A 56,636-nucleotide genomic window follows, 5' to 3' on the forward strand; every position below is an offset into this window, starting at 1 on the left:
CCTGATGGACGAGCTGATCCCGCGCATCCAGGCGCACGACCAGGGCATGGTCAAGGATCTCTCGCCGGAAGAGCAGGTCCAGTTCATCGACTTCCTCCGCCGGGTCTCCCGCGCGAAGTGACGCCGAAGGGCTGAGGCCGGTCTGGGTGCGATGAAGGGGAACCGGCCCGGCGGGCGCGGTTCCCTTTGTCGTGTCCTGATGGATGCGTCCCGCTTCAGCGGCGGACTTAGCGGCGGACTCAGCGGCGGACGCGGCGCTGGGCGTGCTCGACGGCGGCCGACCCGAAGGCGCGCAGCAGGGCGGCGGACAGCGGATCCTCCCAGAAGCGCCACTCCGGGTGCCACTGCACCGCCAGCGCGAAGGAAGGGGCGGCGGTGACGCGCACCGCCTCGACCAGCCCGTCCTCGGCCACCGCCTCGACGCTCAGCCCCTCGGCCACCCGGTGCAGCCCCTGGCCGTGCAGCGAGTTGACGGACACCGACTCCGCGCCGTTGGCGAGGCCGGACAGCAGGCCGCCCGGCGTCAGCCGCACCCGGTGGGCCGGGCCGTACTGTTCGGGGAGCGGCGCCGTCTTGTCCTCGCGGTGGTCGTTCAGGCCGGGCACCTCGTGCAGCTTCTGATGCAGCGACCCGCCGAGCGCGACGTTCAGCTCCTGGAAACCCCGGCAGATGCCGAGCAGCGGCACGCCCATCTCCAGCGCCGCCAGGATCAGAGGCAGGCTGGTGGCGTCGCGGTCGGGGTCGTGCAGGGTCCCCGGCTCGCTCGGCTCGCCGCCGTAGCGGTGCGGCTCGACGTTGGACGGGCTGCCGGTGACGAGCAGGCCGTCGAGCCGCCCGACCAGATCGTCCATGTCGAGCGCGTTGCCGAGGGCGGGGATCAGAAGCGGCACGCCGCCCGCCCCGTCCGACACGGCGCGGACATACTTGTCGCCGCAGACATGGAAGGGGTGCTCGCCGAGCTGGCGGGTGCAGGCGGGGATGCCGATCAGGGGCTTGAGCATCATGAACGGGAACCTCCGGTGGCCGCGTCCACTATGCCGTGTCGCGGCGCTCCGGAAAAGAGACGCTCACACCATCGGCATCGCGGTGGGGCCGGAGCGGTTGGACCCGGCGTGGCAGCGGCGCAGGCGCAACGCGGTGGCGAGCGCCAGCACCCCGAAGGCGATCAGGTAGGCCGCAACCCCCCAGGCGAGCGCCAGCAGCCCCAGCGCCGGCAGCACCCACATGCCCAGCCCGAAGGCGATCGACAGGGCGCCGGCGATGCCCCAGGCCCATTTGCCGTGGGTGCGGTTCATGCGCCACGCCCCCATCACCTCGGCGAAGCCGGTCATGACCGACCAGGCGGCGATCAGGAACACCAGGGCGAACAGGCTGGCCGCCGGCCACAGGGCGGCGACGACGCCGGCGATCAGGCTGACGATTCCCTCCAGGATGAAGGGCAGGGCGCGGCCGTGATGGCGCGAGGCGCGGATGCCGGCGAGGATGGCGAAGATCCCGTCGAGCAGCAGATAGGCGGCGAAGGTCAGAGCCAGCGTCGCCACCGTCACCCCCGGCAGCGCCAGGGCCAGCACGCCCAGCAGGATGGCGGCGGCCCCGCGCAGCGCCAGCGCCCACCAGTTGCGGGCCAGCAGGTCGTTCATGCCCTGGATGCGGGATGCCGCCGTTCCGGGAGTCGGGCCTGCGGGAGTTTGAAGATGGGACATGGGAACCCTCCCGTTGCGTCTCGTCCGGAAAGGCAACGGGAAGGGAAGGGCTTTGTTTCCGCCCTTGTCTTCGGTGGAATGCCCGGAAAGGCCGGTCAGTTGCCCCGGCCGTAGTCCGAGCCCTTGGGCGGCTCCTTGAAATAGAACATGTCGCGGTCGAAGCTCACGTCGGTGCGCGGGTTCAGCAGCGCCACCTCCGTCGTCAGGCCCTGGCCGTCCAGCACCCGCCACTTGCGGAGCTGGAAGGGGTGGTCCTCGAACACCAGCGTCAGGGTGCCCTTGCCGGAATCCTTGCTCTCGACGAGGCTGACCTCGACCACGCCGGGGGCCTGGAAGACGTTGGTGACGACCACGTCGCCCGACAGCCGGATGGTCTTGCGCAGGATGAAGTCGGCCATGGTCGAGCCGATCGGCGCGCTCGACTGCTGGCGCATCTCGCCGTCCCAGTAGAAGATGAAGGAGCCGTCGGCGACGACGAAATCCTTGATCGGCTTGTCATACTCCAGCCGCATCCGGCCCGGCCGCGCCATCGAGAAGGTCCCCGTGGTCTGCTGGCCGTTGGGCGCCACCTGCACGAACTTCGATTGCAGGGTGTGGATGTTGTTCAGATACTCCTCGACCCGCGCGACGGTGGCCTGGTCCTGCGCCGACAGCCGGGCGGCGGTGGGCGCCGCCGACGCGGGCGGCGGGGCGACGGCCGCCACCCCGGTCAGCGAGGCGGAGACGAGAAGCGTGGCGAGAAGGCGGCGAAGCACGGCGGTCATCCCTGGAAATTCCAAGCCCGGCGGTTGTAGCCGGGCCTTGTGGCGGACATAAGGCGCCGCCGGGCCGGATCCAAGTCGTCCTTATGGGCCGTCCTTACGGACAGCCCTTCGTGGAAGGCTTACAGGGGAACGCCACGGATCATCCGCGGCAGGTCGCCGACGACGCCCATGGCGTGCCGCATGAAGAAGCGCTTGACCGGCGGCAGCCGGTTGACCACCGCCATGCCGAGGTCGCGCGCCAGCCGCACCGGCGGGATGTCGTTGGAGAACAGATGCACCAGCCCGTCGCACACCGCGGCGAGCAGCACCGTGTCGAAGCGGCGCCAGCGCTGGAAGCGGGCCAGCACCTCCGGCCCGCCGACGTCCAGCCCCAGCCGGTGGGCGTCGACGATCACCTCCGCCAGCGCCGCGACGTCGCGCATGCCGAGATTCAATCCCTGGCCGGCGATCGGGTGGATGGCGTGGGCGGCCTCGCCGATCAGGGCGAGGCGGCCGGCGATGAAGCGCTCGGCCAGCAGGACCGACAGCGGCCACGCCTCGCGCCGGGTCAGCAGCTCGATCTCGCCGAGATAGCCGCCGGACCGCCGGGTCAGCTCCTCGATGAACTCCGCGTCGGGCAGGCCGAGATAGGTCTTCACCAGCGACGTCTTCTCGCTCCACACGATGGAGCAGCGGTTGTCCGTCATCGGCAGCACGGCGAAGGGGCCGGTGGGGAAGAAATGCTCCAGCGCGATGCCCTTGTTCGGTTCCGAATGGCGGATCGTGCAGATGATGGCGCTCTGGTCGTAAGACCAGCGCCGCACCTTGATCCCGGCGCTCTCGCGCGCCAGCGAGCGGCGGCCGTCGGCGCCGATCACCAGCCTGGCCCGCACGGTGCGCCCGTCGGCCAGCGTCACGGCGGCGCCGGAACGGGTGCGCTCGACGCCGGTGGCCTTGGCCGGGGCGAGATGGACGAGGCCCGGCAGCTCGGCGGCGCGGGCGAACAGGGCGCGGCGGATGTCCTTGTTGTCGAGGATCCAGCCGAAGGGCTGGTTCTTGCCGTCCATCGCCAGTTCGGTGTGGTCGTAATGCACGAACAGGGACGAGAACTGGTCGGCGATGCGGATGTCCAGCATCGGGCCGGCCTGGGCCTCCATGTGGCGCCAGACGCCCGCCCCCTCCAGCACCTTCATCGAGGCGTAGGAGATGGCGGTGGTGCGGATGTCGAAGCCGTCGCCGGCCTGCCGGTCCGGGCTGTCCTGGTCGATGCACGCCACGGGCACCCCGGCGCTTGCCAGCGCCGCCGCCATGGTCAGCCCCGCCAGCCCGCCGCCCAGGACCACCACCTCGGTCGTGATGTCGGCGCCGCCGGGGGTGTGGTTCGGCGGCGTGTTGCCCGATTCGGCCATGATCCTGCTGTCCTTCGTTGCGGTCCGGTCCGCCGCGTCCTTGGCCGCGACCCCGTGCGCAGCAACAATTGTCCCCGCGTCCGCCCGATGTCCAGAGCCGCCGCGATCCGGTGCGCCCGGACGGATTGTCGCTGAATGAAAAATAGGCATATGCTTCCGGATTGAGCGCCCAAACATCCGGCATATCCCTATTGTTGCGGCGCAATTCAACCGGCACGATTCTTGTAATCGTTGATTTTTGCGGCAGAGGCGAACAGGCTCGGTCCACGAACGGGAAACCTGTCCGACAGGGCGAGGGGAAATCCCGCGACGGGCCGGGCAGCGGGCTGAGGCCGGAACAACGCTTTAAGGGGAAGCCACATGAAACTGGTTATGGCCATCATCAAGCCGTTCAAGCTCGACGAGGTCCGCGAGGCGCTGACGTCGCTCGGGATCCAGGGCTTGACCGTCAGCGAGGTCAAGGGCTTCGGCCGCCAGAAGGGTCAGACGGAGATCTACCGCGGCGCCGAATATTCGGTGAGCTTCCTGCCCAAGGTGAAGGTCGAGGTCGCCGTGTCCGATGACCAGTTCGAACAGGTGGTCGAGGCGATCCAGAAGGCCGCCAACACCGGCCGCATCGGCGACGGCAAGATCTTCGTGCTGGAGATCGCCCAGGCTGTCCGCATCCGCACCGGCGAGACCAACGCCGAAGCGCTGTAAGGGTTTTCGCCATCCCGCCTTCGCGCCGTGGCGCGAGGGCATGATGACGGGAAGCCCCTCTCCCCCCTGTGGGAGAAGGGTTGGGATGATGGGGATTCCGCCGCAGGTGGAAGAGAAACCGCCCCCTCACCCCAACCCCTCTCCCACGGGGGCGAGGGGCTTTTCTCTGGCCGGTCCACCCATACTCCGGTTCCGGGTGTCCGGTTTTGTGCGCTTGTGCCCTCCGTCCCTCGCCGATAGGATCGTTTCCGATTCGTACGGGTGATGCCCGTATGGATGAGCGCGTGGTCTTGGGAAGGTTTGCGGCGTCATGGTCTCTGCGGATTTCAGCGTTCATCCCGGTGCCGTCTTTTCCGAGGCGATCGGCAACGACCGGCTGGATCGGCTGACCGACTACCCCTTCACCCGGCTGGCCAACCTGCTGTCCGGCATCACGCCGCGCGCCAACACCGCCCCGATCGTGCTGTCGGTCGGCGAGCCGCAGCACCCGCCGCCCGCCATCCTCGACGAGACGCTGCGCGCCAACAGCGCCGGCTGGAGCAAGTACCCGCCGGTCGGCGGCAGCCCCGACTTCCGCGCCGCCGCCGGCGACTGGCTGACCCGCCGCTACGGCCTGCCCATCGGCCTGTTGCAGCACGACCGTTCCATCCTCCCGGTGTCCGGCACGCGCGAGGCGCTGTTCATGCTGGCGCTGCTGGCGGTGCCGTCGAGCAAGGCCGGCAGGCAGCCGGCGGTGCTGATGCCCAACCCCTTCTACGCGCCCTACGAGGGCGGCGCGGTGCTGGCCGGGGCCGAGCCGGTGTTCCTGCCGGCGACGCGCGAAACCGGCTTCCTGCCCGACCTCGACGCGCTGACGCCGGAGCTGCTGGAGCGCACCGCGCTGTTCTACCTCTGCACCCCGGCAAACCCGCAGGGCGCGGCCGCCTCGGCCGCCTATCTGGCGCGCGCCATCGGGCTGGCGCGGGAGTACGGCTTCGTGCTGGCGGTCGACGAGTGCTACGCCGAGATCTACCTCGACAGGCCGCCGGTCGGCGCGCTCCAGGTCGCCGCCGGCCTGCCGCAGGCGGCCGGGGACACGCCCTGGGCCAACCTGCTGGTCTTCCATTCCCTGTCCAAGCGGTCGAGCGCCGCCGGCCTGCGCTCCGGCTTCGTGGCCGGCGACCCGGTGCTGCTCGGGCGCTTCTCGCGGCTGCGCAGCTACGCCAACGCCGGCATGCCGCTGCCGATCGACGCGGCCAGCACCGCCCTGTGGCGCGACGAGGCGCATGTCGAGGAGAACCGCCGCCTCTACCGCGCCAAGTTCGCGGCGGCCGAGGCCGAGCTGAAGGGCCGCTACGGCTATTACCGGCCGGACGGCGGCTTCTTCCTCTGGCTGGACGTCGGCGACGGCGAGGAGGCGGCGCGGCGCCTGTGGACCGAGGGCGCCATCCGCGCGCTGCCCGGCGCCTACCTGACCCGCAGCAACCCGGGCGAGCCGAACCCCGGCGCCCCCTTCCTCCGCATCGCCCTGGTGCAGGACGCCGAACTGGTCGGACAGGCCTGCGCGGCCATCGTCCGCATCCTCGGCTGAGGTCCTGGACTGAGTTTTTTGGCTGACTGCGTCCGCCCCCGTCCGGGACGGACCGAGAACGAGGTTTCCGCCCCATGGCCCGACCCGCCGGCCCTCCCTCCGCGCGCCCCCGGCCCACCCTGGGACGGAGCGCCAATGCGCGTTCCAGCGCGAAGGACGACAAGCCCACGCTGAAGGACAAGCTGCGGCCGGCCGGCGCCCGGGGGGAGAGGCCGCCCTTCTTCTCGCCGGCCACCCGTGCCTTCGTCGTCGCCAGGGCGCGCGAGGCGATGGGCTTCGTGCTGGGGCTGTTCGGCCTGCTGCTGATGGTCCTGCTGGGCAGCTACAACCCGGCGGACCCGTCCTGGAACTCGATCCCGTCCGGCTCGGCGCGGACCTTCAACCTGTTCGGGACGCCCGGCGCCTATCTGGCCGACCTGCTGATCCAGTCGTTGGGCTGGGCCTCCTTCGTCATCGCGCTGGTGCCGATGTTCTGGGGCTGGCGGCTCGGCGCCCAGCGCAGCCTGGGCAACCCGGTCTTCCGCACCGTGCTGGCGCTGTGGGGCGTCCTGCTGGTCGCCATGGCGCTGGCCGGGCTGACCACCGAATCCTCCGACCCGCTGGCGGCGCTGCCCGGCGGCAGCGTCGGCGCCGTGCTGCTGCGCGGCGTCGGCAACCTGTTCGGCGGCGAGTCGATGGTCGCCACCGTCGCGGCCTTCGGCGGCGGCTTCGTGCTGTTCCTCGCCGCCGGCCTGTCGATCGCCGAATGGATCAGCAGCTTCAAGGCGCTCGGCACCGGCACCGTGGCCGTGGCGCGCTTCCTCACCCGCACCGCCAAGGCGGGGGCGGGAAGCCTCGGTCAACGGGCGCGCACCGCCGCGCAGGCCGCCGCCCAGACCGCCAGCGGCGCCGTCGACGACGAGCTGAAGCGCGAGCAGCCGCCCGCCGTCCGCGGTCGGGGGCGCAGCGCGCCGAGCTTCGGCGACACGCCACGCGCCGAGTCGGGGGCCGCGCAGGTGCTTCCCGGCGAGGCTTACAAGGCGCCCCTTTCCCAGCCGGAGGACGCCCGGCCGCCGCGCCCGATCCCGGTCGTCCCGCCGCACAAGCCGGCGGAGCCGCAGAGCGTCTCCGAGCGCGGCGACCCGCGCCAGACCCGGCTGCCCTTCGAGCCGGAGGAGCCGGAGGGCTACGAGCTGCCGCCGCTCGACCTGCTCCAGCCACCGCCCGCCGGCGCGCGCGGCCAGCAGGTCGACGAAAGCCTGCTGCAACGCAACGCCGGTCAGCTCGAGGGCGTGCTCGGCGATTTCGGCGTGCGCGGCGAGGTGCAGAAGGTGCATCCCGGCCCGGTCGTCACCCTCTACGAGCTGGAGCCGGCCCCCGGCACCAAATCGTCCCGCGTCATCGGTCTGGCCGACGACATCGCCCGCTCGATGAGCGCGGTGTCGGTGCGCGTCGCCGTGGTGCCCGGCCGCAACGTCATCGGCATCGAGCTGCCCAACGCCAAGCGCGAGACCGTGCTGCTGCGCGAGCTGATGGCGTCGGACAGCTTCGACAAGAACGGCGGCAAGCTGGCGCTGGCGCTCGGCAAGGACATCGGCGGCCAGCCGGTGGTCGCCGACCTCGCGCGCTTCCCGCACCTGCTGGTCGCCGGCACGACGGGCTCGGGCAAGTCGGTGGCGATCAACACGATGATCCTGTCGCTGCTCTACCGGCTGCCGCCGGAGCGCTGCCGCTTCATCATGATCGACCCGAAGATGCTGGAGCTGTCGGTCTACGAGGGCATCCCGCATCTGCTGACGCCGGTCGTCACCGACCCGAAGAAGGCGGTGGTGGCGCTGAAATGGACGGTGCGGGAGATGGAGGACCGTTACCGCAACATGTCCAAGCTCGGCGTCCGCAACATCGAGGGCTACAACGCCCGCCTGCGCGAGGCGCGCGAGGAGGGCGAGTCGCTGACCCGCCGCGTGCAGACCGGCTTCGACCCCGACACCGGCAAGCCGCTGTTCGAGGAGCAGCCGCTCGACCTGACCGAGCTTCCCTACATCGTGGTCATCGTCGACGAGATGGCCGACCTGATGCTGGTCGCCGGCAAGGACATCGAGGCGGCGATCCAGCGCTTGGCCCAGATGGCGCGCGCCGCCGGCATCCATTTGATCATGGCGACCCAGCGCCCGTCGGTCGACGTCATCACCGGCACCATCAAGGCCAACTTCCCGACCCGCATCAGCTTCCAGGTGACGTCGAAGATCGACAGCCGCACCATCCTCGGCGAGCAGGGGGCGGAGCAGCTGCTCGGCCAGGGCGACATGCTCTACATGGCCGGTGGCGGGCGCATCACCCGCGTCCACGGCCCCTTCGTCTCCGACCAGGAGGTCGAGCACATCGTCAAGTACCTGAAGGCGCAGGGCGAGCCCAACTACGTCGACGCCATCACCGAGGACGAGGACGGCGACAACCCCTTCGACGAGGGCGGCGTGTCGGGGGCGGGCGGCAACGGCGGGTCGGGCGACGACCTCTACGACAAGGCGGTCGCCGTGGTCTGCCGCGAGCGCAAGGCGTCGACCAGCTTCATCCAGCGCCAGCTCCGCATCGGCTACAATTCGGCCGCTCGCCTGATCGAGCGGATGGAGACGGAAGGCGTGGTCAGCAAGCCCAACCACTCCGGCAAGCGCGAAGTGCTGGCGCGCAACATCGACGAGTGAGGAGAGCGGCCGCCGGCCAGTGTGGCAGGGTTTTTGCGGCGGGGCCGGTTGACAGCGGCTGGCCCCAGCACCACTATCGGGGGTAGGCGGGCCGGAGGTCCTACACTCCGACCCGCCCGCCCGATCTTAGTGCAGAAGGTCAAGCAGCCGCTTGACGATCTCCAGCACCAGGATCAGGAGAGTGAGGATCTTCTCCATCCTCTTGCCCTCCGTTCGTGCGGCGGCGGTGGCGGCCAATCCGCCACCGCGTCCGCCGCCGGATTATGGCGCAGGCGCGCTACGCGGTGAACGGGAAAGGTTGCGCTGGTATTCTTTTTCCGGTTGCTTCGACCGCACTGAAACGCTGTCTACTCCCGCATCGGTACGACCGACCCGATCAGGAACAGCGCCGCCGCCGCGACCACCACGCTGGGGCCGCCCGGCAGGTCCCAGTTCAGGGACGCCATAAGCCCGCCCACCACCGCCACCACGCCCAGCACCGAGGCCAACAGGGCCATGCTCTCCGGGTTGCGGGCGAAGCGGCGGGCCGCCGCCGCCGGGATGATCAGCAGCGAGGTGATCAGCAGGATGCCGACCACCTTCATCGCCACCGCGATCACCAGCGCGATCAGCAGCATGAAGGCCAGCCGCAGCGCGTCCACCGGCATGCCCTCGACCCGCGCCAGATCCTCGTCGACGGTGACGGCGAGCAGCCGGCGCCACAGCAGCGCCAGCCCGGCCAGCGCCACCACCCCGCCGCCGTAGATCCAGCCGAGGTCGGTCATCGTCACCGACAGGATGTCGCCGAACAGATAGGCCATCAGGTCGATGCGCAGGGTTTCCAGGAAGGCGAGCGCCACCAGGCCCAGCGACAGCGAGCCATGCGACAGGATGCCGAGCAGCGTGTCCGCCGCCAGCGTGCGGCGCCGTTGCAGCGCCACCAGCGCCAGCGCCAGCGCCACGCACACCGCCATCACCCCGATCATCGGGTTGACCCCGAGCAGGAAGCCGAGCGTCACCCCGAGCAGGGCCGAGTGGGACAGCGTGTCGCCGAAATAGGCCATGCGCCGCCACACCACGAAGGAACCCAGCGGCCCGGCCAGCGCCGCGATGCCGCAGCCGGCGGCAAGCGCGCGGAGCACGAAGTCATCCATGGCAGCAGTCCCCGTCGTGCCCGTCGACGACCCGGCGGGCCTCGTCGTGGCTGTGGTCGTGGTGGTGGAGGTAGACCGCCAGCTCCGCCGCGTGGCGGCCGAACAGGGCGTGGTATTCGGGGTGGCGGCTGACGTCCTCGGGCCGGCCGTGGCAGCAGACATGGCCGTTGAGGCAGACCACCCGGTCGGTGCGCGCCATCACCGTGTGCAGGTCGTGGCTGACCAGCAGGATGCCGCAGCCGCGGTGGCGCCGCACATGCTCGATGCGGGCGAACAGCTCGGCCTGGCCGTGGACGTCGACCGCCTGGTCGGGCTCGTCGAGCACCAGCAGCTCCGGGTCGGACAGCAGGGCGCGGGCCAGCAGCACCCGCTGCATCTCGCCGCCGGAGATCGTCTGCACGGCTGCGTCGGCGAGCCGCGCGACGCCGGCCTCCTCCAACGCAGCCTCGATCCGCGCGGCCGGCACCGGGCGCCACAGCGCCAGGAAACGCCGCACCGTCAGCGGCAGGGTGGCGTCCACCGTGAGGCGCTGCGGCATGTAGCCGACGCGCAAGGCCTCGCGCCGCCGGACCCGCCCCCCGGTGGGCCGGACCAGCCCCAGCACGGCGCGCACCAGCGTGGTCTTCCCGGCGCCGTTGGGGCCGATCAGCGTCACCACCTCGCCCGGATGCACGGCGACGTCGACATGGTTCAGCACGGTGCGGCCGCCGAAGCGGACCGACAGGTCCTCCGTCCAAACGAGCGGGGCGGGAGAGGAGGGCGAGGTGATTGACATGTTACGTTATAACGTGACAAATGGACGCGAGGTTTCCCCTATGCGCCCAAACCGCCGGCCTGTCCAGTCCGACAGAGGCGGGAGAAAAGGATTGCACCCATGCGCCGTTTCGCGCTGCCCATCGCCATGACCGCTTTTCCTGTTCTGGCCCTCCTGGCCGCCGCGTCGCCCGTCCTGGCGGAGACGCCGAAGGTCGTCGTCTCGATCAAGCCGATCCATTCGCTGGTGGCGTCGGTGATGCAGGGGGTGGGCGAGCCGGCCCTGCTGGTGCGCGGCGGCGCGTCTCCCCACACCTACACGCTGAAGCCGTCCGACGCGAAGGCCCTGTCCGCCGCCGATCTGGTCGTCTGGGTCGGGCCGGAGATGGAGGGGTTCCTGGAAAAGCCGCTGACGTCGAACGCCCCCAAGGCCAAGGTCCTGACCCTGATGACGACACCGGGCATGACGCTGCTCGACGCGCGCGAGGGCGGGGCGTGGGAGGCCCACGACCATGGCCACGATCACACCCATGGGGGCCACGGACATGGCGACAAGGCCAAGGACGCCGCCCGCAAGGACGCCCATGGGCACGATCACGACGACGACCATGACCATGACGAGGTGAACACCCACATCTGGCTCGACCCGGCCAACGCCCGGCGGATCGTCGCGGCGACGGCGGAGGCGTTGGCGGCGAAGGACCCGGCCAACGCCGAGGCCTACCGCACCAACGCCGAACGCACCGCCCAGTCGATCGACGCGCTCGACGCCGAGCTGAAGGCGGCGCTGGCGCCGGTGGCGGCCAAGCCCTTCGTCGTCTTCCACGACGCCTACCAGTATTTCGAGGCGCGCTACGACCTGTCGGCGGTCGGCTCGATCACCGTCAACCCGGACCGCCGTCCCTCGGCCAAGCGCCTGTCGGCGATCCGCGCCAAGATCGCCGGGCTCGACGCCGCCTGCGTCTTCGCCGAGCCGCAGTTCGAGCCCGCCCTGGTCCGCACCGTGGTGGAGGGCACCAGGGCGAAGACCGGCGTGCTCGATCCCGAGGGCGCCGACCTGCCGGAAGGACCGGCGCTCTATGCGTCGCTGATGCGCAACCTTGCGGCTGGGCTGCGCGGCTGCCTTGGGGCTTAAGCGTCGCCCGCCGCTGTGCTAAATCCTTGAGGGAATAGTCCTCGACGGACTTTTGAGTTCAGGGAGAGCGTCATGAAGATCGGTGTCGTCGGGTGCGCGGGGCGCATGGGGCAGATGCTGGTGCGCGAGATCGCGGCGACCGCCGGCTGCACGCTGGCCGGCGGCACCGAGCGGGTCGGCGGACCGGCGCTGGGCAAGGATCTCGGCCTGCTCGCCGGGATCGAGGCGCTGGGCGTCACCGCCATCGACGACCCGGCCGAGCTGTTCGCCCTGTCCGACGCGGTGATCGACTTCACCAGCCCGGACTCGACCGTGCGGCACGCGGCGCTGGCGGCGCAGTCGGAAACCGTGCTGGTCGTCGGCACCACCGGGCTCAACCCGTCGCAGCAGGCCGCCATCGAGACCGCGGCCACCCACACCCCGGTCATCCAGTCGCCCAACATGTCGCTGGGCGTCAATCTGCTGCTGGCGCTGGTCGAGCAGGTCGCCCGCACCCTGGGTGACGATTACGACATCGACATCCTGGAAATGCACCACAACAAGAAGGTGGACGCGCCGTCGGGCACCGCGCTCGGGCTCGGCCGGGCCGCCGCCGCCGGGCGCGGGGTGGCGCTGGAGGATGTCTGGCAGAAGGTCCGCGACGGCCACACCGGCGCCCGGCCGCGCGGCGAGATCGGTTTCGCCACCCTGCGCGGCGGCGACGTGGTCGGCGACCATGTGGTGATGTTCGCCGGCGACGGCGAGCGGATCGAGCTGACCCACAAGGCGTCGGGCCGCCAGATCTACGCCAAGGGCGCCGTGCGCGCGGCGCTGTGGGCGCGCGACAAGACTCCGGGCCTCTACAGCATGAAGGACGTGCTGGGGATGTGATCCCCGCTCACCCCGGCAGCGGCACCCCGTCGCGGGCCAGCACGGCCAGGAAGGCGTCGACCACGCGCGGGTCGAAATGCCGCCCCGCCTCGGCGCGCAGCAGATCGAGCACCGCCTCGATCTCCCACGCCGCCTTGTAGGGGCGGCGGTGCAGCAGCGCGTCGAAGACGTCGGCCACCGCGACGATGCGGCCGGCCAGCGGGATGGCGTCGCCGCTCAGGCCTTGCGGATAGCCGCTGCCGTCGAACTTCTCGTGATGGCTCTCGGCGATCTCGGCGCCCATGGTCAGGATGTTGGGGCCGCCGTCCCGGCCCCCGGCGGAACCGCCGGCCTCGCGCAGGATGGCGCCGCCGATGGCGGCGTGCTCGCGCATGTGGCGCATCTCTTCGGCGTCGAGCCGGCCGGGCTTGCGCAGGATGGCGTCGGGGATGCCGACCTTGCCGACGTCGTGCAGCACGCTGGCCAGCCCGATCATGCCGCAGAAGGACTCGTCCAGCGTGCCGGCGAACTGGCCGCGGTCGCGCAGCTCCCGCGCGATGGCGGTCGCCCAGCGGCCCAGCCGCTTCACATGGTCGCCGGTGACCTCGTCCTTGTATTCGGCGAGCTTGCCCAGCGCGTGGACCGTGGCGACCTGCGCCTGGTTCAGCCGCTCGTAGAGGTGCAGGTTGTCGAGTCCGATCCCCGCCTTGGCGCAGAACAGCTCGGTCAGCTGGTGTTCCAGGTCGGAGAGCGGCGGGTGGCCGAGCAGGCAGAGCGCCAGCGGCTCGGCGCTGCCGTGGCTGCGCAACGGCACGACGCTGTGGCCGGCGCCCCAGCGCGGCTGCCGGTCCGCCAAGGCGGCGGCGACGTCGTCGCCGACGGGCCGGGGCAGATTCTGGACGCTCCTGGTGGCGGCCAGGACGGCCGGCGGCGTCCCGCCTCCGCACAGCAGGATCGTGTCGGCGCAGGGCAGCAGCGCCGCCGCCCGTTCGACGGCGATCCGCAGGAAGCGGGCGAGCGAGCGCTGTTCATAGAGGCGGTCGGCCGCCTCCATCACCGCCTCCAGCCCCTGGCGGCTGCGCTCGATGGTGGCGATGTGCCGGTAGGAGCGCAGCGCCGACACCGTCGCGGTGAACAGCTTCTGGGCGGTCAGTTCGCTCTTGGCCTTGTAGTCGTTGATGTCGTACTGGGCGATGATCTGGCGTTCCGGCGCCTGCCCCGGCTGGCCGGTGCGCAGGATGATGCGGATCTGGCCGTTGCCGAGCTCCTCGCGGATGTGGCGGACCAGCGTCAGTCCGGCGTCGTCGGTCTCCATCACGACGTCGAGCAGGATCGCCGCGATGTCCGGATGCTCGGCCAGCAGCGCCCGCGCCTGGACGGCGGAATAGGCGGAGAGGAATTTCAGCGGCCGGTTCTCGAACCGCACGTCGCCCAGCACCACGCGGGTGATGGCGTGGACCTCGTGGTCGTCGTCGGCAATCAGGATCAGCCAGGGCGGGGGGCGTCGGGCGCCGCCGGTCTCCTCCGGCGTCTCGCTGGCGAACAGCAGAGCGTCGCCGTCACCTTCCGCCCCTGCCGCACCAGCCATCGCCCGCTCCCGCCGCTCACGATCGGCCGCGCCGGCCGGTCCCTTCCGGCCCAGGCGCGCGCAACCGACCGAACGGATACAATTTTCCGCTTAACAACAGCAGTCTGTCAACGCCACCGCGCTGCGGCATGGCCGCGCCCGGAAGCCGCGCCGGGCGTGTCAGGCGGCGGCCTTCTTCCAGGCGGCCGTCAGCAGCCCGGCGCCGACCAGCAGCGAGCCGCCGGTGCGGTTCACCGCGCGCTGCACCGACGGCGTGCGCACCGCGCGCCGCGCCGCCGAGGCGAGCAGGGCGTAGAGCGTGGCGTTCAGCGTCGCCAGCACCAGGAAGGTCGCCTCCATCGCCACCATCTGGCCGGCCAGCGGCCGGGCGGTGTCGAGGAACTGCGGCAGGAAGGCGACGAAGAAGACGATGCTCTTGGGATTCAGCGCGGTGACGGCGTAGGTGTGCAGCATCATCCGCAGCGGGCTGACGTCGGGCTGCTCGTCGGCGTCGGCGCCGACGGTGACCGGAGCGCGCCACAGCTTGACGCCGAGATAGACGAGGTAGGCGGCCCCCACCCATTTCAGCGCGGTGAACAGCGCGGCGGAGGTCGAGAGCAGCACCCCCAGCCCCAGCATCGAGGCGGTCATCGCGGTGAAGTCGCCGAGCGCCACCCCGGCGACGGTCGCCATCGCGGAGCGCCGGCCGTGGCCCAGCGCGTAGGACACGACGATCAGCACCGTCGGTCCGGGAATCAGCAGCATGACGGTCGAGGCGGCGGCGAAGGCCAGCCAGAGTTCGAAGGACATGGGACGGGTTTCCCGACGGAAGAGGGTGGCAAAGGGGAAGACCCGTCCATCATCCACAGGGACGCGGGCCGCGCAACGTCCGCGTTGCCCGACCCCATCCTTACCCGCGCATCCTTACCCGCGCATCCTTCTGTGCATCCTTACCGGCGCGCGCTCAGAACCCCGGCGATGAAGGGGACCGCCAGCAGCGCCTGAAGGGCAGCCCAGCCCAGAGCCTCCCAGTTCGGCAGGGTCCAGTCGATCTCGTGCAGCGCCTCGCGGAAGGGGAGCTGGCCGTGGATCAGCGATTCCAGCGGCACGAAGCCCTCGGCGACGACCGTCAGGACGGCGCCCAGCAACAGGCCGGCGGCAAGCGCCGACTCGACCGGCAGGCGGCGGACGGCGCCGCACAGGCAGCGTGCGGGCGCGTCGGCGACGGGAACCGCCGGGCGGAACAGCGCGGCGATGCCGTGGGCGTCGCGCGGCCGGGCACCGGCCGGGCGGCGCGCGGCGCGCAGCGCGCCCAGCGCCGGTAGGGCGATGGCCGGGATCAGCAGGTAAGGGTTGGGGAAATCGCGGTAGCGCCCGTCGAAGACGATCAGCAGCGACCACACCAACGCCACGGCGGCCAGCGCCACCGCCGACCAGCGGCCGACCGACTCGACCGCCGACAGGGCCGGGCGCGGGTGCCAGAGCCCGCTCAGCGGCTCGCGCGCCAGCCCGCCGCTGGCGAGCGTGCGGTGGGCGGCCAGCAGCACCGCCAGCGACAGGGCCGCGGTCAGCATCAGCATGCCGGTGGCCAGCGCGTTGTCCTGCCAGTAATGTTTCCCGTGAAACGCCGCGTGGACGGCGTGGACGTAGAGGGTGGAGAGGGTCTGCGCCAGCAGGATCAGCGCCGCCCAGCCCGAGCCGGGCAGGTGCCGCCGCGTCAGCGCCAGACCGGCCAGCAGCGCCAGCGCGACGCCGCTGGAGATCGCGAACAGGCGGGGCCAGTCGCGCGTCTCCACCACCGGCCCGGCCAGCGAGAACTTCGCCACGCGGTCGGAGCCATAGAGGCCCCAGTGACCGCCGACGGTGCCTTCCAGCTTGGCCTTCCAACCCTGGTCGAAGGCCTCGATCACGTTGTAGTCGAAGCCCTCCTGCTCGGCCATGCGGACGAAGCCGTTGACGAAGGTCGCCTTGTTGACGAGGCCGGGCACGGCGGCGCCGCGCGAGCGGCCGGCGGTCGGCCAGCCGGTCTCGCCGACCAGGATCGGCTTGCCGGGAAAGCGCTGGGCGATGGTGCGGTAGGAGGAACGGATGCGCTCGGTCGCCCCGGCGACGCCGGCCGGCACGTCCTCCCAGTAGGGCAGCAGATGGATGGTCAGGTAATCGACGTGGTCCGCGATCTGCGGGTATTTCAGCCACCATTCCCAGACGTCGGCGTAGGACACCGGCTGCTTCACCGCCGCCTTGACGCGGTCGATGTAGCCGGCGACCTGCTCGGGCGTCAGCTCGCGGCGCAGCAGCACCTCGTTGCCGACGATGACGCGGGTGATGACGTCCGGGTAGCGGTTGGCGAGGTCGATCAGCGAGGCGATCTCCGCCTCGTTCTTCGAGGTCTTCGACGACAGCCAGGCGCCCATCGTCACCTGGAGCCCGTGCCGGCGCGCCAGCTCCGGCACCACCTCCAGCCCTTCCAGCGCGGTGTAGGTGCGGATCCCCGTCACCTGCGGGGCGAGTGCCGCCAGATCTTCCTCGATCTGGGCGGCGCTGGGGAAGACCTGGGTCAGCGGACTCTGGCCGTCGCGGAAGGGCGCGAAGGACACGCTCCGCAGCTTGCCGCCAGGGGGAGGGTCGAGCGGAACCGGCCGGTTGGGCAAGGACCAGACGGCGAGGTTCGCGAGACCGGCCACGCACAGCGCGGCGAGGATGAGGATCAGGCGCATGGGCGGGATGTCTACACCAAAGGCTTGGCTGTTTGAACGGCGTTGGCGGGGAGCGGGCGTCCGGGGAGGGCGCGGTGGAACACGGATGAACGCGGATTTCCACGGATGAACACGGATGGCCGCCGTTTATTCAGCCTCGTCCGTGCGCGGGCGAAGCCTGCATCCGTGTTCATCCGTGTCTCAAAAACCCTTTCCAACGAAGAAAGGCGCGTTCCCGGTGAGGGGAACGCGCCTGCGAGTCACATCAAGGATTGGGTGACGTGCCGACGTCACGGATCAGCAAACAGGGCGGGGCGCCGGTTTATTCCGGCCGTGCCCGCGATGTCCGCTTTTCGTCACCGCTCCACGAAGGCCTTTTCGATCACGTAGTTGCCCGGCTCGGCGTTGGTGCCCATGACGAAGCCCTGGCGGTCCAGCATCGCGCTGGTCTCGGCCAGCATCGCCGGGCTGCCGCAGATCATCACGCGGTCGTGCTGCGGGTCGAGCGGCGGCAGGCCGAGGTCGCTGTACAGCTTGCCGGTCTCCATCAGCGTGGTCAGGCGGCCGCTGTTGCGGAAGGGCTCGCGCGTCACGGTCGGGTAGTAGAGCAGCTTCTCCTTGACCTGCTCGCCGAAGAACTCGTTCTCCGGCAGGGCGTGCTGGATCAGCTCGTCGTAGGCCAGCTCGGCGACCGTGCGGGTGCCGTGGGTCAGGATCACCCGGTCGTACTTCTCGTACAGCTCCGGGTCCTTGATGATGCTGAGGAAGGGCGCCAGGCCGGTGCCGGTGCTGAGCAGATACAGGTTCCGCCCCGGCAGCAGGTTGTCGGAGATCAGCGTGCCGGTCGCCTTGCGGTTGACCAGCAGCGTGTCGCCCTCCTTCAGGTGCTGGAGGCGCGAGGTCAGCGGGCCGTCCGGCACCTTGATGCTGAAGAACTCCAGCGTCTCCTCGTAATGGGCGCTGACGAGGCTGTAGGCGCGCAGCAGCGGACGCCCCTCGACCTCCAGCCCGATCATCGTGAACTGCCCCGGCAGGAAGCGGAAGGACGGATCGCGCGTGGTGGTGAAGGTGAACAGCGTGTCCGTCCAGTGGTGGACGCTCAGCACGCGCTCCTTGATGAGATTGCTCATTGGAGATCCAAAACCGTATCGATGCCAGGGCCGGGGTCGGGCGCTGCGCACGGATGGCTGTGATCGACCGCTTCGGACCGGAGGACCGGCTTTGGACCGGAGGACCGGGAGCGCGGGATCGGGCTGCCGAGGCGCAACGCGCGGACCCTAACAACAAATCAACCGGAAGGCCATGGCTTTATACCAGCATGGCCGGCGTGGTCTTCGGCAAACAACACGAAATAAACCGTGAAAATTTGATCCAGATCAATCCCAGGTCAATCCCAGGTCAGGCCGGCGTCATTCGGCGCTGGGCGGGGCGAACAGGTAGGGCGACAGGCCGCGCAGGTTCTCGTCGACGATAAGCCGGTGATTCAGCGGCGGAAACGCCCGCTGCGAGCAGTCCAGCCGGGGGCAGAGCCGGCAATTCACGCCGATCGGCGTCGCCGCCTCGGTGTTGGTCAGGTCGAAGCCGTCCGCATAGGTGACGTGCGCCGCGTGCTGGGCGTCGCAGCCGAGCGCCACGGCGAATTGCTGGGGCGGGCTGCGGTGGCCGCCGCCGGCCTTCACCACCGTGCGGGCGATGGAGAAGTAGGTGGTGCCGTCCGGCATCTGCGCCACCTGGCTGTGGACCTTGCCGGGGGTTCGGAACGCTTCGTAAACGATCCAGCGCGGGCAACCCCCGCCAAAGCGGGCGAGGTGGAATCCGGCGCCCGAGAAGCGCTTCGACACGTTGCCGGCGCTGTCGACCCGCATGAAGAAGAAGGGCACGCCCTTGGCCCCGCCGCGGTGGAGCGTGGTCAGGCGCTGGCAGACCTGCTCGAAGGAGGCGTCGAACCGCCGGCGCAATATTTCGATATCGTAACGAACCTGCGTGGCCGCTTCCTGGAAGCGCTGGTAGGGCATCAGGACAGCGGCGGCGAAATAGTTGGCGAGACCGATGCGGGCCAGCCGGCGCGCCTCGTCGCCCGACAGGTTGGCGCCCTCGACGATGCCGTTCAGCAGTTCGCGGTGGCGCAGCAGGGCGATCTGGCAGGCGAGCTGGAAGGTGCGCCCGGACGGTGCCAGCATCTCCGACAGCAGGATGCGCCGGCTGTGGCGGTCGAAGCGGCGCACCGCGTAGCCCATCACCTCCGACGGCAGCAGCCGGACGCGGACGCTGTGCTGCTGGTTCAGCCAGTCGACCAGCCCGCGGTAGAGATCGCCCTTCTCCAGCCGGCCGTCCCGCCACAGGGCGTCGGCGGCGTCCTCCAACTCGGGGAAATGGTTGGAATGCGCCTGGAACAGATCGCGCACCTCGTCCTGGGGGAAGCCGGTGCTCTGCACCAGATGCAGCTTCTCGCGGTCGGCGACCCGCTCGGCGAGCGCCTGGAGGTCGTCGCGGGCGCCGCGGAAGCCGCGGTAGAGCGCCACCACCGCCTGCCCCAGCGTCGGCGCCACGGCGGCCAGCTCGCGGAAATCCTGGTTCTTGATGTCGGAGCCGGCGAAGAGCGGGTCGGCGAACACCTCGCGCAGGCCGGCGACCAGACGGCTCTCCTCGTCCTCGGCGAAGGCCTGGAGGTCGACGCCGAAATTGTGGCCGAGCTTGAGAAGCAGCGGCACCGTCACCGGGCGCTGGTTGTGCTCGATCAGGTTCAGGTAGCTGGGCGAGATGCCGAGCTGGTCGGCCATCTGCGCCTGGGTCAGCCCGTGGTCGCGGCGCAGGCGCCGGACCTTCGGACCCAGCATCGCCTTCTTGTCCATGAACCCGCCGGCCTCCGCGCGAACTTTACAAACTTTACCGATTTACAAAAACTCTATGACCTTACTTTACAACCGGACCGTTTTACGAACAAGGGATTATTGCAACGCAACGAGCGCCGGTTTACCTCTTGTCTCAAGGACGCACTGTAAAGCCAAACGACACCGGCCAAGCCTCAAGACAAACGAGCGACGGTGTCGAATAAAATACGCCCCGAGATTTTCCCACCGCCCCCCAAAAGGGGTTATTCGGACAGAAGGACACCGACCATGTCGCTCGATGAGAAGACCAAGGCCGCCCTGCGCGCCGCCCGTTACGAAGGCATCCGCCGCGACTACACGATGGACGACGTCAAGCGTCTGAGCGGTTCGGTCAAGATCGAGTACACGCTGGCCGAGCTGGGCGCGCAGCGCCTGTGGGAGCTGCTGAACACCGAGCCCTACATCAACACGCTGGGCGCGCTGACCGGCAACCAGGCGATGCAGGCGGTGAAGGCCGGCCTGAAGGCCATCTACCTGTCGGGCTGGCAGGTCGCCGGCGACGCCAACTCGGCCGGCCAGATGTACCCCGACCAGAGCCTGTACCCGGTGAACTCGGTGCCGGCGGTGGTCGAGCGCATCAACAACGCCTTCAAGCGCGCCGACGAGATCCAGACCTCCGAGGGCAAGGGCGACACCTACTGGTTCGCGCCGATCATCGCCGACGCGGAAGCCGGCTTCGGCGGCCCGCTGAACGCCTTCGAGCTGATGAAGGCCATGATCAAGGCCGGCGCGGCCGGCGTGCACTGGGAAGACCAGCTCGCCTCGGAAAAGAAGTGCGGCCATCTCGGCGGCAAGGTGCTGATCCCGACCCAGCAGCACATCCGCACCCTGAACGCCGCCCGCCTGGGCGCCGACGTCTGCGGCACCTCGACCCTGGTCATCGCCCGCACCGACGCCGAGAGCGCGCAGCTCATCACGTCGGACATCGACGAGCGTGACCACCCGTTCATCGACTTCGACAGCGGCCGCACCTCGGAAGGCTTCTACCGCCTGAAGAAGGGCCTGGGCGTCGAGCATTGCATCGCCCGCGGCCTGGCCTACGCGCCCTACTCGGACCTGATGTGGTGGGAGACCTCCAAGCCGAACCTGGACGACGCCCGCCGCTTCGCCGAGGCCGTCCACAAGGAATTCCCCGGCAAGATGCTCGCCTACAACTGCTCGCCCTCCTTCAACTGGAAGGCCAACCTGGACGACGCGACCATCGCGAAGTACCAGCGCGAGCTGGGCGCCATGGGCTACAAGTTCCAGTTCGTCACGCTGGCGGGCTTCCACTCGCTGAACTACTCGGCCTTCACGCTGGCCAAGGGCTACGCCGAGCGCGGCATGGCCGCCTACTCCGAGCTCCAGCAGGCCGAGTTCGCGGCCGAGAAGGACGGCTACACCGCGACCAAGCACCAGCGCGAGGTCGGCACCGGCTACTTCGACGCGGTCGCCACGGCGATCTCGGGCGGCCAGTCCTCGACCACCGCGTACAAGGACTCCACCGAGGCTGACCAGTTCCATTGATCGGGATCTGGTCCGTGATCCGGTGTGCGAGCCGGATCTTTCTGAACGGCTGATGCTTTGACTCACATGACGGCCGGGGGCTCGCGTCCCCCGGCCGCTTTTTTTGCGTGAGGCCGTCTGGCCGGCTCCGTTCTTTGGCGGTAGAACTTCCGGGAAGCCCCGCCCTCATGGTATGGCTGCGTTGCACGGCATCAACCGATGGTGTCCGTCAAGTCGGCCGAAAGTCTTGAACGGGGCCGGGAAATGGCCGTTGCCGGCCCTTGGATCGTTGATTTCCGGGCATCGCCGCGTCCGCTGCGCTGCGGAATCCCTTATTGACTTGGGAACGCTTCAAGACCACTTGTGTCGCATGCTGAAAACACCCCGATCCGGGACGTAGGTCCCACCCGCCGGCCGCCCATCGCGGGTTCCGGCGGAGGGTCCGGCCGCCGCGCCATTCCGTACCCCCCGGGGGTCCGGTCCGGTGCGGTGAAGGCCGGGTCCTCCCTGCCGCATTTCCGCGCATGGAGCCACACCCCCGGCGTCTCCGGTCGAAACGATGAAGAGGACAGTCAAGTATGGATAACACGCTCACGGGAAAGACCATTGCCATCCTCGTCTCCAACGGCTTCGAAGAAGCGGAGATGACCGAACCGCAGCGCGCCCTGCTCAAGACCGGCGCCACGCTGCGCACGATCTCGACCGAGACGGGCCTGGTGAACGGCTGGCACGGCAAGTCCTGGGGCCATTACTTCCCGGTCGATAAGCAGTTGGGCGAGGCGCTCGGCGCCGATTTCGACATGCTGCTGCTGCCGGGTGGCGAGCGCAGCGTCGCCAAGCTCCAGAACTCCGCCCACACCCGCCGCATCGTCGGCCACTTCCTGGACGCCGGCAAGCCGATCGCCGCGATCGACCATGGAATCCAGCTGCTGGCCATTCCCGGCAAGCTGCGCGGCCGTCTGCTGGCCGCTCCGGAAGCCTACCGCGCCGACCTCCAGGCCGCCGGCGGCAAGATCAGCGACGAGGCCCTGGTGGTCGACGACATCACGGTCAGCGCGCTCGGCCAGGAGCAGCTCGTCGAGTTCGTCGAGGCGGTGGTGAAGCTGTTCACCGACGTCGCCTCGGTGCGCAAGGCCGCCTGACGGTCCGACGATCCGCAAGCCGGCTTGTGACAAGGCCGCGGCCCCTCGGGTGCCGCGGCCTTTTTGCGTTGCAGCATTGTGTGGGCGTTGATAATTTTAAACGTCTTTCGCGCAAGCGCCGGACACCGGAGCATCGTCGTCACCGCACTGCCGCCGCCCGCACGAGGCGGGGCGAGGAGGCTTGCGAATGGCCAAACCCACGGAATTCGCCAAATTCGGGGCGTTCACCAGCGTCACCATCCGCGCGAAGATCATCGGCGCCGCGCTCGGCGCCGTTGTCATGGCGGCCGGGTTCGGTCTTTTCACGGTCAGTCGGCTCGATATTCTAAACGGTGCCGCCGAGACGATGCGCGGCACCTCGCTGCCCAGCACGCAGATCGCCGGCCAGCTGATGGCCGCCGCCCAGGGCTACCGCATCGCCGAGGCGGCCTACGCGCTCTCGACCAACGCCATGCAGATGGAGCAGGTGGAAACCAACCTGCGCACCGCCGCCGGCGCTCTGGCGACGCTGCGCGGCGAGGCCGGTCCGCTGTTCGCGGCGGGCGAGGGGGCCGAGCGGCTGGCCGCCTTCGACGCCGCCTGGACGGACTACGCCACGGCCGCCGACCGGGTGCGGACCCTGGTGCGCGACAACCAGGGCCAATCGGCCGCCAGCGTCTTCAAGCGGCCGAGCGCCGTCGCCTTCACCCGCGTGCAGGAAACCCTGGCCGCCCTGGTTGACACGACCATCCGCGAGGCCGACGCGGTGGCCGACCGCAGCGGCGACGTCTACCGCGAGGCCCACGCCCTGGTGCTGGGGGTGGTGGCGTTCGGCACCCTGCTGTCGCTGGCCTTCGGCGCGGCGCTGGTGCGCAGCGTCTCGCGCCCCATCCTCGACATGGCGGCGGCGATGGAGCGGCTGGCGGCGCGCGACGTCTCGGTCGATTTCCCGGCCGGCCGGCGCGACGAGGTCGGCCGCATGGCCAAGGCTGCGCGGGTGTTCAAGGACAACATGCTGGAGACCGACCGTCTCCAGGGCGAGCGGGACCGGCTGAAGGCCGCCGCCGCCGAGGAGCGCCGCCGCGAATTGCAGGGGCTGGCCGACGGCTTCGAGACGACGGTGAAGCGGCTGGTGGAGGCGCTGGCCGCCTCGACCGCCGGCATGGCGACGGCGGCCAGCGGCATGGCGGGCAGCGCCGCCGAGACGGCCTCACACGCCGACGCGGTGTCGTCGGCGGCCGGCCAGGCTTCGGCCAACGTCGACAGCGTCGCGGCGGCGACCGCCGAACTGTCGGCCTCCTTCGCGGAGATCGAGCGGCTGGTCGCCGATTCCGCCGGCATCGCCGCCGGCGCCACCCGCGACGCCGAGCGCGGCACCGCCGTCATGGGCGAACTGGCGGCGGCGGCGGCGGAGATCGGCAAGGTGGTCGATCTGATCGCCGGCATCGCCGGCCAGACCAACCTGCTGGCGCTCAACGCCACCATCGAGGCGGCCCGCGCCGGGGAGGCCGGCAAGGGCTTCGCCGTTGTGGCGTCGGAGGTCAAGAGCCTTGCCGGCCAGACGGCCAAGGCGACCGGCGAGATCCAGGCCCGCATCGCCGAGATCCAGGCGGCGTCCGGCACGGCGGTCGACACCATCGGCGCCGTCGCCCGCACCATCGCCCGCATCAACGAGATCGCCGGGGCGGTCGCCGCGGCGGTGGAGCAGCAGACCGCCGCCGTCGGCGAGATCGCCGCCAGCATCCACGACGCCGCCACCGGCACCCGCACCGTGTCCGGCAGCATCGCCGCCGTCACCGCCGCCGCCGCCTCGGCCGAGCAGGCCTCGTCGGCGATGGTCGGCACGGTGGAGACGGTGTCGGAGGACACGGCCCGCATGCGCCGCGAGGTGGACGGCTTCCTGTCGGCCCTGCGCGCGGCGTAAGGGGGGCTTACGCCGGCTCCTCGACACCGACGCGCGCGGCGGGGAAGACCAGCCGGACCGTGGTGCCGCGGTCGAGGGCGCTGTCGATCTCCAGCCGGCCGCCATGCAGCTCCATCAGCGCGCGGGTCAGCGGCAGGCCGAGGCCCGACCCGTGCTGGGGCACCGTCATCCGGTCATGCACCTGGGAGAAGGCGCTCAGCGCCAGGGGGATGTGCTCCGCCGCCATGCCCCGTCCGGTGTCGGCGACCCACAGGCCGAGGCTGCCGTCCGCGCCCAGGCCGGCGCCGACGGCGATCCGCCCGCCCGGCGGGGTGAACTTCACCGCGTTGCCGATCAGGTTGGTCAGCATCTGGCGGATCAGCGACGGGTCGCCGAACAGGCCGGGCAGGTCGGGCGGCAGATCCCAGTCCAGCGCGATGCCCCCCCGCGCGGCGCGCTCGGCCATCATGGCGATGGTGGCGTCGACCAGCAGGGGCAGGGAACAGGATTCCTCGTACAGCTCCATCCGCCCGGCCTCGATCCGCGCGAGGTCGAGCAGGTTGTTGATCAGCTCCAGCATGTAGTCGCCGGCGGTGACGATCTGCCCGGCCGCCTCGCGGTAGCGCGGGTTGTCGAGCGGTCCCATCAGCGCGTCGCGGATGATCTCGGCGAAGCCGATGACGGCGGTCAGCGGGGTGCGCAGCTCGTGGCTCAGGTGATGGACATAGTCGGACTTGCGCCGGTTGGCCTCGTCCGACTGGTCGCGGGCGGCGGCCAGCTCCAGCTCGCGCAGCTTCAGGTCGGTGATGTCGGTCCGCACGCCGACGGTGCCGCCGTCGCGGGTGCGCCGTTCCTCGATGCGCAGCCAGCGGCCGTCGCGCAGCTGCACCTCGGTCGGCGGGCCGCCCTGGCGGTGCAGGGCGAGGCGCCCTTCGACCCACGCCTCCGCCGCCTCCGGCGCCACCCGGTAGAGACCGCGGCGCACCCCCTCGCGCAGCACCGCCTCGAAGCGGGTGCCCGGCTGGGCCAGGTAGGGATCGCTGATGAACAGGTCGCGGTAGCGCTGGTTGCACAGCACCAGCCGGTCCTGCGCGTCGTAGAGGACGAAGCCCTCGGTCACGCTGTCGATGGCGTCGAGCAGCAGCGGGTGGGCGACGCGGTCGGCGACCCCCTCGATCAACAGGAGCGGCGGGTCATGGTCGGCGGGGCCGCCGGGCATGCGGGCGATCCGGGCGTCGAACTCCAGCGGCGGCAGGGGCGGGGCGCGCCCGAAGGTGACCACGGCCTCGGCCCGCCGGCCGTCCGCCGGAGCGTCCGCCAGGACGGCGAGGGTGTCGGCGTCGGGGATCAGGCGGACATCGCCGGGATCGGCGTCCGGCACCACGCCGAGAAGCCCGCGCGCGGATTCGTTGAGCCACAGCACCGTGCCGTCGGGGCGCGCCAGCCAGATCGGGGTCGCCAGCCTCGCCAGCAGGTCAAGCCCCGGCGGGCCGCCTTCAAGCCGGCCTTCAAGCCCGATGCCATCGCTGCGCGACCACGCCATCGCCGTTCCATGATGTGAGGGGCAACATCGTACCATCGTGCGCAATAAACAGCCACGAGTCGTGTAGGTCCGGCCGTTCCCCGGCCGAGGTCGGAAGCGGGCCCGGACGCTCCTACGGCGTGTCCCAGTAATGGCAGGCGACGTGGTGTCCGGGAGCGATTTCCTCCAGCGCCGGCACCGCCTGGCTGCAAAAGGAGCGGGCGTTCGGGCAGCGCGGCCGCAGCGGGCAGCCGTCCGGCGCCGCGAGGGCGGAGGGGGCCTCGCCGTCGAGCTGCGGCGCTTCGCCGCGGGCGGCGGCCAGCATCGCCCGCGTCAGCGGATGGCGGGCGCCGTGCAGCAGCGCGCCGGCCCCGGCGCTCTCGACCACGCGGCCCATCAGCAGGACCAGGCCGCGGTCGGCGTGGCGCAGCCCTTCCCCGGCCTGTTCGGTCGCCAGCAGCAGCGCCAGCCGGCGGCGGTCGCGCAGGCCCAGCAGATCGTCGCGGAACATCGCGCGCTCCCCGGCCGAAAGGGTCGCCGCCGGCTCGTCGCAGACCAGCGCGCGCGGTTCCGGCAGCAGCGCGCGGGCGAGCCCGACGCGGGCGGCCTCCACCGCGGAGAGGGTGGCGGGCCAGCGCGGCGCGATCTCGGCGCGCAGCCCCGCCTCCTCCAGCGCGTCGGCGATCCGGCGGGCGCGGCGGTCGGCGGGGATGTCGGGGCGCAGGCTTTCGAGGATGCCGGCCAGTTGCGCGCCGACCGTCTGGACGGGGTCGAGCGACGCCGCCGGATCGGGAAACAGGATTTGCAGGTCGCGGCGGACACGGCGCATCCCGGTGGCGTCGGCCGCCGCCAGATCGCGGCCCATCCACGAGACCCGGCCGCCGGACGGGGCCGGCAGATGGGCGAGCGCGCGGGCCAGCATCGCCTTGCCGCTGCCGGTCTCGCCCAGCAGGGCCACGGTCTCGCCCTCGGCGAGGTCGATGTCGGTCTCGTGGACGGCGGTCAGGCGCCGCTCCGCGCCCTTGGCGGTGCGGCCGAGCGCGAAGGACACCGACACGCCCCGGCCGCTCAGCAGCGGCGCGCCGGTTCCGCCGGTGCGGGGGACCAGGACGGGGGAGGGAAGGGGCGGCGGGGCGGGCAGCAGGCGGCCGCGCCGCAGGGCGAGGACGCGGCTGGCCGGGCCGGCGACGCCGTCCTCCGGCCGTCCGGCGAGGATCAGGGCCACCGCGTTGCCGCGCGCCCAGTCGGCGAGCCGGTGCAGCAGCCGCAGCCGCACGGTGGGGTCGAGCCCGGCGCCCGGCGCGTCGGCCAGCAGCACCGCCGGCCCCACCGCCAGGGCCAGGGCGAACAGCGCGGTCCAGCGCAGGCCGTCGGGCAGCCGGTCGGGCGGCAGGTCGAAGCGGCGGGCGGCGGCGGGGACCCCCAGCCGGTCGAGCGCGTCGGCCATCCGGCGCAGCGAGGCGCTGGTGTCGAGCCCCAGATGGTGGCCGACGATCTCCGCCGCCTGCATGGTCAGCGGACGGCGCGGCGCCAGCATCCCGCCCTGGGCGATCAGCAGGCGGCGGCCGTCGACGCGGGCGCTTCCGGTCTGGTCGATGCCGGGCAGCGGCAGGCCGGCCAGGGCGCGCAGCAGCAGGCTCTTGCCCGCCCCGGCGCCGCCGGTGACGGCCAGCACCTCGCCGGCCCCGACGGCCAGGGTGGCGCGGTCGATCAGCACGCGGTCGCCGGACAGCAGGGTCAGGGCGTTGGTCTCGACGGGCGGGGGAACGGGGCGGGAGATCACCGGCGCAGCCCCTCGGCGAAGGCGCACAGCCCCCACAACGCCACCGCCAGCAGCAGGGCGGGGGGCGCCAGCGCCAGCCCGTCGCCCAGCCGCGCCGCCAGCCCGACCGAGCCGCCCCAGCTTCCGACCGGCGCCGGCAGGCCGAGGCCGAGCAGGCTGGCGAAGCTCTCCGCCGCCAGGGCGCGGGGCAGGGCGAGCGCGCCGGCCGCCAGCAGCGGGCGCCGCGCGTTGGGGATCAGGTGGCGGCGCAGGATCGTCCCCTCCGACAGCCCGGCGGCGCGGGCGGCGGTCAGGAACTCGCGGCGCATCAGGGCGCGCAGCTCGGCGTGGGCGAGGGCGGCGACCGCCGGGGCGGTGGCGGCGGCGACGGTCGCCGCCAGCAGCCCGACGCCGCCGCCGGCCAGACCGGCGGCGAGCGGCACCAGCAGGATCAGCGGCAGCGCCAGCAGCCGGTTGGCGGCGTCCATCATCCGGCGCTCGGCGCGCTGGCCGAGCGCGCTGGCGGCGATGGCCCAGCCCAGCCCCAGCGCGGCGCCGAGCAGCCCGGCCAGCAGGGCGAAGGACAGGCTGCCGCGCCCATCGAGCAGGGCGGCGACCACCGGGTCGGCGTCGTGGCGGCGGATGACGGACCCGTCCGCCATCAGCGGCGCCACGGTGCAGGCCAGCGCCAGCCCGGCCAGCACGGCCATAGCGGCGGCGGCGCGTCCGCCGTTCCGGGAATCGGGATCGCCGAGGGTCATCGCGCCGTCCGGTCGCTCAATGGGTCGCTCGATGGCTGGCGGTTCAACGGCGGATCCCGCGGTTGTCGGCCCAGCGGTTGTCGGCCCAGTCGCGGGCGATCGCGCCCAGCGCCGTCAGGAAGGCGGTCAGCCCGCACAGCCCGCACAGCGCGGGAAGCACGCCGGCCACCGAGCCGTTGCGGGCGGCGTCGATCATCAGCGCGCCGGCCCCCGGCAGGGCGAGCAGGCTCTCCAGCGCGACCGTGCCGACGAGCCCCGCCAGCACGGCGTTCTGGAAACCGCCCAGCGCCGGGGCGATGGCCGCCGGGAGCGCATGGCCGCGCAGCACCGTGCGCTCGTCCAGCCCGAAGCCCTGGGCGGTCAGCAGGGCGCCACCGCCCAACGCGCCGCCCAGCGCCTGCTCCATCGCCGGGCGGGCCAGCCGGGCGGCCTGGCAGGCGGCGGGCAGGGCGAGCGCCGTCCAGCCGAGCGGGGCGGCGGAGGCGCCGGCGCGCACCGCCAGGGCGGCGACGGCGGCGAGCAGGAATCCGGGGAGCGTCGGCCCGGCGGCGGCGAGCAGCCGCCCGAGCCGTCCGGCGGCCGACGCCGGAGCCAGCCCGGCCCAGGCCCCGGCCAGCGCGCCGACGGCGGTGCCGACCGCGAGCGCCGGCAGGACCAGCAGCAGGGTGAGGGCGAGCGCCACGAGCAGGCCGAGGGCGCCGCCGGCCTCCGGCCCCGGCATGGCGGCGAGCGCCAGCCCGGCGGCGACCGGCAGGAGGGTGGCGGGCAGGGCTTCGGTCAGACGGCGGAGGGCGTAACGCGGCATCGGGCGAGGCGTAGTCTTCCCACGGAGGCGACAGGCCGACCGTAAGCGCCCCGGCCCCGACGGGGCAACGAAATTGGGCGGCCGCTGTCCATTTCGGCGCGAATTTTCACGAAAGGTCAGGGGTAAGGAAGGAATCGCGTTCCCAGATGTTAAGGCGACAGACGCAGCCATGACCGGTCCCTTGATGTTCGCCCAACCGTCCGACCCGCTCCGCGATCCCCTCCGAGCCCCCGGCCCGTCGCTGGCCTGGGCGGCCGGAACACAGGCGGCCGGAGCCGGTGAGGGCGGGGCGCGCCCGATCCTGGAGCCGGGGCGCACCTGCTGGCGGATCGAGGACACGCGGCGGCTCGGCGTGATCGTCGACGCCGAGGATTACTTCACCCTGGCCAAGACGGCGATGCGCCGGGCCAAGCGCAGCATCTACCTGACCGCCTGGGATTTCGACGCGCGGATCCGGCTGACCCCGCAGATCCGCCGGCCGCGCCGTCCCGACCGGCTGGGCAACCTGCTGAACTGGCTGGCGACCAGCCGGCCCGACCTGCACATCCATGTGCTGAAGTGGGACTACGCCGAGCTGTTCGATCTGGCGCGCTGGTCGCACCCCTTCATGCTGCGCAACTGGCTGACCCACCGGCGGCTGCAATACCGGCTGGACGGCGACCACCCGACCGGCGCCTGCCACCATCAGAAGATCCTGGTGATCGACGACAGCGTCGCCTTCTGCGGCGGGCTGGACATCACCGCCAACCGCTGGGACACCCGTGCCCACCGCGCCCGCGAGCCGCTGCGCCGGCAGCCCGACGGCAAGCCCTACGAGCCCTTCCACGACGTCATGATGGCGGTGGACGGCGACGCCGCCCGCGCGCTGGGCGACCTGTTCCGCGAGCGCTGGCGGCGCGCCACCGGCGAGACGCTGGCGCCGCCCGTGCCGCCGCCGTCCGACCCCTGGCCGCCGGCCCTGCGCCCGCTGGTGCGCGACGTCCGCGTCGGCGTCAGCCGCACCGATCCCGCCTGCAACGGCCGGGCGGAGGTGCGCGAGGTCGAGGCGCTGCATCTGGAGGCGATCGCCCAGGCGCGCGAATCCATCTATCTGGAGAGCCAGTATTTCGCCTCCGACGCCGTCGCCGAGGCGCTGAAGGCGCGGCTCGCCGAGCCGGACGGGCCGGAGGTCGTCGTCGTCAACCCGGTGCGGACGACGAGCTGGCTGGAGAACACGGTGATGCTCGGCGCCCGCGCCCGCATCGCCCAGGAGCTGCGCGACGCCGACCGGCACGGGCGCTTCGGCCTCTACGCGGCGAAGACCGACGGCGGCAACTGCATCACCGTCCACGCCAAGGTGCTGGTGGTGGACGACCGGTTGCTGCGCATCGGCTCGGCCAACATGAACAACCGCTCCATGGGGCTGGACACCGAGTGCGACCTGTCGCTCGAGGCCGATCCCGTGGCGCCGGAGGAGGCGCATGTCCGCCGCGCCATCGCCGCCACCCGCGACGACCTGATCGCCGAGCATCTCGGCCTGCCTCCCGAAACCGTCACCGCCGAGATCCGCCGGCGCGGCTCGCTGGTCGGCGCCATCGAGGCGCTGCGCCGGCCCGAGGGGGAGGGCCGCACGCTCGACCCGCTGCACGAGCCGGCGCCCGACGGGCTGGCCGCCGCCGTGGCCGACGCGCGGGTCTTCGACCCCGAGCGCCCGGTCGACGCGGTGGAGATCGTGCGCCGGGTGCTGCCGTCGCGGATTCCGCGCACCCGCCACTGGCTGATGATGCTGGGCGCGCTGCTGCTGGTCGGCGGGCTGTGGTGGATGTGGCGCTACACGGCGCTCAGCGAATGGGCGACGCTCGACGCCGTGCTCGGCGCCTTCCACCGGCTGCGCGACACCGGGATGGCCCCGCTGTGGCTGGTGCTGGTCTATGTCGCCGGCGGCTTCACCATGTTCCCGCTGACCCTGCTGATCGCGGCGACCGCCATCGTGATGGGGCCGTGGTGGGGCTTCCCGACCGCGATGGCGGGGGCGCTGGCCTCGGCCGCCGCGCTGTTCTGGGTCGGTCGGCTGGCCGGACGCGACCTGATCGAGCGCTACGGCGGCACGCTGGTGGCGCAGGCGAACCGGCGGCTGTCGGACAGCGGCATCCTCGCCATCGCCGGGGTGCGCGCGGTGCCGGTGGCGCCCTTCACCGTGGTCAACCTCGTCGCCGGGGCCTCGCGCGTCCGATTCGGCGATTTCATGATCGGCACCATGGTCGGGCTGGCGCCGGGAGCCCTTGCCTTCAATCTTTTGGGGCACCAGCTTGAGCGCACCATCACCGATCCCGGCGCCGGCGACATCGCCCTGCTCGCCGGGCTTGCGGGGCTGGCGCTGGGACTCGGCTGGCTGACCAGCCGGCTGCTCGGCGCGCGAAAGGGGAAGGACCAACCGTGATTCGATTCAGCCGAGACCGCGTGGAGCGCATCGCCGCCGCGTTGCGCGCCGCCCGCGCCCGCCGTCCGCGCCGCCGCCAGGAGGGCCGCAGCGGCCCGGTGCCCGACGGCATGACCGGCTTCACCGTGGCGACCTGGAACATCCACAGTTGCGTCGGGCTCGACGCCCGCTTCGCGCCCGACCGGGTGGCCCAGGTGATCCGCGACCTCGACGTCGACCTGATCGGCCTCCAGGAGGTCGGCTGGCACCACCGCGGCGAGGCCGGGCTCGACCAGTTCGCCTTCCTGGAGCGCGCCACCGGCCTGAAGGCCCACGCCGGCCCGACCAAGCACAGCGAGCGCGCCCATTACGGCAACGCCCTGCTGACCCGCCTGCCGGTGCGCTCGCTGAGCGCCATCGACCTGTCGGTCGGCCGGCGCGAGCCGCGCGGCGCCATCGACGCGGTGGTCGAGGTGCAGGGGCGGCCGGTGCGGGTGATCGTCGCCCATCTCGGCCTCGACCCATGGGAACGCGCCAAGCAGGTCGGCGACATCGTGGCGCGCGTCGCGGCGCGGCCCGACCTGCCGACCCTGTTCATGGGCGACCTCAACGAATGGACGCCCAACTCGCCGCGCCTGAAGACGCTGGCCAAATCCTTCGCCGATGTCGCCAACCCGCGCAGCTTCCACGCCCGCATGCCGACGCTGCGGCTGGACCGCATCTATGTGTCGGGCGGCTTGCAGATCCCGGCCTTCGAGGTGATCCGCACCGTGCTGACCCGCCGGGCGTCGGACCATCTGCCGGTGCGCGCGACCATGGCCCTCCCCTGATCCTCGGAATCCCCGGCTCTGGTTTCTGATCCGGCCGCCGGTCGGACCCTTGGGATCCGACCTTTTTCCTGACCGCACCGTATGGAGGAAAGGTGCTTGTCGAACGTCATACTGATAATTGCGTCTGGAACATTTTTGTGCGGTGCATTGTTGTTTCAACAACAGAGCCTTGCATGAATCGGGGGTGCTCTTAACCTATACGAACACCATATCAAAGGTTATGGTTGGTCATACGATCAATCGGACCTGACGGGTTCGAGACGGGTTCAACGGCCCCTCCCCATACGGGGACGCAACGTGACGTGAGGACGGGACTTGCTGTATCACCTGTACGACATGCAACACGCGGCCCTGGGGCCGATGCGTTTCTGGGCCGAAGCCGCTCAGCACACCTTCCAGAATCCCCTGGTTCCCCTCTCCCACACCAAGCTCGGCCGCGCGGTCGCGGCCGGCGCCGAACTGATCGAGCGGACGACCCGCCGCTTCGGCAAGCCGGCCTTCGGCCTGGAAGAGACGGTGGTCGAGGGGCGGACGGTGGCGATCACCGAGCGGATCGTGACCCGCACCCCCTTCTGCAACCTGCTGCATTTCTCCAAGCCCGAGGGCACGCCGGCCCAGCCGCGCGTCCTGCTGGTCGCCCCGATGTCGGGCCACCACGCGACGCTGCTGCGCGGCACGGTGGAGGGGCTGCTCGCCGACCATGACGTGTTCATCACCGACTGGATCGACGCCCGCCATGTGCCGCTGTCGGCCGGCCGCTTCGATCTCGACGACTACATCGAGACGGTGCAGGGGATGATCCGCTTCCTCGGCGAGCGCACCCACGTCGTCGCGGTGTGCCAGCCGGCGGTCCCGGTGATGGCGGCGGTGTCGCTGATGGCGGCGGCCGACGAGCCGGTGCAGGCGCGCTCCATGACCCTGATGGGCGGCCCGATCGACCCGATGGCCAACCCGACGACTCCGGTCAAGCTGGCCGTCGAGCGTCCGCTGTCCTGGTTCGAGAACAGCGTCATCACCACCGTGCCGATGTATTATCCGGGCGCCTTCCGCAAGGTCTATCCGGGCTTCATCCAGCTCTCGGGCTTCATGTCGATGAATCTCGACCGGCACATCGACGCCCACGTCAACCTGTTCCGCCATCTGGTGAAGGGCGACGGCGACTCGGCCGAGCAGCACCGCCGCTTCTACGACGAGTACCTGTCGGTGATGGACCTGTCGGCGGAATTCTACCTCCAGACCATCGAGACGGTGTTCCAGAAGCACGCCCTGCCCAACGGCACCTGGGTGTCGCGCGGCCGCAAGGTGGAGCCCTCGGCGATCCGCAAGACCGCGCTGATGACGGTCGAGGGCGAGCTGGACGACATCTCCGCTCCCGGCCAGACCATCGCGGCGCACCGCCTGTGCTCGTCGCTGCCCGACGGCATGCGCAAGACGCATTTCCAGGAGGGCGTCGGCCATTACGGCATCTTCAACGGCCGCCGCTGGCGCCAGAACATCCTGCCGGAAATCCGCGACTTCATCCGCGGCCACGACGCGTAAGGATGACGGAATGAGCCCTTCTTCCCTTGCGGGAGAGGGGCTCGTGTAAGAGCGCCGAACAGAATTCCGCTTTCGCCATCGGTGCCCAATGGAACCGTCATCCCCGCGAAGGCGGGGATGACGAGTCGAGAGACGACTCAAGCTTCTGTTCGGCGCTCAAAGCCTCTGTATGATTTTCCGACGGAAGGGCGGCTGAGCGCCCCTCACAGCTCCTGCGGCACGGTGACGACGACCGTCGTCCCGGCGCCGGGGACGCTGTCGATCGACAGGCGCCCGCCGAGCGGGCCGGTCACCGTGTTGAACACCACCGCCAGCCCCAGCCCCTTGTGGCCGCGCCCGCGCGCGGTGGTGAAGAAGGCGTTGGTCAGCGCCGGCAGATGGTCGGCGGCGATGCCGGCGCCCTGGTCGCGCACCGTCACCGCCCAGGCGGCCTTGCCGTCGAGCAGGGCGGCCTCCACCGACACCTCGGCCACGCCCGGCCCGCCGCGATAGCCATGGGCGGCGGCGTTGGCGAACAGATGGTGCAGCACCCGCTCCAGATGCAGACCATGGCCGAGCCACGGGCAGGGCGCCCCCGGCGCCACCCGCACCGTCAGCGGAATCTCCGGATGCAGGGTGGCGTGCAGCGTGGCGGCCTGCTCGGCCACGTGACGCAAGTCCAGCGCCTCCACCGGCTCGGCGTGCTGGCAGGCGGCGATGGCGGTGAAGGCCTCCACCAGATCGACGGCGCGGGCGAGGTTGGATTGCAGCAGCGCCGCCGGCTCGTGCAGTTCCTCCGCGCCCTGGCTGGCGAGATCCTGGAGATGGCTGGCCGCCGTCACGCAGATGCCGAGCGGCGTGTTCAACTCGTGCGCCAGCCCGGTCACCGCCTGGGTGATGGCGCGGTGGCGGGCCAGCTCGGATTCGGCGATGCGGGTGCGGCGCTCCAGATCCTCGCGCACCACCCGTTCCGACACCTCGCGGATCATCCGGCTCAACTGGCGCAGCAGCTTGGCCAGCAGGTCGGGGGAGGGGGAGATCAGGGCGAGGAACAGGTCGCGTTCCAGCTCGAACACCGTCACCGGGGTGGCGGCGATCACCGAGGCGGAGCGGGTGCCGCCATCGACCAGGGCCATCTCGCCGAAGCACTCGCCGGTCCGCCGGAAGCCGACCTCGACCTGTCCGCCGACCGAATCGCTGCGCACGACGCGAACGGTGCCGTCGATCAGAACATAGAGCGAATCGGCCTCCGCTCCCTCGCGCATCAGGACGCTGCCGGCGGGGGCCTTGAACACCCGGCCCCGGGCCTCGACCGCCGCCCGCTCCTCCGGGGTGAAGGAATCGAACAGGGCGATCCCGTCGAGGACGCCGGATGAGATTGGCATGGCTGTCAAGGGCTCCGGGGGATTACGTCCATTTAGCATAAACCAACCCCGCCCCCACGGCGAGACGCTATCGGCGTCGCGCGCTCAAGGAATTCCCCTTGTCACCGCTCATCACCGCTCATCACCGCCGGTCATGGCGCAACCGGCCGGGCGGTTTCTTTGCGCGCGCGCCCGTTCGGGCGCATAATCTCCGGAGCGGTCCGCCGTCGTTGCGGGTGGGCCATGGAACGCGGCCGTTCATCGCGCCTTCAGGGACGGAGATGTAGTGTGAAGCGTGGGACACTGATCGAAGCTCGGCAGCCGAGCCGGGGGCGTGAGCGGTAAGCATGGAACATCATCGTCGTCTGTACCGCACCCTGCGCCTGATCCGTGTGGTCGAGGAGGAGGTGGCGCGGGTCTACCCGACCGACGTCATCAAGAGCCCGGTCCACCTGTCCATCGGCCAGGAGTTCATCGCGGCCGGCGTCTGCGACGCGCTGGAGCCGCGCGACCACGTCTCCATCACCTACCGCGGGCACGCCGCCTACATCGCCAAGGGCGGCGACCTCAACGCCATGATCGCCGAGATGTACGGCAAGAAGACCGGCTGCTGCCAGGGGCGCGGCGGGTCGATGCATTTGATCGACATGAAGGCTGGCGTCATCGGCGCCTCGGCGGTGGTCGGCACCTCCATCCCGGTGGCCACCGGCTTCGCCCTCGCCGCCAGGCGCCGGCGGACCGGCGGGGTGGTCGTCTGCTTCATCGGCGACGGCGCCACCGAGGAGGGCTGCTTCGCCGAGAGCCTGAACTTCGCCGCCCTGCACAGGCTGCCGATCCTGTTCGTCTGCGAGAACAACGGCTACGCCATCCACGAACCGCTGGCCAAGCGCTGGGCCACCGACCGGCTGTGCGAGCGGGTGGCGACCTACGGCATTCCCGCCCGGCGGATCGGGGACGGCAGCGTCTTCACCGTGCGCGACGCGGCGCTGGAGGCGGTCGCCGCGATGCGCGACGGCGGCGGTCCGGCCTTCCTGGAGATCCTCTGCTGCCGCTGGCGCGAGCATGTCGGCCCGAACGAGGATTTCGACCAGGGCTACCGTTCCGCCGACGAGAAGACGCCGTGGGCGGAACGCGACGAGGTCGCCCGGCTGGCCGCCCGGCTGCCGCCGGCCGAGGTCGCCGCCATCGAAACCGACATCCTGGCAACGGTGAGCGCCGCCTTCGCCTTCGCCGAGGCCAGTCCTTTTCCGGTGACCGGGGACCTTCATGACCATGTCCACGCTTGAACCCGGTTCCGCGTCGGCAGGCCGGCTGCTGCGCTACGTCGATGCCCTGCGCGAGGCCTTCGCGCAGGAGATGGAGCGCGACGAGAGCGTCTTCGTCTTCGGGCTGGACGTGGACGACCACAAATCCATCCAGGGCTCGACCGCCGGGCTGCTGCAACGGTTCGGGCCGGAACGGGTGTTCACGACGCCGCTGTCGGAGGACGCCATGACCGGGGTCGCCATCGGCGCCGCCATGGCCGGCATGCGGCCGGTCCATGTCCACATCCGCATGGACTTCCTGCTGCTGTGCATGAACCAGCTGGTCAACATTGCGGCCAAGGCGCGCTACATGTACGGCGGCACGGTCAAGGTGCCGCTGGTCGTGCGCTCGATGGTCGGCAAGTCCTGGGGGCAGGGCGCCCAGCATTCCCAGGGGCTGCACTCGATGTTCATGCATGTGCCGGGGCTGAAGGTGGTGGCGCCCAGCAACGCGCACGACGCCAAGGGCTGCATGATCGCCGCCATCCGCGACGACAACCCGGTGATCGTCATGGAGCACCGGCTGCTCTACCCGACCGAGGCCTATGTCCCGGAAACCGCCTATGAGGTGCTGCCGGGCAAGGCGCGCGTGGTGGCGCCGGGGGGCGACGCGACGCTGGTCGGCATCTCCCACATGGTGGTGGAGTGCCTGCGCGCCCGCGAGCTGTTGGCGGAGGTCGGGATTTCGGCCGAGGTGATCGACCCGATCTGGCTGTCGCCGCTGGACATCGCCACCATCGTGGAGTCGGCGCGGCGGACGCGGCGGCTGGTGGTCGCCGACACCGGCTGGACCGCCTGCGGCGCCGGGGCGGAGATCGTCGCGGCGGTGCTGGAGCAGCTCGGGCCGGAGGGAGGGATCGCCGTCAAGCGGATCGGCTTCGCCCCGACCACCTGCCCGCCCTCGCCGCCGCTGGAGGCCGCCTTCTACCCCAACCCCGGCACGGTGGCCGCCGCCGTCCACGCGCTGGTCCGGCCGAAGGACGCGGCCTGGACCCCCGACCCGGAACGCGCCAAACTCGCCCACCAAGTGCAGTTCCGCGGCCCATTCTAAGGCCAGGCTGGATCTGGATTCAGGAGAGCACGAACGATGTTCTACGAGTTGGCGGCGTCCACCTGGGGCCCCGAGGAGATCGCGGCGATCGAGCGGGTGGTCGCTTCCGGCCGCTTCACGATGGGCGAGCAGGTGGCGGCGTTCGAGCGGGAGTTCGCCGACTATTTCGGCGTCCGCCACGGGATCATGGTCAATTCCGGCTCGTCCGCCAACCTCGTGGCGGTCGCAGCACTCGCCTACAAGGCGGAGCGCCCGCTCCAGCGCGGCGACGAGGTGATCGTCCCGGCGATCTCCTGGGCCACGACCTACCACCCGCTCCAGCAATACGGCCTGAAGCTCCGCTTCGTCGACGTCGAGCTGGACACGCTGAACATCGACACGTCCAAGCTGGAGCAGGCGCTGACGCCGCGCACGCGCGCCATCGTTCCGGTGTCGATCCTCGGCAACCCGGCGGCGCTCGACGTCATCCGCGCCTTCGCCGACGCCCACGGCCTCTACGTGCTGGAGGACAACTGCGAGTCGATGGACGCCGCGCTGAACGGCCGGAAGACCGGAACCTTCGGCGACCTCAACAGCTTCAGCTTCTTCTTCTCGCACCACATCTCGACCATGGAAGGCGGGATGGTGCTGACCGACGACCTGGAACTGGCTCATCTCTGCCGCGCCATGCGCGCCCATGGCTGGACCCGCGACCTGCCCGCCGACACGCCGCTGTACCGGCGCGGGGATTCGGACCATTTCGAGGCCTACCGCTTCATCCTGCCCGGCTACAACGTCCGCCCGCTGGAGCTGGAGGGCGCCATCGGCCGCGAGCAGTTGAAGAAGCTGCCGGCCCTGACCGCCGCCCGGCGCAGGAACATGGCGCTGTTCCAGGAGCTGTTCGCCGGGGACGGGCGCTTCATCATCCAGCGCGAGAACGGCGTCTCGTCCTGCTTCAGCTTCACGATCATCCTCAACCCCGACCGCGATCCCGACCGGGAGATGGTCTTCGCCGCGCTGAAGGAGGCCGACATCGGCTTCCGCATCATCACCGGCGGCTGCTTCCTGCGGCACGACGTGCTGAAATATTACGACTACGACACGGTCGGCGAGATCCGGAACGCCCACACGGCGCACGACCTGGGCTTCTTCGTCGGCAACCACCCCTATGACCTGACCCCGCAGATCGAGCGGCTGCGCGCCGTGCTCGACCGCGTGTGTTCCTGACGCGGCGGGAAGCGGAGAGACATCATGGCGGACAGCACGAGCATCCTCGTCACCGGCGGCGCCGGCTATCTCGGATCCATCCTGGTTCCGGCCCTGCTCGACGCCGGGCACAGGGTCACGGTTCTGGACAGCTTCCTGTTCCGGCAGGCGCCGCTGGCCCATGTCTGCGCGCACCCGAACTTCGACATCGTGCGTGGCGACGCCCGCAGCGAGGACGTGCTGCGGCCGCTGATCAAGAGCGCCGACGTGGTGATCCCGCTGGCGGCGCTGGTCGGGGCGCCGCTGTGCGACGCCGACACGCTGGCGGCGGCGAGCACCAACCGCGACGCCGTGCTGACGCTGGTCCGGATGCTGTCGAAGGACCAGCGCATCATGATGCCGGTGACGAATTCCGGCTACGGCATCGGCGAGGCGGGCAAGTTCTGCACGGAGGAGACGCCGTTGCGCCCGCTTTCGCTCTACGGCCGCACCAAGGTCGAGGCCGAGGCGGCGGTGCTGGAGCGCGGCAACGCCCTCTCCTTCCGGCTGGCCACCGTGTTCGGCATGGCGCCGCGCATGCGGATCGACCTGCTGGTCAACGACTTCGTGCATCGGGCGCTGAACGACCGCGCCGTTGTGCTGTTCGAGCCGCATTTCAAGCGCAACTACATCCACATCCGCGACGTCGCCCGCGCCTTCCTGCATGGGTTGGACCATTTCGAGGCGATGAAGGACCGGCCCTACAACGTCGGCCTGTCGGACGCCAATTTGTCGAAATGGGAGCTGTGCGAGGTCATCGCCCGGCATCTTCCCAAATTCGTCTTCCTGGAGGCGCCGATCGGCGAGGACCCGGACAAGCGCGACTACATCGTGTCGAACGAGCGGATCGAGGCCACCGGCTACCGGCCGGCCTTCTCGCTCGACGACGGCATCCGGGAACTGATCAAGGGCTACCGCATGCTGCGCAACAGCCGCTACGGCAACGTCTGAAGCGGGGGAGGGCGCGGATCACGGCGTCCGCCGGCCGCGTCGGTCCCACGCTCATCCAGCCGGGCGGGCGCACGGCCCCGTTTCGCCGTCGTTCCGCCGTTCGGGTTTCCTTTCGGGGTTTTCCACCACCATGACCTCCGCCCTCGCCAGCCTCCGCCTGCATCCGGCCGATTCCATCGTCATCCTGACCGGGGCCGGGATTTCCAAGGAATCCGGTCTGGACACCTTCCGCTGCGCCGTCGGGATCTGGTCGCAGGTCGATCTGGAGGACGTCGCCACCCCGCAGGGTTTCGCCCGCGATCCCGATCTGGTCCACCGCTTCTACAACGACCGGCGGCGCGGTCTGCACGACCCGGCGATCCGGCCCAACGCGGCCCATGTGGCGCTGGCCGGGCTGGAGCGCCGCTGGAAGGGCTCGGTCCTGATCGTCACCCAGAACATCGACGACCTGCACGAGCGCGCCGGCTCGACCAGGCTGCTCCACATGCACGGCGAGCTTCTGAAGGCCTTCTGCCAGCATTGCCGGACGGTGGTGGACTGCCACGGCGACCTGTCGGTGCACGACCATTGCCTGACCTGCGGGCGCAAGGGCGGCATGCGGCCGGACGTCGTGTGGTTCGGCGAGATGCCCTACCACATGGAGCGCATCCAGCAGGCGCTGGCCGACTGCGACCTGTTCGTGTCGATCGGCACCTCGGGCAACGTCTACCCGGCCGCCGGCTTCGTCGCCGAGGCGCGGGCCGGCGGCGCCCACACGGTCGAGCTGAACCTGGAACCGTCGGAGGGGGCGAGCCATTTCCATGGTGCCGTCCACGGCCCGGCCACCGAGGTGGTGCCGGCCTTCGTCCGGGATTTGCTGGCGCTTGTCTGAGATCGAGAGGCTGTTCGAGAAGGTCCGCGCCTGCACGCTTTGCGCGGGCGTGCTGCCGCACGGCTGCCGGCCGGTGCTGCGCGGAACGCCGACGTCGCGCCTGCTGATCGTCGGGCAGGCGCCGGGCGCGCGGGTGCACGCCTCGGGCATCCCGTGGAACGACCCGTCGGGCGACCGGCTGCGGCGCTGGCTCGCCATGGACCGCGACGCCTTCTACGACGAATCGCGGATCGCCGTGGTGCCGATGGGGCTGTGCTACCCCGGCACCGCGCCGAAGGGCGGGGATTACCCGCCGCGTCCGGAATGCGCGCCGCTGTGGCATCCGCCGCTGCTCGACGCGCTGGGCGGCGTCCGGCTGACGCTGCTGATCGGGCAGTACGCCCAGGCGCGCTATCTGGGGACACGCCGCAAGGCGACGATGACGGAGACGGTGGCGGCGTGGCGGGAGTACGGGCCGGCCTTCATCCCGCTGCCGCACCCGAGTTGGCGCAACACGGCCTGGCTGAACCGCAACCCGTGGTTCGACGAGGAACTCGTCCCGGCCCTGCGCCGCCGGGTCGCGGAGGCTCTGGACGGGTAGGGCGCCCTTGCCCCGCCGCCCTCACTCCATCGCCCTTACTCCATCGCTTCGAGCCGCTCCATGTCGTCGTCGGAGAAGCCGAAATGGTGGCCGATCTCGTGGATCAGCACATGGCGGACGATGGCCGGCAGCTCCTCCCCGGTCTCGCACCAGTAATCGAGGATCGGGCGGCGGTAGAGGAAGACCATGTCCGGCCCGCCGCGCAGGTCGGCGACGCTTTGCCGCGTCATATCGACCCCCCGGTAGAGGCCCAGCAGGTCGAAGGGGCTTTCCAGCTCCATCTCGCGCTCGGTATCCTCGTCGGGGAAGTCCTCGACATGGATGACGAGGTTCCCGACCGGGGCGAGCAGCTCCGCCGGGATGGTGTCGAGGGCGTCTTCGGCCATCCGTTCCAGGTCTTCGACCGTGGGCGGAACCGTATGGGGACCAGCGGGTTTCCGTATCATGGCCCAGAAGGTAGCGAGGGACGGCCCGTCCGCCAAGGACCGCCGCCGCAACAAAATGCAAGGAGGAGCAGTCGTCATGTCGGATCGATTGGTCGGAGCGCATCGCCAGACGGCGTTGAAGGAACTGCACGGCTGGGCCGAGGTTCTGGAGCGTGACGCCATCCGAAAGACCTACCATTTCGCCGACTTCCCGGCGGCGTGGGGCTTCATGAACCAGGTGGCGCTGCTGGCCGAGAGGACCGGCCATCACCCGGAATGGTTCAACGACCTGGGCCGCGTCGAGGTGATCCTCTACACCCGCTCCGCCGACGGGGTGACGCAGGCCGACGTCGAGTTCGCCCACCGGCTGGACCAGATCGCCCCCGCCCACGACCGGTAGGGACCGCTGGCGGGCAACCGCCGGACTCTTGCGCTCTCCCCCGCTGCGCCGCATCATCGCGGCAACAAACAAACGGGGGAGAGGACACCATCATGCCGAACCGCAAGCCCTGCGCTGCGCTGGCGATCCTGGCCGTCGGGGCGGCGCTCGGCGCGCTGCCGGGGGCCGCGCCGTCCTGGGCGCAAGTCCGCACCGACCTCGTGGTCGGCATGGCGCTGGAGCCGCCCCACCTCGACCCGACGGCCGGAGCGGCGGCGGCGATCAAGGAGGTCACCTACGCCAACCTCTACGAGCCGCTGACCCGCATCGACGCCGAAGGCAACGTCGTCCCCGGCTTGGCGCGGAGCTGGACGGTGTCGGACGACGGGCTGACCTACCGCTTCACCCTGCGGCCCGGCGTCCGGTTCCACGACGGCACCGCCTGCGATTCGGCCGACGTGAAGTTCTCGCTCGACCGCGCGCGGGCGGCGGATTCGGTCAACGCGCAGAAGGCCTACTTCGCGCCGATCGCTTCGGTCGAGACACCCGATCCGGCCACCGTCGTCGTCACGCTGTCGCGGCCCGACGGTCTGTTCCTCTTCCACATGGCCAGCGGCGACGCCGCCATCGTGGCGCCGGAGAGCGCGGCGGCCAACAAGCAGAAGCCGGTCGGCACCGGACCCTTCAAGTTCGAGCGCTGGGTGGCCGGCGACCGCGTCGTGCTGGTGCGCAACCCCGATTATGACGGGCCGAAGCCGGCGCTGGAGCGGGTGTCCTTCCGCTTCATCAGCGACCCCGCCGCCCAGGTCGCGGCGCTGAAGGCCGGCGACGTCGACGCCTTCACCCTGTTCAGCACCTACGAGGCGCTGCCGGAGTTCCGCAACGACCCGAAATTCACCGTCACCGTCGGCACGACGGAGGGCGAGACCATCCTGTCGACCAACAACGCCCGCAAGCCCTTCGACGACGTCCGCGTCCGCCGCGCCATGGCCCACGCCATCGACCGCCCGACGCTGATCGAGGGCGTGCTGTACGGCAACGGCGTCGCCATCGGCAGCCACTTCCCGCCGCACCGCGCCGGCTACGTCGACCTGACCGGGATGTATCCTTACGACCCGAAGAAGGCGCGGGCGCTGCTGGCCGAGGCCGGCTACCCCGACGGCTTCGAGACGACGCTGCGCCTGCCGCCGCCGCCCTACGCCCGGCGCGGCGGCGAGTTGATCGCCGCCATGCTCGCCGAGGTCGGCATCCGCGCCAGGACCGAGCCGATGGAATGGGCGGCGTGGCTGGAAAAGGTGTTCAAGGGCAAGGATTACGACCTGACCATGATCGCCCACACCGAGCCGCTGGACATCGACGTCTACGGCCGTGCCGACTACTACTTCAATTACGGGAACGACCGCTTCAAGGCGGTGGAGGAGGAGCTGAACCGCAGCCAGGATCCGGCCAGGCGCAACGCGCTCTACGGCGAGCAGCAGCGGATCCTGGCCGAGGACGCGGTGAACGGCTTCCTGTTCATGCTGCCCTCCATCACCGTGCAGAACGCCAAGCTGGCGGGGATGTGGGTGAACCGGCCGATCCAGGCGAACGACGTCACCGGCGTGTCGTGGAAGTAAGGATAGACGTTTGCTCGCCTTCCTGCTGCGCCGGCTGCTGACGCTGCTGCTGACCGCCTGGCTCGCCACCGTCGCGGTCTTCGCCGTGCTGGAGGCGGTGCCGGGCGACCCGGCGCTGGTGATGCTGGGGGTGAACGCCCAGCCCGACACGCTGGCCGCCCTGCGCGCCCAGATGGGGCTCGACCGGCCGCTGGCCGAGCGCTACCTGCGCTGGACCGGCGGGCTGCTGCGCGGCGACCTCGGCGTCAGCCTGACCTACGCGCGCCCGGTCGCCGATCTGGTGGCGGAGCGGCTGGTGGTGACGCTGCCGCTGGCGCTGCTGTCGCTGGCGCTGAGCACGGCGGCGGCGATCCCGCTGGGGCTGCTGGCGGCGGCGCGGCGCGGGCGCGGCGGCGACTGGGCGGTGCTGGGCTTCACCCAGCTCGGCGTCGCCATGCCCAGCTTCTGGATCGCCATCCTGTTGATCCTGCTGTTTTCCGTAACGCTCGGCTGGTTTCCGGCCGGCGGCTTTCCGGGCTGGGAGGCCGGCGCCGGGCCGGCCTTGAAGGCGTTGCTGCTGCCCGCCGTGGCGCTGGCGGTGCCGGAGGCGGCGATCCTCGCCCGCGTCACCCGCACCGCCATCCTCGACACGCTGGGCGAGGATCATGTCCGCACCGCGCGGGCCAAGGGGGTGGGGCGGACGGCGGTGCTGCTGCGCCACGCCCTGCCCAACGCGCTGCTGCCGGTGGCGACGGTGCTGGGGCTGCAACTGTCCTTTCTTGTCGCCGGGGCGGTGGTGGTGGAGAACGTGTTCACCCTGCCGGGGCTGGGGCGGCTGCTCTACCAGGCCATCGGCCAGCGGGATCTGATCGTGGTGCAGGGGGTGGTCGTGCTGCTGGCGGTGTTCGTCGTGGTGGTCAACGCGCTGGTCGACATCGCCTGCGCCGCGGTCGATCCAAGGCCGAGGGCGGAGGGGTGACGGCGGTGGCTATCCTTACCTGCGCCTCTCTGATTTTTGCCTCCCCGCGACCTATTCCCTCTCCCTCCCGGGGAGAGGGGGAAAAGAGCGGCGGGAGGGCGCGGTCATGACGGTCCGGCGCCTTCCCCTCTCCCTCCGGCTCGGCCTCGTCCTGGTCGCGCTTCTTCTCGGCGTCGCCCTGCTGTCTCTGGTCTGGACGCCCTTTCCGGCCGACAAGGTCCGCGTCGTCGCCCGGCTGCGCCCGCCGGGCGCCGGGCATTGGCTGGGCACCGACCATTTCGGGCGCGACGTGCTGTCGATGATCATGGTCGGCGCCCGCAACTCGCTGTCGATCGCGGCGGCGGCGGTCGGGCTCGGGCTGCTGTTCGGGGTGCCGCTCGGGCTGGCCGCCGCGGCGCTCGGGCGCTGGGGCGACGAGATCCTCGCCCGGCTCGGCGATCTGGTCTTCGCCTTTCCCGCCGTGCTGTCGGCGATCCTGCTGACCGCCGTTCTGGGGGCCGGCGCCGTCAACGTCGTTCTGGCGCTCGGGCTGTTCAACGCCGCCGTCCTGGCGCGGGTCACGCGCGGCGCGGCGCTGGCCGTGTGGCGGCGCGAGTTCGTGCGGGCGGCGCTGGCGCTCGGGCGCGGGCCGCTGTCGGTGACGCGCGTGCATGTGCTGCCGAACGTGGCCGGGGTGGTGGTGGTGCAGGCGACCGTGCTGTTCGCCGTCGCCATCGTCAACGAGGCGGCGCTGAGCTACCTCGGGCTCGGCATCCAGCCGCCGAGCCCGAGCTGGGGCAAGATGCTGGGCGACGCCCAGACCCACCTGTTCAACGCGCCCTTGCAGGCGGTCTTTCCCGGCGCCGCCATCGCGCTGAGCGTGCTGGGGCTGACGCTGCTGGGCGATGGCTTGCGCGACTGGCTCGATCCCCGTCAGCGCGGCGAGTCGGGGCTGCTGTGACCGTTCTTCGGCCGGCCAAGATCAGGGGGTCGAGCGGGCGCGGTCGGACAGCTCGATGAGGTCCATCAGCTCGTTGCTCTTCCAGTAGCGCGACTTGCCGACTTCGGTCCGCGCGGTGGCGACGAGGTCGTCGATGATCGACTGCTCGTCGTCGCCCAGCGGGCCGCCGCGCTCCAGCCGGTGCGACAGCAGGCGGGTCATGTTGTGGCTGAAGGTGGGGATCCAGGCGCTGATGCGCTGGCCGAACACGTTGCTCAGCGTGTTGATGCGCAGCAGATGCTCCATCCGTTCGTCGAGCGGGTCGTCCTCCTCGAACTTCATCGCCCGTTCGACGTTGGCGCGCAGTTCCTCCAGCAGGGTCTCGCGCCACTTCACCAGATCGTAGGTCTCGAAACCGAAGTCGCGGGCCATGCGCTGCCACTGCCACAGCAGGCGGTTCAGCCAGACGATGTCGCCATGGTCGATGACCGGCTGGCGCCGCGCCGCCGCCGCCTGCCCGGAACGCTCCATGGCCACCGCCGCCACGCGCGAACCGATGATCTTGCTGGCGCCGCCCCAGGCGTTGCGGAAGGCCGGCTCGCTGCGCCGGTCCTCCATCAGCCCGGCGGCGGTGGCCGCGCCGATCAGCTCGGCCAGCCGCTGCATCAGCGATTCCAGCCGGGCCTTCTCCTTGGCGCTCGGCCGGATGGCGGAGCCGGGAACCCGCTCGTTCAGCTTCAGGATGACCGTCAGCGCGGCGGTCAGGGCGCGGGTCACGCCGATGAAATGGCCGGTCAGCGCCGCCGTCACCGTGCCGCCGCGCCCCGGATCGACGCTGCTCTGCCGGATGTAGAGCGCCACCACGCCGTAATTGCGCTTCACCGACAGCACCGACAGCGGCAGCAGGTTGGCGTCGTCGTCGCCGTGGCGGTCGCGCAGCGCCTCGGTCGCCTCGACCAGGGCGTCGGCCTTGCGCTCGCGGTCCGCCTCGCCGGCGCAGGCGGCCGGGAAGCCGTCGAGTCGGGCGGCGACGGCCTTCATCGACCCCTCGGCGTTCGCCAGGATGTGGTGCATCAGCCGCAGCGTGCCGATCTCGACCGGCGGGGTCTTTTCCAGGAAGCCCGACATCAGGCGGGTGCGGCGCGGCCGGTTGCGCGACATCGAGGCAAGGATCTCGTCCGTCGCCTTCTTGGTGGCGAGAAGCCCGTCGAGATGCCTGACCGCGGCGACGCGCATCCGTTCCTTCAGGACGGTCGCCGGGGGGGATTTCAGGACGCGGTCGATCACCTCGTCGCGGGCCATCTCGTCCAGCAGCTCCTGCGCCTCGACCGCCAGCAGGGGGAAGGCGTCGCGGCTCAGCACCTCCCACAGGGCACCGGCGTCGATCCGTTGCAGCATGCCGGGCACGGAGACGCCCGCGTGATAGAGCGCGTCGTCGTCGATCAGGAAGGCTTCGAACAGGTTGGTGAACAGGCGCCGCGCGCGGTTGGTGCGCTGGCGGTTCAGATACTCGATGACGTATTGGCGGATGAGCAGGACCCGGTCGGTCGGTTCGCTGTCCATGCCCTCGATCTCGCTCAGCAGGCTGTAGACGAGGGTGGCGGGCAGGCGGGCCACCAGATCGTCGATTTTTGCTCGCAGATCGTCCTGGGAATCGTCGGTCATGCGCCGGGAATCATGCGGGAAAGGTTGCGCCGGTTGAGCGGTCCGCCGCCGTTGTAGCGGCGGATCGGTTAATTTTGGCGTAACGAATTTCCGCCGGAACGATGGGGGGAACCCTGCCTTTCGGCCGGGCGCCGGGGCTGGGCCGCCCCCACCGTCGTCACCGTCCTTGCGGAGGGTTTCAGCCGTTGCGCTGCTTGGCGATGGGCTGGGAGAATTGCAGTTCGATGTCCCAGGGGAAGTGGATCCAGGTGTCCTGGCTGACCTCGGTGATGAAGGTGTCGACCAGCGGCCGGCCGGCCGGCTTGGCGTAGACGGTGGCGAAATGCGCCTTGGGCAGCATCTTGCGCACGATCACCGCGGTCTTTCCGGTGTCGACCAGATCGTCGATGATCAGCCAGCCCTCGCCGTCGCCGGCATGGGAGCCCTCGACGCCCTTCAGCACCGCCGCCTCGCGCTGGTTCTGGTGGTCGTAGCTGGAGACGCAGACCGTGTCGATCAGGCGGATTTCCAGTTCGCGCGCGATGATGGCGGCGGGAACCATGCCGCCGCGCGTGATCGCGATGATGCCCTTCCACGGACCCTTGTCGATCAGGCGCCAGGCCAGCGCCTTGGCGTTGCGGTGCAGCTCTTCCCAGGACACCGGGAAATGCTTGTTGGATGAGGCTTCGGCCACGGGAGGACACTCCAGAAAACAGATGCGGCTTGTATATCGCAGGCCGGCTTTTCCGGCAATCGGGGGCCACGGCGCGACGCGTCTCCCCGGGCAGGGAAAAAGAGTGAAAAAAGCGCTTGCGGGGCCGGAGGCTTTTGAGTAAGTTGCGCGCCTCGACGCCAGCGGGCAACCGACGGCGCCGGGAAAGAGTGATGTTTCGGATGCGCCCGTAGCTCAGCTGGATAGAGCATCAGACTACGAATCTGAGGGTCAGGAGTTCGAATCTCTTCGGGCGCGCCATCCTCCTCGAACAACGAGCAAGGCCACCTTCGGGTGGCCTTCGTCGTTTTCGAAGGTTTTTCTTGGGACGGGTGACGAAATTCTTTCAAAGAAGGGCTTGCGCGGGCCTGAGGATTTGAGTAGGTTGCGCGCCTCGACGCCGGTGGCGGCGAGACAGGAAGTGGACAAGGCGCCCGTAGCTCAGCTGGATAGAGCATCAGACTACGAATCTGAGGGTCAGGAGTTCGAATCTCTTCGGGCGCGCCATCCTTCCTAAAAAAGATCAGCGACTTACGAGTGGGCGGCCCTTTGGCCGCCCTTCGTCGTTTTGGGCTTTCGCCGGCAACCGTTGGCGTGGTTCGAAAGTTCCGGAAGGCCCGGAGCCCTGTCCGATTCATATCTGAACGAATTGTTTGTGTGGAATATGGCCGCATCTGAACAGGCGTGGTCGCAATTTCATACAAGTCGTAACCTCTCTGAAAATCATACCTGAGTATGCTCCATGGTGGATTGCTCCTATCAATGGACGGGCTAAGTCATGGGCGGATTTCTGGCGCGGATAAGCATCAGCCGTAAAATTTCTGTTGTGGTTGGTCTGATGACCGTTATCGCCGCGGTGATCGGAGGCATCGGTTTCGTTGGAATGCAGACGTATGACGGCCGGATCGACGACATTCAGGCGCGGTCGCAGAGGGCGTTGTTCGGCGAGCAGATCAGCGGGCTGGTCTACAAGATCGTCATGGACAGCCGGGGCCTCTACGCGGCCAAGACCAGGGACGAGGTTCTCCTGTTCAGCAAGGCCATCCAGGAATCGACGGCGACGATGGGCAAGCGTCTCGCTGCGTGGGAGAGCCTGCTGCCGCCGGGCAGCCGGGCCGATTTCCAGAAGATGGCCAGGAACGGCCACGACTTCATCGCGATCCGCAACGAGGTGGCCCGCCTCGGTCTGGAAGACGGTCCGGACGCGGCGGAGAAGCACGGCAACACGCCGGAGGGCCGGGCCAACCGCATCGCCTTCGGCAAGGAACTCGAAGCGACATCGCAGCGGAACATGGAGGCCATCCAGCAGGCCAACGACGAGCTGGATGCGTTCAACTCCCGCATGATCACGCTGATGCTGGTGGTCGGCATCGGCGGCATCGGCGCGACGGTCGTCGCCAGCGTCATCATCTCCCAATCCGGCATCGCCCGGCCCGTCGCCGGGATCACCGGCATGATGGAGCGGCTCGCCAACGGTGATCTGTCGGTCGAGGTGACGGGAGCCGAACGCGGCGACGAGATCGGCGGGATGGCCCGCGCGGTGGCGATCTTCCGGCAGAACGCCCTCGACCGCGAGCGCATGGCCGCAGCGGAAGAGGCCGAGCGCCAGGCCAAGGAGCGGCGCAACGTCGCGGTCGAGCGGCTGATCCGGGACTTCGACTCCGGCATGTCGGGCATCCTGCGCACGGTCAGCGCCGCCGCGACCGAGCTGGACGCCACCGCGCAAGGGCTGGCGCACACCGCCGAGCAGACCAACCGGCAGGCCGCCGGCACGGCGGCGGCGGCCGAGCAGGCGTCGGTCAACGTGCAGACCGTGGCGTCGGCGACCGACGAGCTGTCGGCGTCGATCCGCGAGATCAGCGGGCAGGTGTCCCGCTCCACCGCCATCGCCGGACAGGCGGTGGGCGAGGCGCAGGCCACCAACGGCCGGGTCCAGGGGCTGGTCGATCAGGCGCAGCGCATCGGCGACGTGGTGAAGCTGATCACCGACATCGCCAGCCAGACCAACCTGCTGGCGTTGAACGCGACGATCGAGGCGGCCCGCGCCGGCGAGGCCGGAAAGGGCTTCGCCGTGGTGGCGTCGGAGGTCAAGAACCTCGCCAACCAGACCGCCAAGGCCACCGAGGAGATCGCCAGCCAGATCGCCTCGATGCAGCAGGCGACCAGCGAGGCGGCGTCGGCGATCACCGGGATCGGCAGCACCATCGGCGCGATCAACGAGATCGCGACCTCCATCGCCTCGGCCATCGAGGAGCAGGGGGCCGCCACCGGCGAGATCGCCCGCAACGTCCAGGAGGCGGCGCGCGGCACCGGGGTCGTGACCGAGAACATCACCGAGGTCAGCCGCGGCGCCACCCAGACCGGCTCCGCCGCGACCCAGATGCTGGGCGCCGCGGGCGAGCTGTCCCGCCAGTCGGAGATGATGAAGGGCGAGGTCGAGCGCTTCCTGGCCGGCATCCGCGCCGCCTGAGCAGTGCCGGGGACAGGGGGGCTGCCATCGCAGCCCCCCTGTCCCCGTTCACGGCATCGCGTTGAAGTCGTCCAGCAGGGTGGCGATGCGGCCGCTGTCGCTCTGGTCCATGATGACGCGGGCGCGGCGGCTCGCCTCCATCATGTCGAGGCCGCGGATGCGCTTCTTCACCGCCGGGACCGAGGGCGGCGCCATCGACAGCTCGCGCACGCCCAGGCCCAGCAGCAGCGGCGCGTAGCGCGCGTCGCCGGCGATCTCGCCGCACACCGCCACCGGGATGCGCGAGCGCAGCGCCGCCTCGATGGTGAACTGGATCAGCCGCAGCACCGCCGGGTGCAGCGGGTCGTAGAGGGTCGCCACCTGCTCGTCGGCGCGGTCGATCGCCAGCGTGTACTGGGTCAGGTCGTTGGTGCCGATCGAGAAGAAGTCGGCGGCGTAGGCCAGCGCGTCGGCGGCGAGCGCCGCGCCTGGAACCTCCACCATCACGCCGACCGGCGGCAGCGGGTCGGCGATGGCGACGCCGCGGCGGCGCAGGCGGCGCGCCACCTGGCCCAGCATCTCGCGCACCTTCTGCACCTCCGGAACCGAGGTGATCATCGGCAGCAGGATGCGCAGCGGCCCGTGCGCCCCGGCCCGCAGCATGGCGGCCAGCTGGGTCTCCAGCAGCTTGGGCTCGCGCAGGCCGAGGCGGATGGCGCGCAGGCCCAAGGCCGGGTTGGCCGGCTCGCCGTAGCGCCCGGCCATCCAGCCGGCCAGCTTCTCGCCGCCGACGTCCATGGTGCGGGCGGTGACGGTGCGGCCGCCCATGCCCTCGACGACGGCGCGCAGCACGCCGTACTGCTCCTCCTCGTCGGGCAGGTGGTCACGGTTCATGAACAGGAACTCGGTGCGCAGCAGCCCGACGCCCTGGGCGCCGTTCTCCAGCGCGTGCTCCAGGTCGCGCGGCAGCTCCATGTTCGCCAGCAGGGTGATGGCGGTGCCGTCGCGGGTGACGGCCGGCAGCTTGCGCAGGCTCTTCAACTGCTCGCGCTCGCGGTCGCGGGCGGCGCGGCGGTCGCGGTACTCGGCCAGCAGCTCGGGCGGCGGGTCGATGACGACGCGGCCCTGCACGCCGTCGACCACCACAAGCACGCCGTTGCGCACCCCGGCCAGCAGGCCGGCGGCGCCGAGCACGGCGGGGAGGCCGAGCGAGCGGGCGAGGATCGCGGTGTGCCCCTCCGCCCCGCCCAGCACGGTGGCGAAGCCGGCGACCGCCTTGGGGTCGAGCAGCGCCGTGTCGGCCGGGGTCAGCTCCTCCGCCAGGATGATGCTGCCGGGGGGCAGGGTGGAGAAGGCCCGGTACTCGTGCTTCATCAGGTTGCGGGTCAGGCGGCGCCCGACCTCGCGGATGTCGGCGATGCGGGCGGCCAGATAGGCGTCGTCCATCCCGGCGAAGGTCTGGGCGATGGTGGCGATCTCCGCCTGGATGGCGGCCTCGGCGTTGACGCGCTCCTCGCGGATGCGGCGCTCGACGCCACGGGTCAGGCGGGAGTTGGTGACCATCGACAGATGGGCGTCGAGCAGGAAGCCGATCTCCTCCGACGCCGAGTCGGGCAGCACCAGCGCCTTGCTCTTCAGCTTCTTGATCTGGCGCCGCGCCTTGGCGGCGGCCTCGTTGAAGCGCAGAAGCTCGGCCTCGACGCCTTCGGGCGCGATCGCGTATTCCGGGATGGCGACGGAGCCGCTCTCCACCACATGGGCGGGGCCGATGGCGATGCCGGGGGATACTCCCAGGCCGCGCAGGGAACGGATCGGGGCGGCGGCCGGGGGGCCCGGCGGCGTGTCACTCTTCATCGAACTTGCGGTTGATCAGGTCGAGCAGGGCGGCCATGGCGTCCTCGGCCTGGGTGCCGTGGGCGCGCAGCTCCACGGTGGTGCCCGGTCCGGCGGCGAGCATCATCAGGCCCATGATCGATTCGCCCGACACGACGGATTCGCCGCGGCGGACCTTGATGTCGGCGTCGAAGGTGGCGACCAGCTTGACGAACTTGGCCGAGGCGCGGGCGTGCAGGCCGCGCTGGTTGGTGATGGTGGCGGTGCGGCGCAGCTCGCCGTCCAACGGGGCCGGATCGTCTTGGCTCATGCGGGATCAGTCCGACAGCAGGGAGGAGGCGACGTTGATGTATTTCTGCCCGGCGTCGCGGGCGGCGATGACCGACTTGTCGAGCGGCTCGGTCTTGCGGACGCTGGCCAGCTTGATCAGCATCGGCAGGTTGACGCCGGCGATCACCTCGACCTTCGCCTTGTCCATGATGGAGATGGCGAGGTTCGACGGCGTGCCGCCGAACATGTCGGTGAGGACCACCACGCCCGTCCCGTCATCGACCTCGGCGACCGAATTCAGGATGTCCTGGCGCCGCTGCTCCATGTCGTCGTCGGGGCCGATGCACACCGCGCGCACCTGGCTCTGCTCGCCCACCACGTGGAACAGAGCGGCGATGAACTCTTCGGCGAGTCGCCCGTGGGTCACAAGAACCATGCCGATCATGGGACATCCTTCAAGGTTGGAGCCTCCCCAGGAAACGTCGTTGCGGTGATTTTGATCATCGCCTGCCGGCTTTTGGATGATTTGTCGGGCGCATGGTCGTCAAGGCGCAAATTGCGTCACCCCTGTCCGGCGGCCGGCGGGCCGCCCGGCCCGCCCGCCACTCCGCCTGTTTGCCCGCCCGCTTGCCCACCCGCCGGGGCACCGGGACGGGCACCCAGGCGGCTCAACTCGCGGTGGCTGAGGTTGACCTTGATGCCGAGGTCGGCCAGCCACGCGGCCAGCCGCTCGGCGACGAACACCGAGCGGTGCTTGCCGCCGGTGCAGCCGATGGCGATGGTCAGGTAGCTCTTGCCTTCCTGGTTGTAGCGCGGCAGCAGCGGCCGCAGCAGCCCGGTCAGGTTGGCGAAGAAGGCGGGGAAGTCGGCGTCCCCCTCCACCCGCGCGGCGACGGCGGGGTCGAGCCCGGTCAGCGGGCGCAGGGCCGGGTCGTAATGGGGGTTGGTCAGGAACCGCACGTCGAAGACCAGATCGGCTTCGCGCGGCAGCCCCAGCCGGAAGGAGAAGGAGGTCACGAACACCTGGAGCGCCGCCTGCGCATCGCGTTGGAAATGCCCCGACAGGATGCGCCGCAAATCGTGAATGGACAGTTGCGTCGTGTCGATGGTCAGGTCGGCCCGCTCCTTCAGCGGGAACAGCAGGGTGCGCTCGCGCGCGATGCCGTCGGGCACCGTGCGGTCGATGGCCAGCGGGTGGCGCCGCCGCGTCTCGGTGAAGCGGCGTTGCAGCACCTCGTCGCCGCAGTCGAGGAAGACCAGCCGGACGTCGAGGTCGTCGCGCGCCTCCAGGTCGTCCAGCTCGTCCAGGAAGGTCTGGGCGGAAAAGTCGCGGGTCCGGCTGTCGATCACCAGGGCCAGCGGCCGGCGGCGCGGGTCGGCCTGCTGGAGCAGCGCCGGGACCAGCGACAGGCGCAGATTGTCGACGGCCTCGTAGCCCAGATCCTCCAGGGCCTTCAGCGCCACCGACATGCCGGCGCCGGACAGGCCGGTGACCAGCACGATGCGGCCGCGCTGCGCCGCGGGAACGGTGTCGAGGGTCTCGGTCGAGGCGGTGTGGGGGGGCATGGCCGGCACGGGATCGTTTTAGGGATGGGCGTCGAGGACGGCCGGCACCCGGCCCAGCGTGCCGGCCCGCGCGGCGGCGGCGGCCAGACGCAGCTTCGCCGGGGTTGAGGCGTCGAAGGGCGACAGGGCGAGACGGGGCAGCGGCACGCCATGGATCGTTTCGAAGGCGGGCTCGGGCAGCCGTTCCACCCGCTCCGCCGGGACGAGATCGACGACCAGCCCGACGGCGGCGGCGGGCGCGGTCGGCACCGGCAGGATGCCGACGCCGCGCACCTCCAGCAGGCCGGCGAGCGGCGCCGGGGCGCTGGCGACCAGACGGCCGTCCTCGACGCGCAGCAGGATCCGGTCGTCGGCGACCAGCCGCGCGCCACCGTCGATCAATCGCAGAGCCACATCGGATTTGCCGCTTCCCGAATCCCCTCTCAGCAACACGCCGATGTCGGAGAGCAGGACGCAGGTGCCGTGCATCGTCACCATGATCCCGCGAAGGTGAGCGGTGCCGCGGTTTCTGTCAATGGAGTCGGGGTAGGGGGGCCGGGGGGAAGGCGGGGGACCCTGAACAGGGCTCCCGCCATCCGCTCGCGCGGGCCATTGGGGAGCGCCGTTCAGGGCCCGGCGGATCCACGGCCGCCGCGGCGGATGCTTTCCAGCTCGCGGACCAGCGCGTCGCGGCGGCGGATCATCTCGTCGAGATCCTCCAGCTCCGCCGCCTCCTGGCAGGCGTCGCGGAAATCCTTCTCGCGCTTCAGGCGGAGCAGCAGGACCTTGTAGCTCTCGGCGATGCGGGTCAGGTGGCGCTGGGCGCCTTGCAGCGCCTCGGCCAGCTGGGTTCGTTCCTGCGCGGAATCGCGCATCATGCGGGCCAGCTCGCCCTGCTGGCGGCCGGCGTCGCGGATCAGCCGGGCCAGACGATAGCGCCGGATATCAATGACTTGAGCAGGGACTTGAGCGGGCACGGACATGATGACCCCCCATGGTTGCCCAGAGTCAGGCGCGCTCGCGAACGAAAGCCGGCGAACAATGCGAACGGTGACGACCATGGGCATGATCGACCCGCATTCGGACCTTGTCCACATCTTATCGAGGAAAAGCGCAACTTTTCGGCAAATCACCGCCGCAGCGGCAGCGTCACGCGGAAGTCGGCGCCAAGGATACGACCATCGGGGGAAAGTCGATTTTGTGCGTCAACCAAACCATCGTGAGCCTGAACTATTTGCTGCGAGATGGACAGACCGAGGCCGGAGTGGGTGCCGAACTTCTCGCCGGCCGGCCGTTCGGTGTAGAAGCGCTCGAAGATCGCCTCCTCCTTTCCTTCCGGAATGCCGGGGCCGTCGTCCGAAACGGTGACGCGCAGCAGGGAACCGGCGCGCCTTGCGGTGACGCGCACCGTTCCGCCGGGCGGCGAGAAGGACAGGGCGTTGGCGATCAGATTCTGGAACACTTGCGTCAAGCGTCCTTCCAGGCCCGGAACGATCAATCGTTCCTCATCCGGAACGTCGATGACGATGCGGGGGCCGTCGCCGGTGCTTCCGCCGTCCTCCGAGGCCTCGGCGGCGCGCTGGATGTCGGCCAGCATCGCCAGCATGGCGCCGATGTCGACCGGCTCCAGCTCGGCCCGCGACAGCTCGGCGTCGAGGCGCGAGGCGTTGGAGATGTCGCTGATCAGCCGGTCGAGCCGCTGGACGTCGTCGGCGATGATCGCCATCAGCCGGGCGCGGCGTCCGGGATCCTCGATGCGGCCCACGGTCTCCACCGCGCTGCGCAGCGAGGTCAGCGGGTTCTTGATCTCGTGCGCGACGTCGGCGGCGAAGCGCTCGATCGCGTCCATCCGCGCCCACAGCGCGGCGGTCATGTCGCGCAGCACGCCGGACAGCTCGCCGATCTCGTCGCCGCGCCGGGTCAGGTCGGGGATCTCGGTGTGGCGGCCGTGGCCGGTGCGCAGCCGGTCGGCGGCCTGGGCCAGCCGGCGGATCGGCCGGGCGATGGTGCCGGCGAGGTAGAAGGACAGCGCCACCGTCACCAGCAGCGCCACCGCGAACACCCGCAGGATGTCGAAGCGGACGGAGCGGATGGCGCGGTCGATCTCGCCGCCGCCGCGCGCCAGCAGCACGGCGCCCAGCACCTCGCGGTAGCGCTGGACCGGCACGGCGACGGTCAGCAGCAGCTCCGGCTCGCCGGCCGCCGACTCCACGCGCCAGACGGTGGCGCCGGTCTCGCCGGCCAGCGCGCGCTCGACGTCGGGGTTGGGCCGGCCGGTCTCCTCGCCGTGCAGCGGCAGCCCCTCGCGGCTCGGCGCCACGTCGATCAGACGGCTGTACAGAGTGTTGATCGCGCGCGATATGGCGTCGCCGGCGGGCGGAGCGGGCAGCTCGCGGATCTCGATGCGGCCGGTCGAGCCGGTCAGCACCCGGCTGTCGGACAGCATCCGGCCGTCGATGTCGAACAGGCGGGTGCGGGTCGCCGTCGCCTCGGCCAGCCGGCGGATCATCTGGCGCGCCAGCTCGGGCGCCAGCTCGAACCGTTCGCGCCCGCCATCCTCGCCGCTGGGCGACGGCGGGACGAGGATTCGGTTCACGGCGCCCTCGC

General features: G+C 70.6%; 49 protein-coding genes and 2 tRNA genes (2 of these 51 cut by a window edge). 25 read left to right on the forward strand and 26 right to left on the reverse strand.

All coding sequences use genetic code 11. The features are described 5' to 3' along the window. A protein-coding gene (locus J2847_RS15870) for a MarR family winged helix-turn-helix transcriptional regulator (protein WP_223677803.1) crosses the window boundary here: on the forward strand, positions 1-121 show its 3' portion. Its footprint begins 374 nt before the window's first position; 121 of the gene's 495 nt are visible here — the last part of the coding sequence; the start codon falls outside the window, past its left edge; the stop codon is at positions 119-121. A gap of 118 nt (positions 122-239) precedes the next feature. Here J2847_RS15870 and J2847_RS15875 read toward each other — a convergent pair whose 3' ends face one another. The 4 genes from J2847_RS15875 to J2847_RS15890 all read right to left on the reverse strand — a co-directional run bounded on the left by J2847_RS15875 (position 240) and on the right by J2847_RS15890 (position 3,855). Then, the gene (locus J2847_RS15875; protein WP_209779878.1) at positions 240-1,004 is read right to left on the reverse strand and encodes a gamma-glutamyl-gamma-aminobutyrate hydrolase family protein; all 765 of its coding nucleotides are present in this window, start codon (positions 1,002-1,004) and stop codon (positions 240-242) included. A 63-nt stretch (positions 1,005-1,067) separates the two neighbouring features. Further along, positions 1,068-1,703 (reverse strand): HdeD family acid-resistance protein, encoded by a 636-nt coding sequence (locus tag J2847_RS15880; protein ID WP_209779879.1) that lies wholly within the window; start codon positions 1,701-1,703, stop codon positions 1,068-1,070. A 95-nt stretch (positions 1,704-1,798) separates the two neighbouring features. Further along, complete coding sequence (locus tag J2847_RS15885) at positions 1,799-2,467, reverse strand: LolA family protein (RefSeq protein ID WP_209779880.1); 669 nt, start codon at positions 2,465-2,467, stop codon at positions 1,799-1,801. Positions 2,468-2,586: 119 nt separating this feature from the next. After that, positions 2,587-3,855: a UbiH/UbiF/VisC/COQ6 family ubiquinone biosynthesis hydroxylase gene (locus tag J2847_RS15890; protein WP_209779881.1), complete on the reverse strand. Its 1,269-nt coding sequence runs from the start codon at positions 3,853-3,855 to the stop codon at positions 2,587-2,589. 360 nt (positions 3,856-4,215) lie between these two features. Between J2847_RS15890 and glnK the strand changes: the two genes are divergently transcribed. The 3 genes from glnK to J2847_RS15905 all read left to right on the forward strand — a co-directional run bounded on the left by glnK (position 4,216) and on the right by J2847_RS15905 (position 8,805). After that, positions 4,216-4,554 carry a P-II family nitrogen regulator gene (gene glnK / locus J2847_RS15895; RefSeq protein ID WP_085555610.1) on the forward strand — a complete coding sequence of 113 codons (339 nt, stop codon included), beginning with the start codon at positions 4,216-4,218 and terminating at the stop codon, positions 4,552-4,554. 310 nt (positions 4,555-4,864) lie between these two features. Beyond that, positions 4,865-6,124, forward strand: coding sequence for an aminotransferase class I/II-fold pyridoxal phosphate-dependent enzyme (locus J2847_RS15900; RefSeq protein WP_209779882.1), 1,260 nt, complete (start codon positions 4,865-4,867; stop codon positions 6,122-6,124). Between the two features lie 74 nt (positions 6,125-6,198). Then, positions 6,199-8,805: a DNA translocase FtsK gene (locus J2847_RS15905; protein ID WP_209779883.1), complete on the forward strand. Its 2,607-nt coding sequence runs from the start codon at positions 6,199-6,201 to the stop codon at positions 8,803-8,805. Positions 8,806-9,152: 347 nt separating this feature from the next. Here the strand turns inward: J2847_RS15905 and znuB are convergent, their stop codons facing one another. Beyond that, complete coding sequence (gene znuB / locus J2847_RS15910; RefSeq protein WP_209779884.1) at positions 9,153-9,938, reverse strand: zinc ABC transporter permease subunit ZnuB; 786 nt, start codon at positions 9,936-9,938, stop codon at positions 9,153-9,155. Then, positions 9,931-10,713 carry a zinc ABC transporter ATP-binding protein ZnuC gene (gene znuC, locus J2847_RS15915; RefSeq protein WP_209779885.1) on the reverse strand — a complete coding sequence of 261 codons (783 nt, stop codon included), beginning with the start codon at positions 10,711-10,713 and terminating at the stop codon, positions 9,931-9,933. Before znuC ends, znuB begins: the two co-directional genes overlap by 8 nt. Positions 10,714-10,812: 99 nt before the next feature. Between znuC and znuA the strand changes: the two genes are divergently transcribed. Both znuA and dapB read left to right on the forward strand, forming a co-directional pair. After that, entirely contained in the window at positions 10,813-11,826 is a 1,014-nt protein-coding gene (gene znuA, locus J2847_RS15920) for a zinc ABC transporter substrate-binding protein ZnuA (protein WP_209779886.1), read from the forward strand. A 72-nt stretch (positions 11,827-11,898) separates the two neighbouring features. Continuing rightward, positions 11,899-12,696: a 4-hydroxy-tetrahydrodipicolinate reductase gene (gene dapB, locus J2847_RS15925; RefSeq protein ID WP_209779887.1), complete on the forward strand. Its 798-nt coding sequence runs from the start codon at positions 11,899-11,901 to the stop codon at positions 12,694-12,696. Between the two features lie 7 nt (positions 12,697-12,703). Here dapB and J2847_RS15930 read toward each other — a convergent pair whose 3' ends face one another. The 5 genes from J2847_RS15930 to J2847_RS15950 all read right to left on the reverse strand — a co-directional run bounded on the left by J2847_RS15930 (position 12,704) and on the right by J2847_RS15950 (position 19,790). Next, positions 12,704-14,263 carry a response regulator gene (locus J2847_RS15930; protein ID WP_209779888.1) on the reverse strand — a complete coding sequence of 520 codons (1,560 nt, stop codon included), beginning with the start codon at positions 14,261-14,263 and terminating at the stop codon, positions 12,704-12,706. 159 nt (positions 14,264-14,422) lie between these two features. Then, positions 14,423-15,052, reverse strand: coding sequence for a LysE family translocator (locus tag J2847_RS15935; protein ID WP_209779889.1), 630 nt, complete (start codon positions 15,050-15,052; stop codon positions 14,423-14,425). A gap of 140 nt (positions 15,053-15,192) precedes the next feature. Next, entirely contained in the window at positions 15,193-16,959 is a 1,767-nt protein-coding gene (locus tag J2847_RS15940; protein ID WP_209779890.1) for a glycoside hydrolase family 17 protein, read from the reverse strand. A 335-nt stretch (positions 16,960-17,294) separates the two neighbouring features. After that, positions 17,295-18,068, reverse strand: coding sequence for a ferredoxin--NADP reductase (locus J2847_RS15945; protein WP_209779891.1), 774 nt, complete (start codon positions 18,066-18,068; stop codon positions 17,295-17,297). Positions 18,069-18,347: 279 nt separating this feature from the next. Next, positions 18,348-19,790, reverse strand: coding sequence for a helix-turn-helix domain-containing protein (locus tag J2847_RS15950; protein WP_209779892.1), 1,443 nt, complete (start codon positions 19,788-19,790; stop codon positions 18,348-18,350). 267 nt (positions 19,791-20,057) lie between these two features. Between J2847_RS15950 and aceA the strand changes: the two genes are divergently transcribed. The 3 genes from aceA to J2847_RS15965 all read left to right on the forward strand — a co-directional run bounded on the left by aceA (position 20,058) and on the right by J2847_RS15965 (position 24,359). Next, positions 20,058-21,335 (forward strand): isocitrate lyase, encoded by a 1,278-nt coding sequence (aceA, locus tag J2847_RS15955; protein WP_209779893.1) that lies wholly within the window; start codon positions 20,058-20,060, stop codon positions 21,333-21,335. Positions 21,336-21,892: 557 nt separating this feature from the next. Continuing rightward, positions 21,893-22,456, forward strand: a complete 564-nt coding sequence (locus J2847_RS15960) for a DJ-1/PfpI family protein (RefSeq protein ID WP_085555623.1) — start codon at positions 21,893-21,895, stop codon at positions 22,454-22,456. Between the two features lie 187 nt (positions 22,457-22,643). Beyond that, complete coding sequence (locus J2847_RS15965; protein WP_209779894.1) at positions 22,644-24,359, forward strand: methyl-accepting chemotaxis protein; 1,716 nt, start codon at positions 22,644-22,646, stop codon at positions 24,357-24,359. 7 nt (positions 24,360-24,366) lie between these two features. Here the strand turns inward: J2847_RS15965 and J2847_RS34155 are convergent, their stop codons facing one another. The 4 genes from J2847_RS34155 to J2847_RS15985 all read right to left on the reverse strand — a co-directional run bounded on the left by J2847_RS34155 (position 24,367) and on the right by J2847_RS15985 (position 29,188). Then, positions 24,367-25,881, reverse strand: a complete 1,515-nt coding sequence (locus J2847_RS34155) for a sensor histidine kinase (protein ID WP_233474557.1) — start codon at positions 25,879-25,881, stop codon at positions 24,367-24,369. Positions 25,882-25,993: 112 nt separating this feature from the next. Beyond that, the gene (locus tag J2847_RS15975; RefSeq protein ID WP_209779895.1) at positions 25,994-27,643 is read right to left on the reverse strand and encodes an oligopeptide/dipeptide ABC transporter ATP-binding protein; all 1,650 of its coding nucleotides are present in this window, start codon (positions 27,641-27,643) and stop codon (positions 25,994-25,996) included. Further along, positions 27,640-28,383: an ABC transporter permease subunit gene (locus J2847_RS15980; RefSeq protein ID WP_209779896.1), complete on the reverse strand. Its 744-nt coding sequence runs from the start codon at positions 28,381-28,383 to the stop codon at positions 27,640-27,642. The genes J2847_RS15975 and J2847_RS15980 overlap by 4 nt, the downstream gene beginning before the upstream one ends. 43 nt (positions 28,384-28,426) lie before the next feature. Then, complete coding sequence (locus J2847_RS15985) at positions 28,427-29,188, reverse strand: ABC transporter permease subunit (protein ID WP_209779897.1); 762 nt, start codon at positions 29,186-29,188, stop codon at positions 28,427-28,429. Between the two features lie 169 nt (positions 29,189-29,357). On the opposite strand from J2847_RS15985, the gene J2847_RS15990 reads away from it, so the two are divergent. The 3 genes from J2847_RS15990 to J2847_RS16000 all read left to right on the forward strand — a co-directional run bounded on the left by J2847_RS15990 (position 29,358) and on the right by J2847_RS16000 (position 33,955). Further along, on the forward strand, positions 29,358-31,607 hold the full coding sequence (locus tag J2847_RS15990; protein ID WP_233474558.1) for a VTT domain-containing protein: 2,250 nt from the start codon (positions 29,358-29,360) through the stop codon (positions 31,605-31,607). Then, on the forward strand, positions 31,604-32,416 hold the full coding sequence (locus J2847_RS15995) for an endonuclease/exonuclease/phosphatase family protein (protein ID WP_209779898.1): 813 nt from the start codon (positions 31,604-31,606) through the stop codon (positions 32,414-32,416). Before J2847_RS15990 ends, J2847_RS15995 begins: the two co-directional genes overlap by 4 nt. A gap of 315 nt (positions 32,417-32,731) precedes the next feature. Next, a complete protein-coding gene (locus J2847_RS16000) occupies positions 32,732-33,955 on the forward strand; it encodes a polyhydroxyalkanoate depolymerase (protein ID WP_209779899.1) in 1,224 nt (407 codons plus the stop codon). A gap of 203 nt (positions 33,956-34,158) precedes the next feature. On the opposite strand, the gene J2847_RS16005 is transcribed toward J2847_RS16000, so the two are convergent. Further along, on the reverse strand, positions 34,159-35,319 hold the full coding sequence (locus J2847_RS16005; protein WP_233474559.1) for a cyclic nucleotide-binding domain-containing protein: 1,161 nt from the start codon (positions 35,317-35,319) through the stop codon (positions 34,159-34,161). Between the two features lie 326 nt (positions 35,320-35,645). On the opposite strand from J2847_RS16005, the gene J2847_RS16010 reads away from it, so the two are divergent. The 6 genes from J2847_RS16010 to J2847_RS16035 all read left to right on the forward strand — a co-directional run bounded on the left by J2847_RS16010 (position 35,646) and on the right by J2847_RS16035 (position 41,279). Further along, positions 35,646-36,584 carry a thiamine pyrophosphate-dependent dehydrogenase E1 component subunit alpha gene (locus J2847_RS16010; RefSeq protein WP_209779901.1) on the forward strand — a complete coding sequence of 313 codons (939 nt, stop codon included), beginning with the start codon at positions 35,646-35,648 and terminating at the stop codon, positions 36,582-36,584. Beyond that, positions 36,571-37,653 (forward strand): alpha-ketoacid dehydrogenase subunit beta, encoded by a 1,083-nt coding sequence (locus J2847_RS16015; protein ID WP_209779902.1) that lies wholly within the window; start codon positions 36,571-36,573, stop codon positions 37,651-37,653. Before J2847_RS16010 ends, J2847_RS16015 begins: the two co-directional genes overlap by 14 nt. Before the next feature lie 36 nt (positions 37,654-37,689). Further along, positions 37,690-38,859, forward strand: a complete 1,170-nt coding sequence (locus J2847_RS16020) for a DegT/DnrJ/EryC1/StrS family aminotransferase (RefSeq protein ID WP_209779903.1) — start codon at positions 37,690-37,692, stop codon at positions 38,857-38,859. 24 nt (positions 38,860-38,883) lie between these two features. Continuing rightward, positions 38,884-39,828, forward strand: a complete 945-nt coding sequence (locus tag J2847_RS16025) for an NAD-dependent epimerase/dehydratase family protein (protein ID WP_209779904.1) — start codon at positions 38,884-38,886, stop codon at positions 39,826-39,828. Positions 39,829-39,958: 130 nt separating this feature from the next. After that, positions 39,959-40,699, forward strand: coding sequence for a Sir2 family NAD+-dependent deacetylase (gene cobB / locus J2847_RS16030; protein WP_209779905.1), 741 nt, complete (start codon positions 39,959-39,961; stop codon positions 40,697-40,699). Then, on the forward strand, positions 40,692-41,279 hold the full coding sequence (locus J2847_RS16035; RefSeq protein ID WP_233474560.1) for a uracil-DNA glycosylase family protein: 588 nt from the start codon (positions 40,692-40,694) through the stop codon (positions 41,277-41,279). The genes cobB and J2847_RS16035 overlap by 8 nt, the downstream gene beginning before the upstream one ends. Before the next feature lie 35 nt (positions 41,280-41,314). On the opposite strand, the gene J2847_RS16040 is transcribed toward J2847_RS16035, so the two are convergent. Continuing rightward, the gene (locus tag J2847_RS16040) at positions 41,315-41,665 is read right to left on the reverse strand and encodes a metallopeptidase family protein (RefSeq protein WP_085555637.1); all 351 of its coding nucleotides are present in this window, start codon (positions 41,663-41,665) and stop codon (positions 41,315-41,317) included. A 136-nt stretch (positions 41,666-41,801) separates the two neighbouring features. On the opposite strand from J2847_RS16040, the gene J2847_RS16045 reads away from it, so the two are divergent. From J2847_RS16045 to J2847_RS16060, 4 genes are all read left to right on the forward strand, one after another. Then, positions 41,802-42,104 (forward strand): 4a-hydroxytetrahydrobiopterin dehydratase, encoded by a 303-nt coding sequence (locus tag J2847_RS16045; RefSeq protein WP_209779907.1) that lies wholly within the window; start codon positions 41,802-41,804, stop codon positions 42,102-42,104. A 92-nt stretch (positions 42,105-42,196) separates the two neighbouring features. Further along, positions 42,197-43,699 (forward strand): ABC transporter substrate-binding protein, encoded by a 1,503-nt coding sequence (locus tag J2847_RS16050; RefSeq protein WP_209779908.1) that lies wholly within the window; start codon positions 42,197-42,199, stop codon positions 43,697-43,699. 10 nt (positions 43,700-43,709) lie between these two features. Then, the gene (locus J2847_RS16055; RefSeq protein WP_209779909.1) at positions 43,710-44,657 is read left to right on the forward strand and encodes an ABC transporter permease; all 948 of its coding nucleotides are present in this window, start codon (positions 43,710-43,712) and stop codon (positions 44,655-44,657) included. A 106-nt stretch (positions 44,658-44,763) separates the two neighbouring features. Then, positions 44,764-45,597 (forward strand): ABC transporter permease, encoded by an 834-nt coding sequence (locus J2847_RS16060; protein ID WP_209779910.1) that lies wholly within the window; start codon positions 44,764-44,766, stop codon positions 45,595-45,597. 21 nt (positions 45,598-45,618) lie between these two features. On the opposite strand, the gene J2847_RS16065 is transcribed toward J2847_RS16060, so the two are convergent. Continuing rightward, positions 45,619-47,241, reverse strand: coding sequence for a hypothetical protein (locus J2847_RS16065; protein ID WP_209779911.1), 1,623 nt, complete (start codon positions 47,239-47,241; stop codon positions 45,619-45,621). Positions 47,242-47,419: 178 nt separating this feature from the next. After that, complete coding sequence (gene gpt / locus J2847_RS16070; protein WP_085555643.1) at positions 47,420-47,914, reverse strand: xanthine phosphoribosyltransferase; 495 nt, start codon at positions 47,912-47,914, stop codon at positions 47,420-47,422. Positions 47,915-48,116: 202 nt separating this feature from the next. Here gpt and J2847_RS16075 point away from each other — a divergent pair. The 3 genes from J2847_RS16075 (at position 48,117) to J2847_RS16085 (ending at position 50,402) form a co-directional block, all read left to right on the forward strand. Continuing rightward, positions 48,117-48,193 (forward strand) — tRNA-Arg (locus J2847_RS16075). Positions 48,194-48,362: 169 nt separating this feature from the next. Beyond that, a tRNA-Arg gene (locus J2847_RS16080) sits at positions 48,363-48,439 on the forward strand. A 331-nt stretch (positions 48,440-48,770) separates the two neighbouring features. Further along, positions 48,771-50,402, forward strand: coding sequence for a methyl-accepting chemotaxis protein (locus tag J2847_RS16085; protein ID WP_233474561.1), 1,632 nt, complete (start codon positions 48,771-48,773; stop codon positions 50,400-50,402). 48 nt (positions 50,403-50,450) lie between these two features. Here the strand turns inward: J2847_RS16085 and ptsP are convergent, their stop codons facing one another. The 7 genes from ptsP to J2847_RS16120 all read right to left on the reverse strand — a co-directional run. Next, on the reverse strand, positions 50,451-52,235 hold the full coding sequence (ptsP, locus tag J2847_RS16090) for a phosphoenolpyruvate--protein phosphotransferase (protein WP_209779913.1): 1,785 nt from the start codon (positions 52,233-52,235) through the stop codon (positions 50,451-50,453). Further along, entirely contained in the window at positions 52,225-52,524 is a 300-nt protein-coding gene (locus J2847_RS16095; RefSeq protein ID WP_209779914.1) for an HPr family phosphocarrier protein, read from the reverse strand. Before J2847_RS16095 ends, ptsP begins: the two co-directional genes overlap by 11 nt. A 6-nt stretch (positions 52,525-52,530) precedes the next feature. After that, entirely contained in the window at positions 52,531-52,929 is a 399-nt protein-coding gene (locus J2847_RS16100; RefSeq protein ID WP_209779915.1) for a PTS sugar transporter subunit IIA, read from the reverse strand. Between the two features lie 116 nt (positions 52,930-53,045). Continuing rightward, positions 53,046-54,050, reverse strand: a complete 1,005-nt coding sequence (rapZ, locus tag J2847_RS16105) for an RNase adapter RapZ (protein WP_209779916.1) — start codon at positions 54,048-54,050, stop codon at positions 53,046-53,048. Between the two features lie 18 nt (positions 54,051-54,068). Further along, complete coding sequence (locus tag J2847_RS16110) at positions 54,069-54,527, reverse strand: HPr kinase/phosphorylase (RefSeq protein ID WP_209779917.1); 459 nt, start codon at positions 54,525-54,527, stop codon at positions 54,069-54,071. A 128-nt stretch (positions 54,528-54,655) separates the two neighbouring features. Next, positions 54,656-55,012, reverse strand: coding sequence for a hypothetical protein (locus J2847_RS16115; RefSeq protein ID WP_233474562.1), 357 nt, complete (start codon positions 55,010-55,012; stop codon positions 54,656-54,658). A 146-nt stretch (positions 55,013-55,158) separates the two neighbouring features. After that, positions 55,159-56,636 carry the 3' portion of a stimulus-sensing domain-containing protein gene (locus J2847_RS16120; protein ID WP_209779918.1) on the reverse strand. Its footprint extends 241 nt past the window's final position, so 1,478 of the gene's 1,719 nt are visible here — the last part of the coding sequence; its start codon lies beyond the right edge, outside the window — the gene reads right to left on this strand; its stop codon occupies positions 55,159-55,161.

This window comes from Azospirillum agricola, assembly GCF_017876095.1.
In the GTDB taxonomy this organism is placed as follows: Bacteria; Pseudomonadota; Alphaproteobacteria; order Azospirillales; family Azospirillaceae; genus Azospirillum; species Azospirillum agricola.

Coding starts and splice junctions, on each gene's coding strand:
- J2847_RS15875 (WP_209779878.1), bottom strand. CDS start 1,004: ATGATGCTCAAGCCCCTGATCGGCATCCCCGCCTGCACCCGCCAGCTC.
- J2847_RS15880 (WP_209779879.1), bottom strand. CDS start 1,703: ATGTCCCATCTTCAAACTCCCGCAGGCCCGACTCCCGGAACGGCGGCA.
- J2847_RS15885 (WP_209779880.1), bottom strand. CDS start 2,467: ATGACCGCCGTGCTTCGCCGCCTTCTCGCCACGCTTCTCGTCTCCGCC.
- J2847_RS15890 (WP_209779881.1), bottom strand. CDS start 3,855: ATGGCCGAATCGGGCAACACGCCGCCGAACCACACCCCCGGCGGCGCC.
- glnK (WP_085555610.1), top strand. CDS start 4,216: ATGAAACTGGTTATGGCCATCATCAAGCCGTTCAAGCTCGACGAGGTC.
- J2847_RS15900 (WP_209779882.1), top strand. CDS start 4,865: ATGGTCTCTGCGGATTTCAGCGTTCATCCCGGTGCCGTCTTTTCCGAG.
- J2847_RS15905 (WP_209779883.1), top strand. CDS start 6,199: ATGGCCCGACCCGCCGGCCCTCCCTCCGCGCGCCCCCGGCCCACCCTG.
- znuB (WP_209779884.1), bottom strand. CDS start 9,938: ATGGATGACTTCGTGCTCCGCGCGCTTGCCGCCGGCTGCGGCATCGCG.
- znuC (WP_209779885.1), bottom strand. CDS start 10,713: ATGTCAATCACCTCGCCCTCCTCTCCCGCCCCGCTCGTTTGGACGGAG.
- znuA (WP_209779886.1), top strand. CDS start 10,813: ATGCGCCGTTTCGCGCTGCCCATCGCCATGACCGCTTTTCCTGTTCTG.
- dapB (WP_209779887.1), top strand. CDS start 11,899: ATGAAGATCGGTGTCGTCGGGTGCGCGGGGCGCATGGGGCAGATGCTG.
- J2847_RS15930 (WP_209779888.1), bottom strand. CDS start 14,263: ATGGCTGGTGCGGCAGGGGCGGAAGGTGACGGCGACGCTCTGCTGTTC.
- J2847_RS15935 (WP_209779889.1), bottom strand. CDS start 15,052: ATGTCCTTCGAACTCTGGCTGGCCTTCGCCGCCGCCTCGACCGTCATG.
- J2847_RS15940 (WP_209779890.1), bottom strand. CDS start 16,959: ATGCGCCTGATCCTCATCCTCGCCGCGCTGTGCGTGGCCGGTCTCGCG.
- J2847_RS15945 (WP_209779891.1), bottom strand. CDS start 18,068: ATGAGCAATCTCATCAAGGAGCGCGTGCTGAGCGTCCACCACTGGACG.
- J2847_RS15950 (WP_209779892.1), bottom strand. CDS start 19,790: ATGGACAAGAAGGCGATGCTGGGTCCGAAGGTCCGGCGCCTGCGCCGC.
- aceA (WP_209779893.1), top strand. CDS start 20,058: ATGTCGCTCGATGAGAAGACCAAGGCCGCCCTGCGCGCCGCCCGTTAC.
- J2847_RS15960 (WP_085555623.1), top strand. CDS start 21,893: ATGGATAACACGCTCACGGGAAAGACCATTGCCATCCTCGTCTCCAAC.
- J2847_RS15965 (WP_209779894.1), top strand. CDS start 22,644: ATGGCCAAACCCACGGAATTCGCCAAATTCGGGGCGTTCACCAGCGTC.
- J2847_RS34155 (WP_233474557.1), bottom strand. CDS start 25,881: ATGGCGTGGTCGCGCAGCGATGGCATCGGGCTTGAAGGCCGGCTTGAA.
- J2847_RS15980 (WP_209779896.1), bottom strand. CDS start 28,383: ATGACCCTCGGCGATCCCGATTCCCGGAACGGCGGACGCGCCGCCGCC.
- J2847_RS15985 (WP_209779897.1), bottom strand. CDS start 29,188: ATGCCGCGTTACGCCCTCCGCCGTCTGACCGAAGCCCTGCCCGCCACC.
- J2847_RS15990 (WP_233474558.1), top strand. CDS start 29,358: ATGACCGGTCCCTTGATGTTCGCCCAACCGTCCGACCCGCTCCGCGAT.
- J2847_RS16005 (WP_233474559.1), bottom strand. CDS start 35,319: ATGCCAATCTCATCCGGCGTCCTCGACGGGATCGCCCTGTTCGATTCC.
- J2847_RS16010 (WP_209779901.1), top strand. CDS start 35,646: ATGGAACATCATCGTCGTCTGTACCGCACCCTGCGCCTGATCCGTGTG.
- J2847_RS16015 (WP_209779902.1), top strand. CDS start 36,571: ATGTCCACGCTTGAACCCGGTTCCGCGTCGGCAGGCCGGCTGCTGCGC.
- J2847_RS16020 (WP_209779903.1), top strand. CDS start 37,690: ATGTTCTACGAGTTGGCGGCGTCCACCTGGGGCCCCGAGGAGATCGCG.
- J2847_RS16025 (WP_209779904.1), top strand. CDS start 38,884: ATGGCGGACAGCACGAGCATCCTCGTCACCGGCGGCGCCGGCTATCTC.
- cobB (WP_209779905.1), top strand. CDS start 39,959: ATGACCTCCGCCCTCGCCAGCCTCCGCCTGCATCCGGCCGATTCCATC.
- J2847_RS16040 (WP_085555637.1), bottom strand. CDS start 41,665: ATGGCCGAAGACGCCCTCGACACCATCCCGGCGGAGCTGCTCGCCCCG.
- J2847_RS16045 (WP_209779907.1), top strand. CDS start 41,802: ATGTCGGATCGATTGGTCGGAGCGCATCGCCAGACGGCGTTGAAGGAA.
- J2847_RS16050 (WP_209779908.1), top strand. CDS start 42,197: ATGCCGAACCGCAAGCCCTGCGCTGCGCTGGCGATCCTGGCCGTCGGG.
- J2847_RS16060 (WP_209779910.1), top strand. CDS start 44,764: ATGACGGTCCGGCGCCTTCCCCTCTCCCTCCGGCTCGGCCTCGTCCTG.
- J2847_RS16065 (WP_209779911.1), bottom strand. CDS start 47,241: ATGACCGACGATTCCCAGGACGATCTGCGAGCAAAAATCGACGATCTG.
- J2847_RS16085 (WP_233474561.1), top strand. CDS start 48,771: ATGACCGTTATCGCCGCGGTGATCGGAGGCATCGGTTTCGTTGGAATG.
- ptsP (WP_209779913.1), bottom strand. CDS start 52,235: ATGAAGAGTGACACGCCGCCGGGCCCCCCGGCCGCCGCCCCGATCCGT.
- J2847_RS16095 (WP_209779914.1), bottom strand. CDS start 52,524: ATGAGCCAAGACGATCCGGCCCCGTTGGACGGCGAGCTGCGCCGCACC.
- J2847_RS16100 (WP_209779915.1), bottom strand. CDS start 52,929: ATGATCGGCATGGTTCTTGTGACCCACGGGCGACTCGCCGAAGAGTTC.
- rapZ (WP_209779916.1), bottom strand. CDS start 54,050: ATGCCCCCCCACACCGCCTCGACCGAGACCCTCGACACCGTTCCCGCG.
- J2847_RS16110 (WP_209779917.1), bottom strand. CDS start 54,527: ATGGTGACGATGCACGGCACCTGCGTCCTGCTCTCCGACATCGGCGTG.
- J2847_RS16115 (WP_233474562.1), bottom strand. CDS start 55,012: ATGTCCGTGCCCGCTCAAGTCCCTGCTCAAGTCATTGATATCCGGCGC.